The organism is Foliimonas ilicis, from assembly GCF_039939195.1.
In the GTDB taxonomy this organism is placed as follows: Bacteria; Pseudomonadota; Alphaproteobacteria; order Rhizobiales; family Rhizobiaceae; genus Foliimonas; species Foliimonas ilicis.
The window spans coordinates 277,965-334,120 of the sequence record NZ_JBDUUH010000002.1 but is presented as its reverse complement, the minus strand read 5'-3'; the positions used below and the strand labels follow the sequence as shown (position 1 = coordinate 334,120).

The following is a 56,156-nucleotide window of genomic DNA, read 5'->3' as shown; positions in this document are numbered from 1 at the left end:
GGCTTTGCCAAACATGAGGGTTTCCATGACTGGCAAGGCGAGCGCGTAAAGCTCCATGACGGGGAGCGGTGCTGCATAAGCGGCGGTCAGACTGGCAGCTTCTTCCGGTTCGGTGCCGCCGCCGATCAGGCCAAGGCGGATCGTTTCCAGAAGCTCCTGATGGCGGAAATCACCGCTGAAGAACCGGCGCGAAAGTCCGCCGATGCCAGTCCCGGCCTTGCGTTCAAGCTCAACGATCAGTGCAGGCGGAAGGGCGAAACGGCGCTCGCTGTCACCGAAGAACGCGACGTGCGCGGGAGCTTCATTCTGCATTGTTGCCTCCCGTAGTGTACGGATTTTGCAGCACGTTGCCGCCATCCATCGGAGGGAGATTTTCGAGGGCGCGAAGCTCGTTTGCGGTGTAGACGCCAGCGGCGCGGAACTGACTGTAGGCGGTCGCCCGCGCTGCCGTATCGGCGGCGACGATGTCGTCGGTGTCAAATTCGAGGAAGCATTCGGCCCGATCTGCTTCCGGCAGAAGCTTCAAGGCGAACTCGCCTTCGATCCGGGTCAGCCATGGGTCGAGGCTGTACGACAGGAACATGCGCCCCATCTCGGCGCTGTTCGACCACGTTGCACGTCCGAAATCCTGCAAGAATATCGGCGGGACACGGAAAGCTCGCGCGATCTCACTAACCGCAAATTGTCGGAGTTCGAGAAACTGCGCGTCGGTCGAGGTCAATGTGAGTTGCTGGTAACGGGCGTCAGCGTCAAGGACTGCCGTGCCGCCTGAGCGGGTCATTCCCTGCCATGCGGCCTTAGCCTTCGCGTTGGCTTCGGCGGTCAACGCACGGGCGAAGGACAGGATGCCGGAAGGGCGTCCACCGTTGGCGAACAACCGGGCTGCGTGAGCTTCAAGGGTAATCGCGAGACCGATTGCCTCGCGGGCTTCGTATACGGGGGAGATGCCCGTTACCCCGTCAAGCGACAGAGCGCCCCGAATGTGGATGATGTCGGTGAGAGGAAGGACGCGGCTCCCGTTGCTGACCGTTGCACGGTATCGGGGTTCGCCGGTCAGCGCGTCTATCTCGACGGCCACGGCCTGAGGGTGGAGGCGGTGCAGTTCGCGGGGCTGGCCCTGTCCGTCGCGCACGATCTGAGCAAGGCCGTTTCCCGACAACAGACAATCTCGGACTAGCTGTTCCCGGAATTGTGCGGCGGTGGTCCATGGATTGACGATGCCAGAAAGCAGGGACGCTATCGGGTGATCGACGGCAGGCTCGTGAGCGCCGTTCTGGCCTCGACGGAATACACCTAGCGGAAGATGCCCGCACGGCTCAGACAAAGCTGCGACGGCTGCTCGTACCGGGGTGCAGCGGGTGGCGTTCTGGGCTGACACGGTGACGCCCGACTGAGCCGGGATCGCGCCGAACAAATCCAAGAGCCATCCAGACGGATCAGCAAGCGAACGCTGTTCCTCAGCGGGCGCGACGGTCGTCTCGGTCTTGGATCGAAAGATTGAAAACATCGAACGCAGCATCTCGTCATGAAAACGGGGTGCTGCGGATGACTACCGCTCCGATGCCGTAAGGCGATCAAGCAAGATGATGATTACTGTGTCGGGGGGATTTCGTCAACGGAATGGTGCTGGGCCGGTTGCAGTTTGGTCCGGGCCGGAAGGGGGCTATGGGGGATGGTTCTTTCTTCCCGAAAACCTTCTCCTAAATCCGGCGATAGCCTGTTCGTGCGAGTGAGGCGTTAGCCGCACGGAGCACCCTACCATTATGAACGTAGTGAATATGGTAGGAGGTCTCTCCGCTTAGTTCGTCTCCGCTTATCTTTAAACTGGCCGAAAACGGCCACTTTAATAAACCGGCAAATCGGTGATTTTCACGAATAGAGCGAGACGCCATTTTGGGCCGCGATTTTAAGCTCATATCCAGCTTCATTGAGCGCCGCCAAATACGCTGCCTTGTCGAAATGCACCCACGTTTTTTTGCCTTTGCCTCGTCCATGAATTTCGAACCGGACGATCTCATAGGCATGGCTTTGCAGACGTTTTATTGCATACTTCCGGCACTCGCTTTCACTCAGCCCTGCGACGATCGCCCAATCTGCCTGTGTCATTGCGAGGTATTCCCGACTGCCACCCGGCAATCGCATCTTCGTCTCAAACGCGTCCCACATTCCCGCGATCCTGTAGAGCAGAGCGGCGGCACGTAGATCACCTCCGGCAATCTGACGGCAGCGAGCTAAAGCACCCGGCGCGGTGAGCTTCGACTGGGTTTTCTTCGCCGCTTTGATTTTCTCGGCAATCTTCTGCTTGCCCGCTGGCGTGGTGGCCGTCTTCGCCTTCGTGGTGCCTTTGGTTAGGTCTTTTTTAGTCTGTGCCGTCGCCTTCGGCTTGGTATTCGCGAACACCTCTTTCAGGTTGATGACGTTGCTTTTCGGCGCAATTTCGCTAATCTGTTTCATGACTTCGGGGCCTCCAATCTTGCCCGTTGTTCTTTGACCGGGCCTCCTACGCCCGTTTTGTTTCAAAGCCCTCGGTTCCAGCCGGGGGCTTTTCTCATTCTGTCATTGAGGGGATCGTGTCGGAAAGAGGTCTGGCATACAGAATGATCCAGACCAAATTTCTTCGATTGCGCTGCCTGAGAACTCGACTAGGCTTCGAATTGCTCGATATCTCCTGACGATGACAGATGCCCCTCGGTCCTTTCGATATGGCCGGGGGCATTGTTTTTCGGGGCTATGGTGGAACAGGCCGCGAACACCACAAGAAAATCGTGGGGATTTTCGTGGGGCTTAGATGCTCATTGTGGGATTTTGTGGCCTTTTTGTTCCCTTGCAGGCCGTTAAGCCTGCCGGGGGAGGGAACAAAAAACCCTTGTTTTCCAAGGGCTTCGATGGTCGGAGTGGCCGGATTCGAACCGACGACCCCTTGACCCCCAGTCAAGTGCGCTACCGGGCTGCGCTACACTCCGGACCGGTCGGGGGTGTATCGTGCGGGTCGATTTCGGTCAACTGAAATCGCAGGCAGCAGCGGCTTAAATGCGCCGATCTGCAATCAACCCATGCTGGTAGCGATATTCGAGCCCGATGGCGCCCCAGATCAAACCGAGCAGCAGGTAGAAATGGCGCCAATGGTCCGTGTCGATAACCGTGCCGAGCGCGATATGGCCGATGAATACGACATAGGCGCAAAGCAGATAGGGTTGCCACGGCCTGTTGCGAAACAGGATGCGAAACCCTGCCGCAAGCGTCCAGACGATCAGCAGAAGATAGGAGCAGAAGCCGATCCAGCCATAATCCATAAGGGCTTTCAGCCAGATATTGTGTGTGTCTTCGCCGTAGATCTGGCCGAAGACGAGCGGGCCGATGCCCCAGGGATTTTCGGTCGCGAGAAGGAAGCCTATGCCGTAGCGTGCAAAGCGGCCGAGCCGCGCGCCGTCATAATCCTGGACGAGCTGCGCGCGCGTCGTGAACAGTTCGGCGACGCCCGGAATTTGCAGCGCAATGAGCAGCGCGAAGACGAGCAGTGCGACGGCGGCGATGCTCATGGCGACGATGCGCAGGCGGAACAACCCGCTGGGGTTCTGGATGAAAACCGTCAGCATGAGCAGGATGGAGGCTGCGGCAAACAGGCCCCATGCGCCGCGCGAGAATGAAAAGAAAATGCCGCCGGTGATGATAAGCAATGGCACTGCGTAAAGCAGCATGCGCGCCGGACGGCCAGTCAGGATCTGGTGAAGCAGATAGATGCCGGGCAGCGTCAGGAACGGTCCGAAAACGTTCGGATCCTGAAACGCACCCGCCGCGCGGTTGAATTTGGTGAATATCTCGGTGCCGGGCACCAACCCGAAATAGCCAATGATGCCGAGTGTGGACGTTACGACCGCGGCAATGATCCACGAGATGAAGATCACCCTGTAGAGGGATGGTTGCTGCTCGATGACGGCGGCGAAGAAGACGGAGGTGAAGGCAAGGAATAGCGACACTGCCAGATAGAGCGGCGTGCTCATGAGGTCCGCCATCTGCGACATGGAAATCATGCCGCCGATGTTGAACGTCACCAGAAGTATCAAAAGCGGCGTGACGGAGCGCGAAAGGCGCAGACCGAACAAGGCCCAGATCGGAATGAGGCCCGCCATATAGAGTTCATAAGGTGCGGGTTCGCGCACGACGAAGCCGGATAGCAGCACACCAAGCGCGATTGCCGACGCTGAGATCAGCGACAGAAGCCGCGCATTGACCGCCTCGCGCGGCAAATCATGCGGTATCGCGCTCAATAGGCGTTTTCCGTGTTGAGAAGGCGGACAGGCGTCAGGAACAGGATTTTGAGATCGAAAAGAAGCGACCAGTTTTCGATGTAGTGAAGGTCGTATTCGGTGCGCATGCGGATCTTTTCATCCGTATCCATCTCGCCACGCCAGCCATTGATCTGCGCCCAGCCAGTCACGCCGGGCTTGACCCGGTGGCGCGCGAAATAACCATCGACCACTTCATTGTAGAGAAGGTTGTGCGACTGCGCGGCGATGGCGTGCGGCCGCGGTCCGACCAGCGAAAGACTGCCGAGCAGCGCGTTGAAGAATTGCGGTAGCTCGTCGATGGAGGTCTTGCGGATGATGCGCCCGACGCGCGTCACGCGCGGATCGTTTTTCGTCACCGTTCTCTTGGCGGTCGGGTCGGATTGCTCGACATACATGGAGCGGAATTTATAGACCTCGATTATCTCATTATTGAAGCCGTGACGCTTCTGCTTGAAGAAAACCGGCCCCTTGCTGTCGAGCTTGATGGCGATGGCCGTCACGAGCATTACCGGCGAAAAGACGATGATGCCGAACAGGCTGAAGACGATGTCGAAAGCGCGCTTGGCGACCGAATCCCAATCGTTGATCGGCTTGTCGAAAATATCGAGCATCGGCACATTGCCGATGTAGGAATAAGAGCGCGGGCGGAACTGCAGATGGTTCGAATGCGCCGAAAGGCGAATGTCCACCGGCAGCACCCAGAGCTTCTTCAAAAGCGACAGAACGCGCGCTTCGGCGGTGATCGGCAGTGAGACGATGAGCATGTCGATGCGCGCGATGCGGGCGAATTCGATCAGTTCGGAGACGGTTCCAAGCTTGGGATAGCCCGCAACGATGGGCGGCGATCGCTTGTCGTCGCGATCGTCGAAGATGCCGCATATGCGAATGTCGTTATAAGGCTGCTTTTCGACGGAGCGGATGAGCGTTTCGGCAGCGTTGCCGCCGCCGACGATCACCGCGCGGCGCTCCATGCGCCCGTTGCGCGCCCAGCGGCGAATCATCGTCGCGATGACGATGCGCATGACAATGCATAGAAACAAGCCAACCACGAACCAGCCGCCGAACCACAGACGCGAGAAATCTTCCGACATTTTGAGCAGGAAGCCGGTCAGCGCAAGCAGGCCGAATGTGCCCGACCATGCAAGCAGAATGCGGCCGATAACGCTGAACGGGCGCATAAGCGCTGAAATAAGATAGCAATCGGCAATATCCAGCAGAATGACCGCGAGCAGCGAAGCGCCGAATATGATGAATGGGTAGTGCAGCGACAGATGTGTCGTCAGACCGACATAGAAGGCGTAGAGCGCAAGGCCGGAACCGAGGAACAGGAAGAACTCGACGAAACGCATGACCCCGCTGACCATGACCGGAGACATGGTATCGCGACGGTATTGTGAGGCGACCTGCATGGCCACCTTGTTCAAAACCGCTTTCTGCTTGCCGCTTTCAGCCGGGCTTTCCGACTTTCGGACCGCATCGGGCGAAAAGCGGCGGGGGTCCATATTTGCCATCATCTTGATCCGTAGAACTACGCGTAAATACACGCAAGGCGCTAAGAAACAATTGATCGCGGATATACTCTCTTACGAAGAAAGTGCGGCGAAATAGGCAGATTCGATATTTGAAGCCATGACATCCGCACCGAAGCGGGCGCGCAGATCGTCTTCGCTCGGCATCAGCGCGGCATAATCCTGCGGAGAAGCGAGTGCCTTTGTCATCCTCGCAGCGAGTTCACCGGCATCGGGATTGACGAGCGCTGGCGCGCCTTCGCCGAAAACTTCGGGAATGCCGCCGACGGAAGTTGCGATCATCGGTTTTCCGGCGGCCAGTGCTTCGAGCACGATGTAGGGCATGGCTTCGGCGCGCGAAGGGACGACGATAGCCCAGGCCAGCGCGAATGCCTCGCGGGCAGGCATCGGCGGCAGGAAGCGTACGCGATCTGCCAGCCCCAGCGCGTCGACCTGTGCGCGATAGCGCGGGAGATCGTCACCGTCGCCAACCATTACAGCAGTCGAGCGGCGTTCATCCTGTATCTGTGAGAGGGCGTCGATGAAGAGGTCCGGGCCTTTCAGGTCGCGCATCATGCCGATGTAGAGGAAATCGGCGGCGTCTTCGTCAGGCGGCACGGCGATGAATTCTTCCGCACGCACACCATTATAAACGAGGCTGCTTGGCCCGCTTGGGTTCCCGATCTTATGGCGAAAGGTGCGGCGTTCATATTCCGAAACGAAAAGCAGATGGTCGGTAAAGCGCGCCATAAGGCGTTCCAGCCCGAAGAAGAATTTCCCCGTCAGTGTCGTTTCGTCATAATGCAGGCTTCCGCCATGCGGTGAATAGAGGCGGGCTACGCGAGACCTTGATACCCGCAACAGTGAGCCGAACACACGCGCATAGACGCCGCCTTTGGCGCCATGGCCGTGCAACACGTCCGGCTTCAATTCCTTGATGATCTTGTAGGTGCGCCACGCTGCCTTTGCATCGCCGATGCCGATGTGACGCTGCATGGGCGTGCGCCAGATGCCGAGTGGCAGGAAAGGGCGCAACTCCTCGAAAAGCTTTTCTTCGTAGGCGCCGCCCGTGCTGGAATCGCAGACGATGCCGACCAGATGCCCGGCTGCGACCTGCGCTTCTGTCAGATCGCGCACATGCCGGAAGATGCCGCCAACCGGTGAGCGGAAACAGTGAACGATACGCAGTTTCTGGGGCACGATTTCGCACCGGCTCACATTCAGAACAGGCGTTCGCGGACGTAGACTGTATCCCCGGGCAGAAGGGGATCCGATGTCAACACGCGGCCCGTCATGACTTTTCCATTGATGTCGCGGGTAACGTCCACATCGGCCTGATTGGCGCGGGCGCTGAAGCCGCCTGCGATGGCGATGGCTTTTTGCACGGTCAGGCCCGGAACGTAGGAATATTGCCCGGCAGAACCTACTTCGCCCATGACGAAGATCGGGCGGTAGCGGTCGACCTCGACGGAAACGTCCGGGTCGCGCACGAAACCTTGCTTCAGCTTGGTCGCAATGGTTGCTTCCATCTGCTGGACGGTGTGTCCGCGCGCCGGAACCGCGCCGACAAGCGGGAAGGCGATATAGCCGGACTGGTCCACGCTATAGGTGTTTGTCAGGCTTTCCTGCTCGAAAACGGTCACGCGTACGCTGTCGCCAGCGCCGAGGCGGTATGGCTGGTCGATTGCCTCATGAAAGGCGGCAGGCGCGGGGCGATAGCTGGAACAGCCCGCAACGACTGCTGCCGCGAGAAGTGCATGAAGGACGGGAAGGGTGCGCTTCATAGTCGAGCATGAACCTTTGATGTCGACGGCCGATAAAGCCGACTCTAACTGCCTGCTATTATCGTCTCATTAGGGTTAATGGCCGGTAAAGGCGGTCTGTCTTCTCGCAAACGCATGCCTTCATCTTTCGCGCATAAGAAGAAAGCAGGAATGCTGCGTCCTTAACCGCATGGTTACCATACCTGTTTACCATGATGGGCAATCTGTATCGGAGCGCTATTGCATGTCGGGAGTTCAGCCAACGGCCAGTGACGTGGATGTCGATCTCGGAAGGCTCTTTTCCAGCCTTTTGCGGAACTGGCTGCGCGTTGTCATTGTGGCGCTCATTGTTACCGGTCTTGCCTTCGTGCTCGCCTGGCTGGCCACTCCCTTATACAAGGCCGAAACACGGCTTCTGATCGAGACGCGGGAGTCGGTATTCACGCGTCCGAATATTGGCACGCCGGGAGACCAGCCGCTTCTCGATGAGCAGGGCATAACCAGCCAGGTGCAGCTCATCACCTCGAGCGACGTACTGCTGGAAGTTGCGCGCAAGCTTGAGCTTTCGAAACGCCCCGAGTTCGACGAAGCCTCCAACATGTCCATCGTTTCACGCGCGCTGATTGTCGCCGGCCTGAAATCGGACCCGATGGAAATCCCCTCAGAAGAGCGCGTGCTGCGGAAATTTCGCGAAAAGCTGAGCGTCTATAATGTGGAGCGCTCGCGCGTCATCGTCATCGAGTTCTCGTCTGCCGATCCGAAGCTTGCGGCCGATGTTCCCAACGCGATTGCCGATGCCTTCCTTGCTGTGAGCGGCGAGGCCAAGCAGCAGGCGAATTCGGCGGCGACGGATTGGCTTGAGCCGGAAATCGCCGACCTCACCAAGCGCGTCAAAGATGCCGAGGCGAAGGTCGCGGCGTATCGTTCGCAGTCCGATCTCTTGATCGGGCAGAACAATTCGGTTCTTGCAACGCAGCAGCTTTCAGAAATGTCGAGCGAGCTTTCGCGGGTGCGTGCGGCACGCGCCTCGACCGAGGCGACCGCCCAGAGCGTTCGCGAAGCGTTGCAGGCTGGCGGTTCTCTGGATTCGGTACCGGAGGTACTTGCCTCCGGCCTGATCCAGCGCCTGCGCGAGCGTCAGGTTCAGTTGCGCGCCGAGATCGCCGACCTTTCGACGACGCTGCTTGGCAACCATCCGCGTGTTCGCTCGCTGAACTCGCAGCTCTCCGATCTGAACCAGCAGATTCGCCAGGAAGGCGAAAAGGTTCTGCGCGGTCTGGCGACCGAAGCGCAGACGGCGCAATTGCGCGAAGGTCAGCTCGTTGCCGATCTGAACAGGCTGAAAACAGAATCCGGCCGCGCTGGTGAAGAGGAAGTCGAGCTTCGCGCGCTGGAGCGGGAAGCGACCGCGCAGCGTGAATTGCTGGAATCCTATCTGGCGCGCTACCGCGAGGCGTCGTCGCGCAACGACCGCGCCTATCTGCCTGCCGATGCGCGCATATTCTCGCGCGCCGTCGTGCCCGATCAGCCGTTCTTCCCTAAAATCGTGCCGATCGTCGGTGCGGCATTCGTCGCATCGCTGCTGATCATGGCAATCGTGACGCTGCTCCAGGAGTTGTTTTCAGGCCGCGCCATGCGCCCGGCTGGCACAGCTTCCTTCGAGCCTGTGGAAGATGTTCAGATGCCTGAGAGGCGCGTCGAAGAGGAAAGGCCGGTCGAGCCTGCATTCGTGGCGCGTGAACCCTTGCCGGAAGCGCCAATCGCGTTGACCGAAACTGCGCCGGGGCTTGGCGAAATTAATATTGCGCGGGCGGCTGAAGGCATTATCGCAAGCGGCGCGACACGCGCTCTGTTCATTTCGCCCGGTGGCGACGAGGCTGCAGCAACTGCCGTTCTCGTGGCGCGTGAAATTGCCGATACTGGCTTGCGCGTGTTGTTGCTCGATCTAACCAGTTCAGGCGCTGCATCGCGGCCGATGCTTGAAAGCACAGTCTATCCAGGCATCACCAATCTGCTTGCCTCGGAAGCGCAATTTTCCGACGTCATCTATTCCGACCACTATTCGGATTGCCACATCATCCCGGTGGGCACAGCCGATGCCGAGCAGGCAATGCGCGCGGCGGACCGCCTGCCGATCATCATCGCATCGTTGATCACCGCCTATGATGTCGTTGTGATAGAATGCGGCCCGGCAGATGCGACGTCGATCAAGCGCCTTGTCGGCGACGACACTGCAATCCTCGTCAGCGTTATCGAGCCGCATAGCGAGGTAATCGCGGCAGCAAACGATCTGCGCAAGAACGGATACGAGGAAATCACGCTGGTAACGCCGATCGGCCACGAAGCGCCGGAACCCCAGCCCGGCAGAAATGTCGCCTAATCGTCGGAAGGGCGTGCAGCTTTTCTGCGCAGCCTTTTGACCACGTTCCAGATTGCCGGATTGTTCTTGATCGTCGATTTAAGCTGCGTTGTCAGCTTCATCTTCCATGCGAGCAGCCGCCCCTTGAGGGTAAGCGGGGCGATCACATCGAGATGCCATGTCTCGACATCGCACCAGAGCCGTTTGTATGGCTCGTCACCGACGCTGAGATCATAGACCGAAAGACCGTTCTTGCAGGCTTCGCGAATGTTTTCGAAGAACAGGAATTCGCCGGGGCTGCTGCTGACAAGCTCATCATTGCTCATGCCTGCGAATTCGCAGACCAGCCGGTCGCCGCTCAGGCTGGAACCGGTAATCGCGCGAAATTTGCCGCCGACTTCCAGTCCATTGACGACGAAAGGCGGCGGGGTCTGCGCCTGTGCGCTCAGGAAAAGCTGGGTGAAAAAGGCCCGGACTTCCGTTGGCGCAAAAACATCCGTCACGCCCATTTCGCGAAAACGGTTTGCTTTCATGGCAAAATACGCATCGAGCGCGTTGCGAATGTCCTCATCGCTCTTGGCGGCGATGCATCGATAACCGCCCGCCGCCTCGAATTTGCGTGTCTGTGCGCGATGCTTCTTGCGCTTCCGCTTGGCGTTGAGGTGTTCCAGTAGCTGGTCGAAGCTGCTTTCCAGCTCCACGCTGAGCGCGACATTCGCACCGCGTATATGCGGCAGGGCCAGTAAGGGATTGCGCATGCCGAACAGCGTTTCGGATGAACGCTCTAGGATCAGCGCATCGATGTCCGGTCGCGCAGTCCTGATTGCATCACAAATTTCCGCAACATCCGGCGTGTTATGCGAGGCGAGCCATGCTTTTTTAGCCAGAGGAAAATTGCCGTTAGCATGGGTTCCGCCCATATAGCGCGCGACGCGAAACGGACCGTGGCGAACGACTTCCAGTGCCAGAGCGAGGACCGGGATTTCATGCGTTTTCAAGGTTACGATCAGACCATCGGGTTTCACATTCGAAACCCAGCTCCTGATCCACAGCGGATTTTGCGCAGGCGCAAAGGCGCTGCCTTCAGCCAAACCTTCGTAAATGCGAAGCGCGGCCTCGTCGGCGGCCATTACTTCTACAGTGGCCGCCGCATCAACCATAATTCAATCCTTCGGAACTAATCATGCTGGGGCTGAACCGGTTTCGCTTGGGCGGTTTTTGCGCAAGCTAGACGCAAAAGGTGAATCAATGATCGACAGGCGTGCGAAATGAGCGATGCGGCGCGCAAGCTGATCCTCGACCTTGCCCGGTACAGCGGCGCTGCCTCTGTCGCGCGATCGCTGATCGGCGGGACAGGCGCGATCCTGATGCTGCATCGCGTGACGGCGTTTCCCGAAAAGCCCGACAGCGCGAACAGCCATCTGAACATCGCACCTGCATTCCTCGATGTGTTGATCGACGCGATCAAGCAGGACGGCTATGCGTTCGTTTCGATGGACGAGGCGGTGGAGCGCGTAAAGCTTGGCGGCAAGGGCGGACGCTTCGTCGCTATTACGGCGGACGACGCCTATCGGGACAATCTGACTGAGGCTTTGCCGATCTTCGAAAAGCACGGCACGCCGTTCACCGTCTATGTCGCGCCGGGCCTTACCGATGGTGCGGTCTATCTCTGGTGGGAAGCGATCGAGGACATTATCAATGCGGTCGATACGCTTGATCTGCCGGGCAGGGTGGCAATCGACTGTTCATCGCCCGATCTGAAGCGCAAGGCGTTCGCAGCCTTCCTCGATTTCATGACGAATGATGTCGCCGAGCAGGATCAGGTCGCGTTCCTTCGTGAATACGCGGCAAAGACCAGTGTCGATCCAGCTACCGCCAATGCAAGCCTGATGAACTGGGATGAAATCGCGACGCTTGCCGCGCATCCGCTGGCGACGATCGGCGCCCATACAATCCATCACTATGCGTTGAAGCGCTTGTCTCGTGAGGATGCGCTTGGCGAAATGGTGCGGTCAGCCGATATTCTGGAAGCGCGCCTTGGCGAGCGGCCCCGGCATTTCGCCTATCCGTATGGTTATGCCGGTGCTGTCGGCACGCGCGAAGTCGAGCTTGCGGCGCAGGCCGGATTTCTCTCGGCAGTCACGACACGCCATGGCGTGCTGCGCGCCGAACATGCGGCGCATCTCACCGCACTGCCGCGCATTTCGGTCAATGGCCGGTTTCAGAAAGTGGACTATGTGCGCACGATGCTGTCGGGCGTGACCACGCTGCTCAATTCGCGGCGGCTGGTCGTGACGGTCTGATTATTTGGGCCTCGGCTCGAGGATCAGCCATTTGATGATGCCCATGGCAGGCACGATCCACAAAACGCCGGTGAACAGGAAGAAGGCCAGATGCACCAGCGGGCCGGACTCAGCCAATTGCGCCATGGCTACAATCGTCGCCACCATCGCATAGACGATGACGAGGATGATGAGCAGTATTGTTCCAATGAGCTTTTTGAGGCGAATGGGCATGATCTGTCCTTATCAGCGCTTCGAATAAGCCTTGCCGCGCCTGTGCGCAACCCGGCAGTTGGGCAGACGGCGCGACGGCGTGTCGCGTGGGCGCGAGGCTTGCCTTGCCAAGGGCTTTGGTCCACCTATCCGCAAATCTGGAACCGGAAAGACGTCCATGACGGCGATCACCAGCCTCGATACTTCCTCTGACGGGCGAGAGCGCCTGTTGCGCAATCGGGCACTCATCCGAAACTGGCTCTATGTCGTGATGCTGGTGCTGATCGCCATCGTGATTGTGGGCGGCGCGACGCGCCTGACCGATTCCGGCCTGTCGATCACCGAATGGAAGCCGATCCATGGCGTGATTCCACCGCTTTCCGAATCCGATTGGCAGGAAGAACTCGAAAAATACCGCCAGATTCCGCAATATCAGCAGATAAACAAGGGCATGAGCCTGAGTGAATTCAAGCAGATATTCTGGTGGGAATGGGCGCATCGCATTCTGGCGCGCGGCGTCGGCGTGGTCTTCGCGCTGCCTTTGCTGTTCTTCTGGGTGACGCGCCGCGTCGAGCCGGGATTGAGCCCGAAGCTGATCGGCATTCTGGCGCTTGGCGGACTTCAAGGCGCGATCGGCTGGTGGATGGTTGCTTCCGGTCTGGTAGAGCGAACCGATGTCAGCCAGTACCGGCTGGCCACGCATTTGACGGTCGCGGCATTCATTTTCACGGCAACGATGGTCGTCGCGAGAGGGCTGTCGCCGCATTCCGAGCATGAGGCCGATGAAAGAACGCAGAAATTTGCTGGCATTCTGGTCGCTCTGGCGCTGTTCCAAATATTTCTGGGCGGGCTTGTCGCAGGCCTGAATGCGGGCCTGAGCTACAACACCTGGCCGCTTATGGACGGCCGAATCGTGCCGGGCGACATGTTGATCCTCAAGCCGATCTGGCACAATTTCTTCGAAAACCCGAAGACGGTTCAATTTGTCCACCGCATCGGCGCCTATGCGGTTTTCTTCGCAGCACTCTGGCACATGATTGCCGTGCGCCGCGCCTTGCCGAAAACCACCCATGCCCGCCGTGCGCTTGTGCTGTTCCACCTGATTCTGGTTCAGGCGCTGATCGGCATTGCGACGCTTGTCATGCATGTGCCGATGCATTGGGCACTACTGCATCAGGGCTTTGCATTCGTGGTGTTAGGCTTTGCCGCCGCACATTGGCGTGGCACGAAAGGCGCTTATCCGCTGCCGGACACAGATCCGTCAGAAGCTGAGGTCGCGTAGCTCGCGGATCGCTGCGGCTATTCCGAGTTCGCGGCCTTCATCATGACCGTTGGCGTCCTCGCGATGCCATGCCGCCGAAAGGCATCCATAGGCTATCGCAAAGTCGAGCAACCGGCGCGGATGCTGGCCAAGCGTCTTGGAAAATACCTCCGCCATATGGGCGATGCGGTCAGGCTTGAGGCAGAGATCGTCGCGTTCCAACGGATTGTAGAACATATTTGCCGCGTCGAATGCCGGATCGCCGAACACACCTTTCGGATCGATCGCCAGCCAGCCGCGTGCTCCAAGCATGATGTTTTCATGATGCAGGTCGCCATGCAGCGGGCAAAGCGCGTGCGGATCGTCGAGAAGGCGCTCGGCAATCTCAGCCGCTTCGACATAGATGGTACGGTTTCCCAAATCCCGGTCGGTGGCGGCCGCTTTGAAAAGGCTCGAAAAGCGCTCGCGCAAGGGCTGAAGATCGGGCGGCACGGCATGGTCGGATGGCGAATGTAGTCTCGCCATCACGTCTGCCGCTATTTCGGTGGCTTGCCCGTCACCATGCTGATCGAGCACATGCGAAAGCATGGTTTCGCCTGCATACTCCAGAAGCATGCGGTTCCCGTCCATATCGAGAAGCCGGACCAGACCTTCGCCGCGGCGCCATGAAAGCAGATGCGCACCGCGCAACTCGTCCTCGACATCGTCGAACGGCTTGAGGTCTTTCACCGCCGCCAGTTCACCGCTTGGCAGCCGTACCTTCCAGATTTTGCTGCTGAAGGTCTCGGCAATCAGTTCCGGGTCGCTGGTGTTCCAGCGTTCGGGGAAGGCGGGCCGATCCATTCAGTGCTTGAGTCCGAGCATCAGATCCATGTTCTGAACCGCAGCACCCGATGCACCCTTGCCGAGATTGTCGAGCGAGGCGACCAGATTGACCACGCCCTTGCCCTCGGTTCCGAACACGTAAAGCTTCATATTGTCCGTGTCGGCAAGCTCGGTTGGATCGACGCGCGAGAGCTTTGCGCTTTCGGCAAGCGGCACGACCTCGACGATGTTTTGACCTTCATAATGCGCGGCCAGTGCCTCATGAACGCGGCTGAGCGAGGGCGAGTCATTGAGATCGGACAGATACAGCGGCACCTGAACCAGCATTCCTTGTGCGAAGCGGCCGACAGAAGGCGCGAAGATCGGATCGCATCCGAGCAGGCCGTGGAGCTTCATTTCGGGAACGTGCTTGTGCGCGAGCGTCAGCCCATAGAGGAAATGCGGGGAGGCGATGTGATCCGGGTTCGACGGGTCTTCCATCTGCGCAATCATCTGCTTGCCGCCGCCCGTATAGCCGGAAACCGCGTTCACGCTGATCGGATAGTCGCTCGGCAGGATACCGGCGGCAACCAGCGGGCGGATCAGCGAGATCGCACCGGTCGGGTAGCAGCCCGGATTGGCGACGAGACGCGCATCGGCAATCTTCTTGCGCTGCGCCGGTTCGAGCTCGGCAAAGCCGTAGGCCCAATCGGGATGCACGCGGTGCGCCGTCGATGTGTCGATGATCCGTGTCGAATTCCAGCCCTCGAGAATGCCGACCGCTTCGCGCGACGCGTCATCCGGCAGGCACAGAATCGCAACGTCCGCCTCTTTCAGAAGATCGGAGCGAATGTCCTTGTTACGGCGTTCGGCTTCGGGAATCGACAGAACTTCGAGATCGGCGCGATCGGCCAGACGCGTGCGGATTTGCAGGCCGGTGGTTCCGTGTTCGCCGTCGATGAAGATTTTCGGTTTCATGCTCTGTCTCTTCCAAAAACGTATAAAAATCAGTGGCCTGTCGGCTGTATCGGATTCAGTTTCTCAAATAGTTCAACCACGCGCCTTGCGCTCGGCAAGCAGGCCCAGATACTGCATGGCAATCGTCGAGGCCGCGATGGCCGTTATATCGGCATGATCATAGGCTGGCGCAACCTCCACGACATCCGCGCCTGCAATATCGATCTGATTGAGCTGACGCAACACCGACAGCATCTTGGCAGACGAAGGCCCGCCCGAAACCGGAGTTCCGGTGCCGGGCGCAAAGGCCGGATCGAGGCAGTCGATATCGAATGTCACATAGCTTTTCTTGCCGCCGGTGCGTTCGACAATTGCATAGGCGATGTCGGACGCGCGCATTTCCTCGACCTCATGGCCGTAGATGATCTTGATGCCGAAATCGTCCGGTGCATGTGTGCGGATACCGATCTGGATCGAGCGTTCGGCGTCGATTACGCCTTCCTTGACGGCGCGGCCGACGAAAGAGCCATGGTCGATGCGCTTGCCGTCATCGGGCCATGTGTCCTGATGCGCGTCGAACTGCACCAGCGCCAGCGGACCATGGATCGCGGCATGCGCCTTCAAAAGCGGCCAGGTGATGAAATGATCGCCGCCGAGCGTTAGCAGGAAGGCACCGGATTTCAGCAGTTTGGCCGCTTCGCGCTCGATCGTTCCCGGCGTCTTCTGGTGATTGCCCGAATCCAGCAGACAATCGCCGTAATCGACCACGGCAAGCTGCTCGAACAGATCGCGATGAAACGGATATTGCGGGTCATTGTCGAGAATGCTCGATGCACGGCGTATCGCTTGCGGACCAAACCGGGCGCCCGGTCTGTTGGTGACGGCGGCATCGAACGGAACGCCCCAGACGATGGCATCCGCGCCTTTGACATCCTTGGTGTATTTGCGGCGCATGAAGGAAAGCGCACCCGCATAGGTCGGCTCGAAGGACGCGCCGGTTTTGCTCTTGGCGGTAAAGGCATTGTCGATAGTGCTGTTCGCCATCTCGAATTCCCAGGGTTTTGAGGTTAGCAAGAACTACAGAAGCAGCGCCAAACTTGCCAGTCCCGTTGCTCAGGCAAATGACAATCTGGGGCTGGCTGTCGGTTTCGATAGCCGGCGGCATTCACCGCGCTGTCATGAGCATTCTCTATTTCCTCGCCGCAACGGGCCGTCGAGGGAGCGATTCTCATGCGGATGATAATTTGGGGCGCTGCCCTTCTCGGTTTGCTCGCGTCAGGGCAAGCGAATGCGCAAAGCGCCAATGTCGATCAGATCATCGAGCGCTTCGAAAACGCCAATCAGTGGCGTGACCATGTGATGGTCGTGGCGCATCGCGCCGGCTGGAAACAGAACGGCCAGATACGCCGCGCCGAAAATTCCATTGCCGCACTCAACCATTCCATCGCGTCCGGCATCGAAATGGTCGAGGTCGATGTCCAGAAGACAAAAGACGGCGAACTTGTCGTCCTGCATGATAGCTGGCTGGACCGCACGACGAGTTGCAAGGGCAGGCTGGTTGAGCGCGACCTGGCAGGCCTCGCTTCCTGCCGTCTGGTCATCGAAGGCACGGGCAAAACCACTGCCGAAAGCGTGCCGACGCTGCGCATGATGCTGCAAGCGGCGAAGGGCAGGATCATGGTAAACATCGACAACAAGCTCGGTATCGACGCATTGCCGGAAATCGCCGCTCTGGCACGTGAGCTCGGCGTCGAACGGCAGATCGTCCTGAAGCAGAATCTCTGGAGCGCCGAAAAAGCCTCCGAGATGAGCGATGTGATGGTAGAAATCGGCGAGGGCATTCACTTCATGCCGATCATTGCCGACGATGCCGTGACCGACATCGGATTTCTCGAAAATGTGGGCAAGAGTTTTTCGGCCAATGCCGTCGAGCTGATCAACTGGCGCAAGGACGGCGAGGGCATGACTGCTCCCGGCGGCCAGTTCTTCAACGCGCGCGCCCGCGCCATTGCTGCGCGTGGCGAGTGGCACCTTTGGGTGAACACGTTTTCCATCGTGAATATGCGCGGCGGCATGCTGTCGGGCGGTCGTGGCGACGAGCTTGCCGTGCTGGCAAGCGTGCCTGAAGAAAGCTGGGGTTTTTGGGCCGAGCAGGGCGTGACGATGATCCAGACCGACGAGCCGGAAGCGGCTATCAACTGGCTTTCCGCAAATGGCTACCGCGTGCCTTATGAGGTCGCGCCGATGGATACTGCGAATATCAATTGATTTTAAGCGGTCGTGCGTCCTTCGAGGCTCGCCCCAAAGCTCCGGCATTTCCAGTAAAACCAAATCCCCAAAACAAAAAAGGCCGCCCAAAGGCGGCCTTCCCGTATCGGATAAACCCGAAAATATTAGCGCTTCGAGAACTGGAAGCTGCGGCGGGCCTTGGCCTTGCCGTACTTCTTACGCTCGACGGTACGGCTGTCGCGCGTCAGGAAGCCGCCCTTCTTGAGCACGCCACGAAGGCCTGGCTCGTAATAGGTCAGCGCCTTCGAAATGCCGTGACGCACAGCGCCTGCCTGGCCCGAAAGACCGCCGCCGACGACGGTCGCGATGACGTCGAACTGGCCGACGCGGGCAGCCGCGACGATTGGCTGGTTCAGGATCATCTGCAGCACCGGACGGGCGAAGTAAGCCGCGAATTCCTTGCCGTTGACGACGATCTTGCCGGAACCCGGCTTGACCCAGACGCGAGCGATCGCATCCTTGCGCTTGCCGGTGGCATAGGCGCGGCCCTGCTTGTCGAGCTTCTGGACATGAACGGGAGCGGCAGGCTGTGCGGTTACGGCCGCCGTGCCGAGTTCTGCGAGCGAGTTGAGCTGCTCAGCCATATTACGAAGCCTTCTTGTTCTTGGCGTTCAGCGCGCCGACGTCGAGCGTCACAGGCTGCTGAGCGGTGTGAGGATGATCCGTGCCGGCATAGACGCGGAGGTTCTTCATCTGGCGACGGCCAAGCGGTCCGCGCGGGACCATGCGCTCTACTGCCTTTTCAAGTACGCGCTCTGGGAAACGGCCTTCGAGAAGCTGGCGCGCGGTGCGCTGCTTGATGCCGCCCGGATGGCCGGTGTGCCAGTAGTAAACCTTGTCGGTGAACTTCTTGCCGGTGAATGCGACCTTGTCGGCATTGATAATGATGACATTGTCACCGTCGTCGACGTGTGGCGTGAAGGTCGGCTTGTTCTTGCCGCGGAGGATGTTGGCGACGATGGAGGCGAGACGACCGACGACGAGACCTTCTGCGTCGATCAAAACCCACTTCTTCACCACGTCCGCAGGCTTCTGCGAAAAGGTTGTCATGGTATCTGCTTTCGTTAGAACCTTCCGGGGAAGGCGTTTCTTGTTGCTTGTGTTGAGCCAAGGCCCAACGGATGTGCGGAATCCTGTGATTCAGCACTGAGCGGGCTTATAAGTGAGCCAGGTTTCAGCGTCAAGCGCGCCGATCTGGGCAATATCTGGAAATATCAATAAAAATCAAATGGTTATGAGTGTGGTATTATTTTACCGCATTAATTTCAGTGTTTGGCCTCGATCTCATGCCGCGCAGCGTTCGCTAGAAACGCGGAACGTGTCACGCCGCGCTGTTTTGCGGCTTCATCGATCGCGCGAAGCATACCACGCTCGAACGTGACATTTGCACGGACAACCGCCGTATCGTTTTCGATGAGCGGAACGCTGATCAGATAGGCGCCGTTGCTGAGCGCTTCTTTGATTTCTGGGCGAGAGATGATTGTTTCATGTCGCGATGCGGTCGGTAGAGGCATGTCTTCGGCCCATAACCGCAAGGCGATTGTCGCATTCGAAAGAATTTCATCTGCCTGATCAGCAGCAGAGAAACAACCCGGAACATCTGGAAAGATTACACCGAAAGCGCTGTCCGCTTCTTTTTCTACGAGAGCCAGATATGTCTTCATTGCTTGGTTCAATCCCTTATCCAGCCGGCCTGTTTCGCGATAGCTCGCGCTGTGCCGGTCGGCAAATCCTTCTTTGGATGCGGTACGATGATCGTTATCGAGCCTTTGCGGAATTTATGATGTGAGCCGCTGATGGAAATAAGCTCGAAACCCTCGGCCTGCAGTCGTTTTACGATCTTCCGGCTATCTCGTTCCATGATTTACTCAATACGCATAAATATACACATTCGATATAAAAATCCAGATAGCGTCACCGCTTCGGCGGGATCGAATAGGTGCCGGTCGCGTGCGCCACGGTGTGACCATCCGGCCCTGCTGTGATGTCGATGTCGAAAACCATCAGACTTCTTCCAAGCTTCAATATGCGGCAATAGCCGTCGATCGGGCCGGCTTCTGCCTTACGCATGAAGTTGATGTCGAGATTGGTTGTGACGGACAGCGCATCTGGCCCGGCATGGGAAAGTACGCAGACATAGCCGCCTATGTCTGCCAGCGTGAAAAGCGATGGACCCGACACCGTACCGCCCGGCCGCAAATGCCGCTCGTTGGCGTTGAGCCGCACCGTGCAGCCGCCGGGAAAAACGTCTACCGCCTCATAATGTGCGTATCCGTCGTTAAGCTGCGGATATGCGGATTTCATCAAATCGTTGACTTCGGCGGCTGTCATCACCGGCGTCAGCCCGGTCTGTGCTGGCATATGGTCTTTCTCCCGCTATATTCCGGTGTCAGAAAACACGTTTGGCTGCTGATCTTCAAGACGAGGCATGTTAGTCATTCGTCGGATCGAATAAGGGCAGAAAAAATGGCTGAAATACTCGCAATCAAGCCGATAGAACCGGCTGGACCGATCGTTTCCACGCTGGAAAACGGCATTCTGCGCCTGACGCTTGCCAATCCGCCTGCAAATGCTCTTTCGCTTGCCACCATGGCCGCCTTGCAGGGCGAGTTCGACCGCACGCGCGACGACAAGGCTGTCCGTGTTGTGATCCTCGCCGGGTCCGGCAAGGTCTTTTGTGCAGGCCATGATCTAAAGGAGATGACGGCACATCGCTCGGACGCGGATCGGGGCAGAGCCTTCTTCGAAAAAACCATGAATGCCTGCGCGACGCTGATGCAGACCATCGTGCGCTACCCGAAGCCGGTCATTGCCGAGGTTGATGGTCTGGCGACCGCCGCCGGATTGCAACTCGTCGCAAGCTGCGATCTCGCGATCTCATCCGACCATGCTTCATTTTGCACGCCGGGCGTCAATATCGGTCTGTTCTGCTCGACGCCCATGGTTGCCCTGTCGCGCAATGTACCGCGCAAGCAGGCAATGGAAATGCTGCTTACCGGCGAGACGATCGATGCCTCGACAGCGCGCGAATTCGGCCTGATCAACCGCGTCGTGCCGCGCGAATATCTGAATCAGATTGTCACGAAATACGCGCAAACCATTGCTTCCAAATCACCTTTGACGTTGAAGACCGGCAAGGAAGCTTTTTATGCGCAGGCCGAGATGGGCCTCACCGAAGCCTATGAATACACTGCGCGCGTGATGGTCGAGAACATGCTGGCGCGTGATGCCGAAGAAGGCATCGGCGCCTTCATCGAAAAGCGTCACCCGGAATGGACGGGAGAGTAAAATGGCGAGAATTGCGAATTTTCTCCCTGGAAAATTAAATCGCGTCCAGCTTCATGATGAAATTGACGCGACATTTTACGCTCACGAATATGACGGTCGTCGGATTTTACAAATCAATACCGCTGGCCGGCCAGACCGAGAAGTTCCTGGCAAAGTAAGCCAGTCAATTCAGCTAGACGAAAAGTCAGGAAGACAGCTTTTCGAGATTTTGCAGACTCATTTTGCGTTTAAATGAGATAGAAGCCCATGCAATTAGATGCTTGAAAAACTAGCATGGCCTACCGCAAACAACTGACGCGGCTGAAGGCGCCGTATCTGCGACGGCTGATTCTTGAGCCGGAACGCGCCGCCAACCGCGACATGAAAACCTATCCGTTCAATCTCCCGCTTTTTCAGAACGGGGATTTCGAACTCGAATTCACCACGCCGATCACGATCATCGTCGGCGAGAACGGCACGGGCAAATCCACGCTGCTTGAAGCGATCGGCGCTCTGGCCGGTTATGATGAGGCAGGCGGCGGCAAGGGCTATATGCCGGTCGATCATTCCGCGGCTCTGGATAGCAGCGGTGCTGCATTGGCCGAGGCATTGCGTGCGCACTGGCTGCCAAAGGTGACGGCGGGCTGGTTTTTCCGCGCGGAGTCCTTTTATTCCGTCGCGCGTTATCTCGATCAGTCTGCCGTAGATGCAGGGGAAGCGCCGCCGGATTTTTTGTCATGGTCACATGGTGAGGGTTTCATCCGCTTCTTCGAAGAGCGCTGCCGTCGACAAGGCATCTATATTCTGGACGAACCGGAAAGCGCTTTATCTCCTGCACGGCAGATTGCATTACTGGGCCTGCTCAAGCAGATGGAAATATCGGGAGTAGCGCAGGTGATCATGGCGACGCATGCGCCGCTGCTTATGGCCTTTCCAGGCGCGCGTCTTTTGCGTATCGACCGTGGTGAACTGGTCGAAACGGATTTTCGCGACACGGATCATTTTAGAATGATGCATGATTTTTGCAGCGACCCGGATAATTTCATCGCTGAAGCGCTGGATGAGAGTACGAAATGAACCACGATTCCTACGACAATTCCTACATTTCCGGCATTTTGAATTCCGTGAAGACGATCGCCATCGTCGGTGCTTCTGCAAATGACGTTCGCCCGAGTTTCTTCGTGATGAAATATCTGATCGCCAAGGGCTACACGGTCATCCCGGTTAACCCGGGACATGCCGGAAAGGAAATTCTCGGCCAAAAGACCTATGCCAGATTGTCGGAAATCGAGACGCCCATCGACATGGTCGACATTTTTCGCGCATCCGCAGCAGTTCCGGCCGTAGCCGACGAGGTTCTGGCGATGAACCAATTGCCGAAAGTCGTCTGGATGCAGCTCACGGTTCGTCATGACGAAGCCGCCGCAAAACTGGAAACGGCGGGCATAAAAGTGGTAATGAACCGCTGCCCAAAGATCGAATATGCGCGCATTTCCGGTGAGATCGGCTGGAACGGCATCAATTCCAAAGTGATTTCTTCGAAAAAACCACTGATGCGCGGCGGTTTTCAGAGCTTCGGCGTCCGCATGGACAAGATCGGAAAATAATTCTCCCAACCGCCGATTATTTGATATTCGGTTCTGCGCTTTGAAAGCAGCAGGTATTCCCTTGGTTGCTTCTCCGGTTCAAAAACCGAAGAATGCAGCCAGAGCAATTCCAGGAAAAGTGTGTAGCGGTTTTCCGTCCGGAATTGCGTAAAAATAAACACTTAGAACAGTTCGGAGAGTCTGAACTGTTCTAATATTTTCTGGAGGAAAGATGTCCCACGACGCACCCGGTTTCAACACGCTCGCCGTCCATGCAGGCGCTAAACCCGATCCCGCGACCGGCGCGCGCGCGACGCCGATCTACCAGACGACGTCCTATGTGTTCGAAGACGCGGATCACGCCGCCTCGCTGTTTGGCCTGAAGGCGTTCGGCAACATCTATACGCGCATCATGAACCCGACACAGGCCGTGCTCGAAGAGCGCGTGGCAGCGTTGGAGGGCGGCACGGCAGCGCTGGCGACGGCATCCGGCCACGCAGCCCAGCTTCTCGTTTTCCATAATCTTCTGCGTTCGGGCGAGAATTTCATTGCCGCCAGGCGGCTTTACGGCGGGTCGATCAATCAGTTTGGCCATGCCTTCAAGAATTTCGATTGGCAGGTGCGCTGGGCCGATACGAACGACATTTCCTCGTTCGAAAAGCAGATCGACGACAAGACCAAGGCGATCTTCATCGAAAGCCTTGCAAATCCGGGCGGCGAGTTCGTCGATATCGAAGCGATTGCCGAAATCGCGCACAAGCATGGGCTTCCGCTCATTGTCGATAACACGCTGGCCAGCCCCTATCTCGTGCGCCCGTTCGAGCATGGCGCGGATATCGTCGTTCACTCGCTGACCAAATTCATCGGCGGCCACGGCAATTCCATCGGCGGCATCATTGTCGATGGCGGCACGTTCGACTGGTCGAAATCCGGCAAATATCCGATGCTTTCGGAACCGCGTCCTGAATATGGCGGCATCGTCCTGCACGAAACCTTCGGCAATTTCGCATTCGCTATCGCGGCGCGCGTGCTTGGCCTTCGCGATTTCGGCCCGGCGATCTCGCCGTTCAACGCGTTCCTAATCCTGACCGGTCTGGAAACCCTGCCGCTGCGCATGCAGCGCCATTCGGACAATGCGCTGAAAGTCGCGGAATACCTCTCCAAGCATGACAAGGTTTCGTGGGTGTTCTATCCGGGCCTGCCGTCGAGCGAGAACAATGCGCTGCAGAAGAAGTATTCACCGCAGGGCGCTGGTGCAGTGTTCACCTTCGGCCTGAAGGGCGGCTACGAGGCAGGCATCACCTTCGTTGAAGGACTGGAGCTCTTCTCGCATCTGGCCAATGTCGGCGACACCAAATCGCTGGTCATTCACCCGGCCTCGACCACGCATCGCCAGCTTTCGGAAGAACAGCAGAAGGCGGCGGGTGCTGGCCCTGACGTGATCCGGCTTTCGGTCGGCATCGAGGATTTCGCCGACATCATCGCCGATCTCGAACAGGCGTTTGCGAAGATCTGATGAAAATGGCATGGAAGGCTTCGAAAAGGAGCCTTCCATGACCGCATCGAAATTCCTGTCGCTCGATATTTCCGCCATCGAACCGGAAACCGGCGAGCCTGCCGCAGACCGCGTTATTGCGGGCGCGCCGACGTTCCGCACATGGAATGTCGAGGAAGCCGATGGCGGCGTCTATGCCGGTATCTGGGAGGCAACGCCCGGCGAATGGCGCATTCAGTACGATGAATGGGAATTCTGCCACATCCTCTCCGGCGTTTCGATCATCAAGGAAGATGGCGGCGAGGCGCGCACTGTGAGGGCTGGCGACTCGTTTGTCGTGCGTCCGGGCTTCGAGGGTAGCTGGGAAGTGATCGAGACGACCCGCAAGGAATACGTCATCCGTCTTTAAACTTCTGGTGAAGACGGCCTGCAAATGGCGGCTGACCGCCTTGCCAAGTACGCGCGTGACCCTATCCTGTATGCTTCGATGCCGGTGCTGGCCGGTGCTCGCCGGAATGCGCAGGGACTGAATTTTCATGAACATAATCGTCGTCGGGGCAGGCATTGCCGGGTTGTCGAGCGCGTGGGCGCTGACCAAGGCTGGCCATCAGGTCACAATTCTCGAACAGGGGCCGATACCGAACCCGCTCGCGGCGTCCGGCGATCATCACCGCATCATCCGCCGCGCCTACGGTTCTGCCGCAGGCTATGGCAAGCTGATTACCGAAGCCTATGAAGCCTGGGACGAGCTTTGGGCAGACCTCGGCGAAACGCATCTCGATGCGCGAGGCTTCATCTGTGTTTCGCGCGAAGAGGGCGACGAGGCCGAGCAATATCGCGATGGCCTTGCTGCCGGAAATTATCCGTTCGAGACATTTGAGTCTGATGCCGCGGTCGCGCGCTGGCCGTTTCTGGAAGCCGGAACGTTCCGCTATGCGATCTTTTCGCCGGAAGGCGGCGCGCTTCACTGCCGCAAGATCGCGCAGGGCCTGGCCGATTGGCTGCGCGGGCATGGCGCGAATGTCTATGAGAACAGCAAGGTGGTTTCCATCGACACGGCAGGCGCGCGCGTCGAACTGGAATCCGGCGAAACGCTGCAGGCCGATCAGATTATCGTCGCGGCAGGCGCCTGGGTGCTTAACCTGTTCCCGGAATTGTCATCGGATGTGAAGACCTACCGCACGGCGCTTGCCTATGTGAGCCCGCCAGCCGACCTGAAAACGGTATGGGAAACGGCACCGGTCGTTCTTGATGTCGGTGGTAAAACGGATGGCTATATCGTGCCGCCGACAGGCGGGGCGGGCATGAAGTTCGGCTCCGGCCTGCATAAGGTGCGTACCAGCGATGCGGACTGGAACCGCTTTCCGGTGGAAGGCGAGGGCGAGGCGATCCGCAATCTGTTTCAGCCGCCGATCGCGCGGATTGCCGAATATGAAGTCACGGAAGTCGTGACCTGCGCCTACACATTCACCGATGACGAGCGTTTTCTGGCTGTCGAGAAGGACAAATGCCTCGTCATCTCCGCCTGTTCGGGCCACGGTTATAAATTCGGCGCGAGTGTCGGGCGAAGGGTGGCCAAGGCGGTCGATGACGGCGATGTGAATGCGCTGAAATCCTGGCTCAGGGCCGAAAGCGTCTGACGCTTTGGCGGTAGGTGGCAAGGTTAACACGCGATGCCTGCCAACTGGCCTTGCGCAAGGTGGACCGAGCATCCTATTTAACGAGTAACGCCGTGGTCAGATTCTGATCCCCGGCTTTCGAAATTTATCCTCGCAAAGGACGTTTTATGAGAGATCCCGTCGAGACCGCAATGAACCTCGTACCGATGGTGGTCGAGCAGACGAATCGCGGCGAACGCGCTTACGACATTTTTTCGCGCCTGCTGAAAGAACGCATCATCTTCATCACCGGCCCGGTGGAAGACGGCATGGCGACGCTTGTCTGCGCGCAGCTTCTTTTCCTCGAAGCCGAGAATCCCAAGAAGGAGATCTCGCTCTACATCAATTCGCCAGGCGGCGTGGTGACGAGCGGCATGGCCATTTACGATACGATGCAGTTCATCCGTCCCGCTGTTTCGACGCTCTGCATCGGTCAGGCAGCCTCCATGGGCTCGCTGCTGCTTTGCGCCGGTCACAAGGACATGCGCTTCGCAACGCCGAATGCGCGAATCATGGTTCATCAGCCTTCGGGCGGTTTCTCCGGCCAGGCATCCGACATCGAACGCCATGCGCAGGACATCATCAAGCTCAAGCGCCGCTTGAACGAGGTGTATGTCAAGCACACCGGCAAGAGCTATGAAGAGATCGAGAAGACCCTCGACCGCGACCATTTCCTGACCGCCGACGAAGCCAAGGATTTTGGACTGATCGACAAGGTCTACTCGTCGCGTGAGGCGTTGGAAGCTGTTACTTCGTAACGTGTGCTCGCCCGCGTTGGGGATTTCGGCGCAATTTTGGCAGAGGCTGCGGCAATTCTGTCACAATTTGCTGTTCACTCGACGTAGGCGAGAACCTACGTTAAGTCTATGTTGAGTTCGACGGCTTAGCGTTTTGTCGGGGCGTTTGTTTTTCGTCGAGGCATATCGAACTACACGATTATGCCGGAACGAGCGGTTCAAGCTCCACGAAAATGACAGTCGATCCGGCTCTGGAAGGTGGCCGGACAGGCACTGAAAGGACTTGTACAAAATGAGCAAGGTCAGCAACGGCGATTCGAAGAACACGCTTTACTGCTCGTTCTGCGGAAAAAGCCAGCATGAAGTACGCAAGCTGATCGCAGGCCCAACGGTCTTCATTTGCGACGAATGCGTCGAACTCTGCATGGACATCATCCGCGAGGAAAACAAAACCTCGATGGTGAAGTCGCGGGAAGGCGTGCCTACCCCGCAGGAAATTATCAAGGTTCTGGACGACTACGTCATCGGTCAGCCGCATGCCAAGCGCGTGCTGTCGGTTGCCGTCCACAATCACTACAAGCGGCTGGCGCATGCCGGCAAGAACAACGACGTCGAACTGGCGAAGTCCAACATCCTGCTGATCGGCCCGACCGGTTGCGGCAAGACGCTGCTCGCGCAGACGCTTGCACGCATCATCGACGTGCCTTTCACAATGGCCGATGCGACGACGCTGACGGAAGCCGGTTATGTCGGTGAAGACGTTGAAAACATCATCCTGAAGCTGCTTCAGTCGGCCGATTACAATGTCGAACGCGCACAGCGCGGCATCGTCTATATCGACGAAATCGACAAGATCAGCCGCAAGTCGGACAATCCTTCGATCACCCGCGACGTTTCGGGCGAGGGCGTTCAGCAGGCACTGCTCAAGATCATGGAAGGCACGGTCGCTTCCGTTCCGCCGCAGGGCGGGCGCAAGCATCCCCAGCAGGAATTCCTGCAGGTCGACACGGCCAACATCCTGTTCATCTGCGGCGGCGCGTTTGCCGGTCTGGATCGCATCATCTCGGATCGCGGCCGCAAGACCTCGATCGGCTTTGCTGCCTCCGTTGCCTCGCCGGAAGAACGCCGCACGGGCGATCTGTTCCGTCAGGTCGAGCCGGAAGATCTGCTGAAATTCGGTCTTATCCCCGAATTCGTCGGTCGTCTGCCTGTTCTGGCAACGCTGGAAGATCTGGACGAGCCTGCTCTGATCCAGATTCTGACTGCACCGAAGAACGCGCTGGTGAAGCAGTATCAGCGCCTGTTCGACATGGAAAATGTCGAGCTGACCTTCCACGAGAACGCGCTTTCGGCAATCGCCAAGCGCGCCATCGAACGCAAGACCGGCGCACGCGGCCTTCGCTCGATCATGGAAGCGATTCTGCTCGACACGATGTTCGAACTGCCGGCACTCGAAGGCGTTCAGGAAGTCGTGATCTCGGAAGAGGTCGTGACGGGCAGCGCAAGGCCTCTCTACATCTATGTGGAGAAGGAAAAGGGCAGCGTCAGCGCCTGATTCGAGCCTGATATCGTAGAAAACAGCGCCGAAAGGCGCTGTTTTTGCGTAATGGGCTTGGATGCAACTGCGATTTGCGGCTGTCGCATCCTGCTTTCATCGGACAGGCCCATCCTCCGTAATGCGCATGCGGCTAAGCGGTTTGGCTCCAGCCCTTGATCTTTGTGCATTCAACATCCAACTAACGAATATCAGGTGTTGGGGCTCAATTCCGTGCTGAAGTAATACCGTCATAAACGGTGTAGGCGGAACGACCAACGACCGTTAATATGAGAGTCGCGGCTGGCCTATGTGTGGCCGCGAAATGAAAGGTTCGATTATGACCAAGATATCCAAAGCTTCCGGCGATGGGATTTTCGCAGTCCTCCCACTGCGTGACATAGTGGTCTTCCCACACATGATCGTGCCGCTCTTCGTAGGGCGCGAGAAATCGATCAAGGCTCTGGAAGAAGTCATGGGCGCGGAAAAGCAGATTCTGCTCGCGACCCAGATCAATGCAGCCGATGATGATCCGGCAGCAGACGCGATTTACGACATCGGCACGCTGGCCAATGTGCTTCAGCTTTTGAAACTGCCCGACGGCACCGTGAAGGTTCTCGTCGAAGGCACGTCGCGCGCCAAGATTTCCAGCTTCACCGACCGCACCGATTTCCATGAAGCCAGTGCCGATCTTCTGATCGAGCCGGAAGAAGAGGAAATCGAGATCGAGGCGTTGTCGCGCTCGGTGGTTTCCGATTTCGAAAACTACGTGAAGCTCAACAAGAAGATTTCGCCAGAAGTCGTCGGCGCTGCCGGCCAGATCGATGATTATTCGAAGCTGGCTGACACGGTCGCCTCGCATCTTGCGATCAAGATTCCCGAAAAGCAGGAAATGCTTGCGACCCTCTCCGTGAAGGAGCGGTTCGAAAAGGCCATGGGCTTCATGGAAGCCGAAATCTCGGTCCTGCAGGTCGAGAAGCGTATCCGCTCGCGCGTAAAGCGCCAGATGGAGAAGACGCAGCGCGAATATTACTTGAACGAGCAGATGAAGGCGATCCAGAAAGAACTCGGCGAAGGCGAAGACGGCCGCGACGAGGCAGCCGAACTGGAAGCGCGCATCAAGAAGACCAAGCTTTCCAAGGAAGCCCGCGAAAAGGCGGATGCGGAGCTCAAGAAGCTGCGCACCATGTCGCCAATGTCTGCGGAAGCGACCGTCGTGCGCAATTATCTCGACTGGCTGCTTTCCATTCCGTGGGGCCGCAATTCCAAGGTCAAGCAGGATCTGAACTTCTCGCAGGAAGTGCTCGATACCGATCACTTCGGCCTGGATAAGGTCAAGGAACGCATCGTCGAGTATCTCGCGGTTCAGAGCCGTCAGAAGAAGCTGAAAGGCCCGATCCTGTGCCTCGTCGGCCCTCCCGGCGTCGGCAAGACCTCGCTCGGCAAGTCGATCGCCAAGGCGACCGGACGCGAATTCATCCGCATGGCGCTTGGCGGCGTGCGTGACGAAGCCGAGATTCGTGGTCACCGCCGCACCTATATCGGCTCGATGCCCGGCAAGGTCATTCAGTCGATGAAGAAGGCAAAGAAATCCAACCCGCTCTTCCTGCTCGATGAAATCGACAAGATGGGCCAGGATTTCCGCGGCGATCCGTCTTCGGCTTTGCTGGAGGTGCTGGACCCTGAGCAGAACTCGTCCTTCATGGATCACTATCTCGAGGTCGAATACGATCTTTCGAGCGTGATGTTCGTGACGACGGCAAATACGCTGAACATCCCTGCGCCCTTGATGGACCGCATGGAGATCATCCGTATCGCCGGCTACACGGAAGACGAGAAGATCGAAATCGCCAAGCGCCATCTGCTTCCAAAGGCCATTCGCGACCATGCGTTGCAGCCCAAGGAATTCTCGGTGGCTGACGATGCGATCCGCGCGATCATCCAGACCTACACGCGGGAAGCCGGTGTGCGTAGCCTCGAACGCGAGCTGATGAAGCTTGCGCGCAAGGCGGTCACCGAAATCCTCAAGACCGGCAAGAAGTCGGTGAAGGTCACGGCGGAAAACCTGTCGGATTACCTCGGCGTTCTTCGCTACCGCTTCGGCCAGGCAGAAACGGACGATCAGGTCGGTGTGGTCACAGGCCTTGCCTGGACGGAAGTGGGCGGCGAATTGCTGACCATCGAAGGCGTCATGATGCCCGGCAAAGGCAAGATGACGGTGACGGGCAATCTGCGCGACGTGATGAAGGAATCGATTTCGGCCGCGGCGTCTTACGTCCGCAGCCGCGCCATCGATTTCGGGATCGAGCCGCCTCTGTTCGACAAGCGTGACATTCACGTTCACGTTCCGGAAGGTGCTACGCCCAAGGACGGTCCATCGGCTGGTGTCGGCATGGCGACTGCCATCGTCTCCGTGCTGACCGGTATTCCGGTTCGGGCCGATGTTGCGATGACTGGTGAAATCACGCTGCGGGGCAGGGTCCTGCCTATCGGCGGATTGAAGGAAAAGCTGCTCGCTGCTCTCCGCGGCGGTCTCAAGCGGGTGATTATACCCGAAGAGAACGTCAAGGATCTGGCCGAGATACCCGATAACGTGAAAAGCGGGATGGAGATCATTCCAGTCAGCTTCGTTGGCGAGGTTCTGAAGCACGCGCTGGTGCGCATGCCGGAGGCGATCGACTGGGTAGAACCGGTTGATGCAACGCCTGCAAAGGCTGACGCCAGCGACGATTCAGGCAAGTCGCTGGCCCATTAAAGGACGTGATTCGCGGCTGCAGCGCCCCCTTCTGGGGTGGCAGCCGGGGATTTATAGGGGCCTGCAAAGCAGGCTTTCCCGCCTCAATTCGCTTCAAAATCCAAAGCCGGGCTTCCAGCCCGGCTTTTTCATGTGAAAAAACCCGGATTTCCGCGGTTTTTCGGGCTTTTTGCGACTTTTGTGTCTTGGTTGCCGGAACACTTCTTTCTAAAGTCCGTTCTCTGCCGGTTGAGTCGTTATCCCGGTTCTCTGATGGAAGGAAATTTTATGAACAAGAACGAACTGATTTCTGCTGTTGCTGAATCTGCGAAACTTTCGAAGGCTGACGCGCAGTCCGCAGTCGACGCAGTTTTCTCGGTAATCACCGGTGAACTGAAGAGCGGCGGCGACGTTCGCCTCGTCGGTTTCGGCAACTTCTCCGTCTCGAAGCGCGCTGCTTCGACCGGCCGCAATCCTCAGACCGGTGCAGAGGTCCAGATTCCTGCCCGCACCGTTCCGAAGTTTTCGGCAGGCAAAGGCCTCAAGGACGCCGTCAACTGATCGGCAGACCTTACAAATTGAAAAAGCCGGGCATTGCCCGGCTTTTTTGTTTGTGCAGTTTTTAGAGCATCGGACCGAAAAGTGGTTACCGGTTTTCGGATTATTCCGATGCTCACTCAAAGTGTTAGATCGTCCTTTGTGCGTCCAATAGGACGCACGGCGATCTAGTCAGTAGAGAACCGGGCAATTGGGTGCCCGGCCGATCGAGACGATCACACGTTCACCATTGCGCGCGCGCCCACGCACTTCGATGCTGCGGCGGCCTGCGGATTCGATGCGCGCACGGCGCAGCCCCATCCGTTCTGCCTTCTCCAAAGCGCGACCTTCGCTGCACACGCGCGCTTCACGCCTGTCTCGGCGATCTTCACGTCTGTCGCGTCTGTCCTCGCGGCGATCATAACCGTCACGGCGATCACCGCAGCGTTCGTATCTCGGATCGCAGCGATCCCGCAGACGAATTGTCGGTCCATCGCGACCGCTAAGGTCCAGCCTCAACTCCTGAGCTGAAACCGGTGCAGTGCCTGCAGCGAACATTCCGCCTGCACCCATTAAGATAGATAGAGCACTGCTTATGATGAGCTTTCGCATCTGGAACTCCCTTGTTTCCACAATCTTAAACGCGGTTCGATGAAAGAAGTTCAAAGGCCGGCATTCAACGTGTGTTGCAAAGCATACAATCAGGTTGAAGACCTTTTCGTACGCTTCGCAAAATACTGAAATGCGGGGGGATACATGGTGGGCGATGACGGGCTCGAACCGCCGACATCTTCGGTGTAAACGAAGCGCTCTACCAACTGAGCTAATCGCCCGAACCGGCTGGACCTTTAAGGGGTTCGGCAGAAAGGCGCAAGGACAAAACGCCCATTTTCACACTGAAAGATACATATTGAATGCCGCATGTGAAAAAGGTTCGGCTAATCACAATATGGCGCTAAACCCCGCTTGACACTACCCGTCGAACCGCTTAATTCCACGCCAACAACGCAGACGGCATCGCCCAAGCGTTGGGTGCGCGGGTGTAGCTCAGTCGGTTAGAGTGCCGGCCTGTCACGCCGGAGGTCGCGGGTTCGAGCCCCGTCACTCGCGCCATTTCTTTTTCAAGGCCTTGTGCCTTATCTCCGAGAAATTGGATCACCATCGTTCTGCATTACCGTTGCAGAACGCCTCGTGGATTTGAAATTCACGAATTGTGCATTGCGGAAATCTCAATGCTGCAATGCAATATAATTCATTTTCAAAATGCAGGCTTGGGATATTCTTGTGTCAGGGAGGTATGGCACAAAGGGTAGTCTCATGGCCTTCGCAGTCGCTTTCCGCAAATTCCGCACTTACATGAACACCGTCGGCGCGCTTCGTAACTGCACCGACAAGCAGCTCGACGACATCGGCATCAGGCGCGAAGATATTCGCAAGGCTGCTCGCCGTTCTGTCGCAAACAGCTTTGGCTGATCGAAAAGACTGAAATTCGGGAATTCTCCCGAAAAGTAGTTCAACAATTAAACTTCCATTTAACGGCTTATTTCCCGTCGGACCCCTACGATACAATTTCTGGGCGAGGCGGGATTGCACGTTGGACGGCCATTTTTTCTTCTATCTTTTGAATCCCGCGGTGGGCTTGCTGTTGATGACGGCATTCCTGACCCTTTGGCATTTCCAAAGAGAACGGCGCTACATCGCCATCGCGGCTCTGGGTTATGGGTTTTCGGCTGCCGGTTTCCTGATTCAGGACGTTCTGCCCAATATAGAGGCGAGCCCGAACCGGACGATTTCGAATCTCTGCTTCCTGTTGGCCGCAAGCAGCCTGGCCGTCGCAATTCTGAGCAGATACGACCTTCCCACACCATTCAGATGGCTGGCGGGCATTCTGGCCGTCGGAATGGGGGTATTCTGCTGGTTTCTCTATGTGGATCCCGATCTGACCGTCAGGATCTATGCAATCAGCTTCACGCTCGGCACCGTGGCTTTGTTCGTGGCTGTGCGGCTCAAGACAGTCCAGAAGCCGCGCTTCATCGACAAGATCCTGTTTGCCGTCTGCATACTTTCAGCAGCCAATTTCATCCTGCGCCCGATAATCATTTTCTCCTATGTCGGCCATTTCGAGACATATGACGATTTCCAGCACTCGATTTACTGGACAACCGTCCAGGTCACGCAGACGCTGATTTCCGTCATGATCGCGTTCAATCTGATGGTGGCGGTGGCTCTCGACCACATGAGCGATCTTAAACAGGAATCGCAGATCGATCGGCTTTCGGGCCTTTTCAACAGGCGGGGTTTCGAAGAGCGGGCCGCAGAGGTGCTGGATGGCAGCGCGCGACATGTAAGACCGGTCGCAATGCTTCTGGCCGACCTCGACCGTTTCAAGCTCGTCAATGACACCTACGGCCATGCCGCCGGCGATCAGGTGATCGCTTCCTTCGGGAAGTTGCTGCGCGAATCGGCGTCCGGCGAAATGATTGCAGGACGCATCGGCGGCGAGGAGTTTGCAGTGCTGATGCCCGGTTCGAACACCGCATCTGCAAGACTGTTCGCAGAGGCGCTGCGCGTGTCGCTGAATGCCGCCGCGATTCCCGGATTGCCGGAAGACGTTCGCATCACCGCCAGCTTCGGCGTTTGCGCCTCCACATTCGGTGAGGATCTGTCTGTGCTTCTGCGTCAGGCTGACGCGGCAATGTATGGTGCGAAGCGAAAGGGCAGGGATCGGGTCAATGTTTCGGCGGGCAAACCCGTAGAAATCATATCGAACGCAATACGGCCCGTGTGAGATAAGCGGGCGCAGAACCGCACTTATGAAAGTCTGCAGGCTATAAATTTTCTTTTGAGATGAAAGTGGCTCGCCGGGGTCGACGAACCCACGAATTACGAATTCGCCATAGCACTACGACTGGCCACGCCACAACGGCAGCAAATGCGAAAACGTGACCGGGACCGCGAGGAAGCACTACGCCTTGCCGGCGGGCCGCCACCATCCCTTCGGGATCGCGCTGTGGCCCTGGCGCGAGAGCGGGGCGAGGTAAGGACCCGCGATCTCACGGACATTGGCATTCCGCGATGCTATCTCTCGAAGATGTGTGAGGAAGGCCTGCTCGCGAAAGTCGGTTACGGACGGTATCGCGCCGCTGTGTTGAAGGCGGCCTGAACTTCAGGCCGCGCCATGCTCGCCATAGGCTTGGGCCGCGTCGATGACCTCGCCGATCTGTCCATCGCGCAGGGCGTCGATCGGACGTCGGCCGCCGAGGCGGGCATCGCCCGTCAGCATGAAGTTGAGCCGCATCCAGGGCTCGTCGATCGCGAACGCCTGGACCACGGCGCTCATGCCGGGAAGCAATCCATCATTGGCGATTTGGAAGGCCGGATAGCCGCGCTCGCCATCGATATCGAGCCACAACAGCGACAGCGCTTTGAGGTCCTAGGTCGGGATGCCGACGCGCCTTGCGAATTCGTCCGGCGACAGGACGCCGCCTTGCATACGAAGCATGCTACGCTTCATGGCAGAGCCTCGCGTGAAAGACTCGGCGAGGATGGCCGTGGCGGCGATCGCTACTGCTTCCATGCCGGATCCTCCAGATATTGGCACCTGCCCATGGCCCGAACAGCAGCCTACAAAGGAAGGGGCGTTGGGGCCAGAGGTCGTTCGTGGGCACGCCGGTTCAGATGGCGTGCCCACGAACCTATCGCGCTGTTTCGTCAGCTGTCGCGCCGGTTCTCCGGGCTCGGCGTTGGGACGGCTCCATCATTCGGATCGAACGTCGAGCTCATGATCCCGCCGTCCGCCCATCGCTGGAGATCGGGGAGCATAGACGATCACACCGCCAGCTTTCGGTAGAGCGGTCCGGTGCCATAGGTACGGTGCTTTTCCAGCGTGCGCGGCGAAAGACCGAGAAAGCGCGCCGCTTCGGCTGTTCGCAGAAGGCGTGGCGGCAAGTTGATCGGTGATCGTGACATGATGGTCTCCTCTTGATCGCACGCAGAATGGCGTACGGAGGAGTGGTTGGCCCCGACTTGCCGACCGCCAAAGCGTCGCCTTGGGAGGATGTGCATTCCCCAAGCAAGAAAAGGCGAAGTATTCGGTGGATTTGCGCGCTCGACTCGCTCTGGCGCGGCGGGGGCATCTATGCGTCGGGCGTCAATTTCGATAGAACGGAATAACAACCTAAGAACATTTACGCCGTTGGTTGAAGTAAGGCGGCCCAGGGAGAGTTTATGGCGGCGAGCGTGTTCTTTTCTTACTCCCATGTGGATGAGGCGCTGCGGGATCAGGTCGAGACTCAGCTCGCCCTCCTGAAGCGTCAGGGAGTGATCGAGACCTGGCACGACAGGCGGATCGGCGCGGGTGAGGAGTTTGCCGGCGCCATCGAGCAGCATGTCGAAACCGACGACATCATTCTGCTTCTGGTCAGCGCCGACTTCATCGCCTCCGACTATTGCTATGACATCGAGATGAAGCGCGCGATGGAGCGGCACACGGCCGGAGAAGCGATCGTCATTCCGGTGATCCTGCGCGCATGCGACTGGCACGGGGCTCCGTTCGGAAAGCTCAATGCAACGCCGCCCAACGGCACGCCCATCACCCAGTATCCCGATCGCGATCAGGCGCTGCTCGAAGTCGCCAAGGCGGTTCGGGCAGCGGTGGCCCGGCTGACACCCAAGGCCTCTCCGTCGGTAGCAGCCAGATCCGTCGTCGCAGACCCTGATGAGCCACGCTCCTCTCTCCCGGCCGGCCCACGGTCCAGCAATCTCGCGCTCGCCAAGGCCTTCACCGAGCGGGACAAAGACCGCTTCAAGCGCGACAGCTTCGAATACATGGCGCGGTTCTTCGAGAATTCGCTCGGCGAGTTGGCCGCGAGAAACGACGGCATCGAGGGCGACTTTCGCCGCATCGACGCCGATCGCTTCGCGGCGGTCGTCTATAAGCAAGGGCAGGCGATATCCCGCTGCACCGTATTTCTAGGTGATCGCACCTTTGCCGGAGGCATCGCCTATTCAGCGTCAGAGACGTCCGCCAGCAACGGCTACAATGAGCTTCTGTCCGTTGAGGCGGACGACCAATCCATGTTTCTGCGCAGCATGGGCATGGCGGCGATGGGCGGAGGTCGAGACACTGCCAAGCTGACGCAAGAAGGCGCCGCCGAACTCTACTGGGGCATGCTCATCGATCGCCTTCAGCCGAGCCGGCGGTGAGAAGCTCCTCGTCACGGAAATGGGTCAAGTGGCGCGCAGTCGCGAAGGGTAGGGCGCCCGTAGAGGCGATAGGAGATTGATATGGCTATTGCCTGCCTTGGGTGGGGGTCGCTGATCTGGAAGCGCGGTAATTTGCCTGTTGGGGATTGGTACGGCGATGGGCCGTCACTGCCATTGGAGTTTGCTCGGCTGTCGCGCGACGGACGCGTCACTCTGGTGATCACGGACGCTGCTCCGAGCATTGAAGTGCTTTGGGCCGAGATATCTGCGCCAACTTTGGAGGATGGAATTGCGCTTCTGGCGGAGCGGGAAGGCTGTCCCGCTCACCGGATCGGTCACTGGCCGCGCAAAGAGGGCCGGTTGTCTAGCCACGAGAATGCGGTCGCTAGCTGGGCTCAGGCGAAAGGGTTAGCGGGAGTTGTTTGGACAGCCCTGCCTCCGAACTGGAGTAAAGTTGAAGGCTTGGTGCCTACCGTTGATCAAATATTGGCACATCTCGAAACGTTGGATGAAGCTGCTCACGGGGAGGCGCTCAGCTACATCTTCCAAGCACCATCGCAAATCCAGACACCCTTCCGACCGCACTTAGAACGTGTGCTCCGGCCTAGGAGCGGCTCTACGAATGAAGCACCTGACATATAGTCGGCCCACAGACTACGAGACGGCGCTACTCGTCCGGTGTTCTGTGGAAGCCGAAGTCAGACATTATTGTGGACCGTCGCGAAAGCCGTTGAAAAATCACTGTCGCGGAAACGATTCGCCTGCTATGTTTTTCAACATGCTGCTGGGTTATGCGAGAACATTGACCGATGAACAGGCCATGCGCCTGCAACTTGACGCTTTGGACGCGTCGGGTTGCGATCGCACGTTCTTAGAGCCGGTTTCGGGAGCGACGGCCGACCGCCCGGTGTTGGCGGAGTTGTTGAGCCAGGCGCGAGTGGGTGACACGCTGATTGTATGGCGGTTTGATCGACTTGCTCGATCGTTGCCGCATTTGATCGAGATCGTTGAGAGGTTGAAGGCCGAAGGGGTTGGGCTGAAAAGCTTGACCGAGGAGGTCGACACCACGACGTCCGATGGACGCATGATTTTCCATCTCTTCGCAGCTCTTGCGCAGTTCGAGCGCGACCTCGTTCGCGAGCGTACCCTCGCAGGACTTGCCGTGGCGAGGGCGCGGGGGCGAAAGGGCGGGCGGCCTCCAAAACTCAGCGCGGAAAAGCTGCAGGTCGCTCGGCGATTGCTAAAAGATCCGGAATCGACAGTGTCTGAGGTGGCCAGATCTCTCGGGGTGCACCGATCGACACTGCACAAAGCCTTGCAAGGAGCGGCGGCAAGCCAGGTAAACGGAGCGGGAAATGGACATGTTCGGGCAGGATAAAGCGCCCGGGTCGCAGAGTCCAAAAGTGGAACCAATGCCGGCAAGGCCGGTGAAGAAGAAGAAGCGGATGGCACGTAGTGATCTCCTAGTGGCATTAGTGAAGGCTGGCGCGACCGGCGATCGTCATCTAGCGCGTACGTCTGCTGAGGCTCTGATCGCTGACGAGAAGGCTAAGCAGCATAATGTACTTGCCGATCGTCTATCTGCTGCTCTCCGCACCAATTTGAATGGCAGCCACTCAACGCCGCATGCGTCGCCGGAGCCGGTTTCGCGTGGACCTTCCACCCGTGATCTCTTTGTCGACCGCGTTCCACAGCGTCGTCTCGCCGACTTGCTACTTCCCGCTGTGACTCGCGAGGCTTGCGAGGAACTCATTGAGGAGCAGCGTCGCGCTGACGTCCTTCGTTCGCACGGGCTCGAACCTCGACACCGTATTCTGCTCGCTGGTCCGCCGGGGAATGGAAAGACTTCGCTGGCCGAGGCAATTGCAGAGGCGTTGAGCGTGCCCCTCCTAACCGTGCGCTATGAGGCGGTGATCGGAAGCTTCCTCGGCGAGACCGCGGGTCGGTTGAGGCGTGTCTTTGATTTTGCAAGAACGACGCCTAGCGTGCTGTTCTTCGACGAGTTCGATGTTGTCGGTAAGGAGCGTGGCGACATCCACGAGACGGGCGAGATTAAGCGCGTTGTGAGTTCGCTGCTTCTCCAAATGGATGATTTGCCCAGTTGGACAATCATCGCCGCGGCGACGAACCATGCAGAGCTTTTGGATCGAGCCGCGTGGCGAAGGTTCCAGTTGCGGCTCGACCTGCCAGCCCCAGGTGAGCGACAGATCGCCAATTTCATCTCGGGCTATTTCCATACTCGGCCGCTCCCCGGCGACCTCGGGAGGTCGCCCGATCAGCTCGCCCGAGCACTCCGCGGGTCGAGCCTCGCCGAGGTGGAAGATTTCTGCACCAACATTCTCCGTCGATTCGTGTTGTCACTCGGCGAGGGCCGCCCAAGCGAAATCGTGGAGCGGGAGTTGAGAGTTTGGCGGTCCCGAGTGAGCGCCCCAGACAAGAAGAAGAGCGAGAAACGTGGCGGAGAGACCCCTTCTACAGATCCCGACACCCAGTCGTAACGAGCGCGAGAAAAAAGCGCCGGTACCCGTCGATCCCAACGCCAAGATTGTCAAGCCGGGGTTCGGGAGGCAGTCGGAGCGACTGGGACCGAAGTTCGATCGGCTGAGAAATGTCGCGGCACAGCCTGCTGCGCAGGCCTCCATGGCTTTGCGCGCCGATCCTGACGGAATCGCGCCGGAGCGCGCCCTTGTGTTCGAGGTCGCGGGGTCGCTGGGCGACTTCTACAGCCAGGTCGGCCGCATTCCGGGGCTAGAGTTTTTGCTGGAGGACGAAGCTGAAATCGAGCCAAGCGAAGACTTCTACGGTCTGCAGACAAAGAAGGGCGAGCAGGTCCGTAGCGGAAAGCCGATGGGTGGGCGGCTTTACATGGCGATGCCGGATGTTCGCGCTCTGAAGGAAATCCTCAGGCTATGGGATCTTTTCCGGCAGGGCCAAGCTATGCCTTGGGGATTCGCTCCTTGGGGCACGCTGTTCGATATGTTGAGCGATCTGCGGGCGTGGGGGCCGCAAGATCGGGTTCTGCCGGAGACGCTTGAATATTGGCGTGAGCGCATAGCTAAACGACCGGATGAGCCTGTCCGGTTTGAGGTCGAGATGTGGTTTCACGAGCGGCCCGAGCGGCGCGCGCGGGCTATTGGCGATGTTGAAGGACAGCTCGCTGCACTTGGCGGGCAGGTTGTCTCCTCAGCTTTAATCGAGCCGATTCGCTATCACGGCGTTCTCATCGACCTTCCACCGGATCGGGTGCGGGAGCTCATCGAGCACCCCGATGTGGCTCTCGCCCGACTGGATGACATTATGTATCTCCGGCCGCAATCGGTCGCCTCAATCGCTGAGCCTGAGGAGGCCGGCGAGGTGGGAGCGGCCACTGCGGCTGCCGCGCCGGCAGGTGATGCAATCGCCGCGCTGTTAGATGGGGTTCCGGTCGCTAACCACCAGCGGCTGGTTGGGCGACTGATCTTGGATGATCCGGACGACTTCGCTGCGCGGACGCCCACCGCCAAGCGCTCGCATGGTACGAGCATGGCCTCGCTGATTGTGCACGGCGACTTGCAAGCTGGAGACGAGCCACTGGCTCGGCCACTCTACGTCCGGCCGGTTATGATTTACGACGCCGCAAGCGACGCGGAATCAACACCGCCAGACCGGCTTCCGCTCGACGTTGTATACTTGTCAGTTCGACGTCTGTTGGAGGACGACGGCAGCGAGCCAGCATCCGCGCCCACGGTCGTGGTCATCAACCTTTCGCTCGGCGATCTTAACCGACCGTATGCCGGCCGGATAAGCCCTTGGGCCCGGCTCATGGATTGGTTGTCCTTCCGATATCGAGTCCTCTTTCTGATCAGCGCTGGCAACGTCCGGCGCTGGCTGCCAGTTCGTAATTTCGCTACAACCGCCGCGTGGGCAGCGGCAACTCCGGAACAGCGCGAGGCTGCTGTAATCACGGCGCTCAACTCCGAGAAGGCGACGAGGTCACTTCTGTCGCCTGCCGAAGGACTTAATGCGATCGCCGTCGGTGCCTGGCATGCTGACGAATTCGCCGCTGCTCCCGAACCCTTTCACTTAAAAGATCCGTTCCCTGATGGAGGTATGCCCAACGTCAGCTCAGGGGTCGGGCTGGGTTTTCGGCAGACCGTCAAGCCTGACCTTTTGTTCGATGGTGGACGCGAACTGGTGCGGGCCTCAGAGGATGAGGGCCATGTATGGCTAGCGGTTGATGCAGGCGGTAGTTATGCTGGACAAATGTCGGCGGCACCCGATGCCGGCGCTACGGGCAGGCTAGATTTCCAGCGCAGAACGGTCGGCTCAAGCAACGCGACAGCTCTCATGACTAGGTCGGCTGTGCGCATCTACGATTCGCTCATCGAGGCTGGCTACGACATTCCACGCACGCATGCGGCAGTGTTGTTGAAAGCATTGCTGGTACATGGAGCGAGCTGGGGTGAGGCGGGAAGCAAGTTGGAGGAGGCATTTGGTCCCGCTGGTAAGGACTGGCAGCGCCATCGGGACAACATATCTCGGTTCCTTGGTTACGGCCGTCCTCAGATCGACCGCGTGCTCGACTGCGCGGCGGAGCGAGCCACGCTCTTCGCGTATGGTGACATCGAGCAAGACACTCAGGATGAGTTCGATATCCCATTGCCACCTTCGATCGAGGGCTCGACCCAGTTGCGGCGGCTGACCATGACGACGGCTTGGCTAACACCTGTAAATGCACGGCATCAGCAGTACCGCTCCGCTACACTCGAACTTCTGCCCGCAGGCGACAAGAGCTTTTCCCTGGCGGTCCAGCGCATGTCCGGACAGCCGACCCACGTTGCGATCAATCGAGGGACGCTCTCCCACTGCGTTTTCGAAGGGGAGAGCGCTGTCGCATTCTTGGACGGCGGCTTTTTGAAACTCCGTGTCGCTTGCCGGGCTCAGGCCGGAGCACTAGACGAGCGTGTTCCGTATGCTGTGGCGATCAGCATCGAGACGGGCATCGGCTCGGGCATAGCTGTCTATGAAGAGGTGCGTGCGGCGGTTCAGCCGGGGGTGCGTGCTACTGCTGGCCCCAGTCGGGTCTGATCCCTCAAGGTAATATAATTTATGTCTTCAAAGGGAGCTGTGTTCGACGCGGGGAGCTAAGGTCGGTCTATGGAAAGCCATAACTTTGAGCGCCTCAAGGCGCACATTCTTCCGCTTTCGGTCTCGCGGGTGTTTGACGTCGCCAGGTCGGAATGGTTCCTCGAAGCGATCGAAATCAGTGATGAATTCGATAACTGTCCGTGCGGACAAGAGATCAAGGAGCACTGCTACATCCGCAACCGGCTGAACGGGAATGCAACGTACGTCGGCAACGTATGCATCAACCGTTTCATCCAGATCGATACCGGCAACCTCTTCGACGGCCTAAAGCGCATCGCTGCCGACATCAGCGCTAACGCCAACCACGATCTAATCGAACACGCGTGGCGCAGCGGCTACTTGTTCGGCGAAAAGGAATATACCTTCCTCAAGCAGACGGTGCTGAAGCGCAAGCTCTCCCAGGCTCAGACGGCGTGGAAAGAGAAGATCAATCGACGGATTTTGGCCAAGACTAAAGTTCGGCACAGAACGCAACGTTGAGCTAGAGGCGATTTATGGTGCCCGTGCCCGATCATTGCTGAACTTGCACGACGACCTCAATCGCCAACAGGTCGCTCTTCGTCTTTTCCAGTATCTCTTTCGTGCAGGCGATGCAGAAGATTGGGTAGGCAGTGAAGCCGCTCTTCTGCTTCGGGATTTGGAAACAAACCGCCGCTGTCGGAATTCGCACTTTGCAGCGGTCGCAGTTCGTAGCCTTGCCACAGGTGTGCAAGACTGGCGATCCTGTTGACATCGAAAGGAGCGAAGGTGTTTTACCCTTTGGCTTTGGCACCCAGAATCCCCTTATACCTCTTCGTCAGCAGGTTGAGAATCTCTTCAAGGCTTTTTATCGCCCCTTCGAACTCCTCAGTTGACCAGTCCTTACGCTGCTTTTGATTATTCTTTTTCAACTCTTTGTTGATGAGCGTGACAGCCGCGACGAAATTGTTTGTAGCTGGAATCCCGCTATTTATGATTTCCCGACCAGCGCGGTTAATGCCCAGTCTGTTTACGAGCAGGTTCGCAGCGCGGTTGACCTCTTCATTGAGGCCCTTCCTGCGCATCTCCCATTCGCGGATTGGTAGCTTCTGATACGGCTGCGCAGCCCTCGATGTCGTCTGGGCGGTGGAACGCGCAAGCACGATGGCCTCGGCCTGATCGGGGTCCAGCCCCAATCGCTCGAGGTTTTCACGCAATTCTCTGATGATGTCTTCCTGTTCGGCGGAGGTGAATTGCTCTTCGATTAATGAGTCGACGATCTCGTAGTTGACCACGACCTGTTCGGACAGTTTCATTCGAGCCTCGCCGGACTTAACTTCTGCTGCCGGTTCAGGCTCCTTGCCTCCGATGACATCTTCCCAGAATTTCTGGTCATCGCTTTCAAACAGCTTGAATTCACGCAGTCGTTCATCGAGGTTCATGCCGGCGTGGGTGACGACGTGGCCGTAGTTGTCCGGGTGCCCGGGGCTGTTCTGCACGATCACACGCAGGATTCGCCCGACAAACTGGATGTATGGCGCCAAAGTCCGGAAAGGGCGGAAGATCGCTGCGACGCTCAGTTTGGGATGGTCAAAACCTTCACCAAGCATCTGCACCTGGACGATGCAGTCAAGTTCGCCGCTTGTCAGCCGGCGTTTGACGTCGACCTTCTTATCCTCGTCCATCTCACTGTAAATGAGGTCTGCCTTGAATCCCCGCGCCTCGTACATTGCGGTGATTCTACGGGCGTGGTTGACGCTGCAGGCGACGGCGATCAGTTGGTGCGCCGTGCCGGTCTCTCTCAGCAATTCCAGCTTTTCAAGACTGTTATCGACGATGGTCTGGTTGCAAGGATCGGAAAGCGCAATCCCTCGGCTGAACCAGTCCTTATCTTTCATCGCGAGCACATCGTCCAACGTGTAGACTTTGGTCTCACCCTTTGCAGTGAACTCCAGTTCCGTCGGTGCAGCATAACTTGCGGTAATGCGCTTAATATAGCCCTTGAACGTGGCCTTCTTGAATGGGTATCGGTAGACGAGGTCCCCGTCGATTTCCTGACCGTCGCCACGGAAAGGCGTTGCGGTCATGTTTATCACGCGCGCCTGATCGAAGTGCTCAAGGACCTTCTTCCAGCTTTCGGCGGGCGAATGGTGAGCCTCATCCACGATGATGAGGTCAATAAAGTCCTTGGGGAACTTGTGGAGCCATTTTTCAGTGTTGGTGGCGAGCTGCTGGACGTTCGATACGATGAAGTGGGATTTCTCGCAAACCGACAGGTTTCCAGTGTCCAGCGTTGTCGCGAATGGGCCGCCGATCATGGCTTCATCGGTAAGGATGTTCCGTTTCCGCCAGAAGCACTTTTGCCGGTTGGTGACGTCCAAAGCCTCGAAGAGGCCTTCCTTGATGGTGAGGTTCGGCGCGACGACCAGCACGCGTCCTTTTGCGATTCCGAACGGCGCGATCGCCGCAATGCCTGATTTCCCGCAGCCTACGGGAATCTGAATTATCGCCGTTTTACCGCCCGCTTTGAAGTATTCGTACAGAATCTGGTAAGCTTCGACCTGAGGCTCCCGCAGCTGAAGGTTTTCCTCGATATGAGCCGGCGTCTTTAGGAAGTACTGCTCAAGCGGGATATTGGATCGGACCCAAGCATCCAGATCGGTTTTGCTGAACAGCCATTTACTGCCGACCTTGTTTGACGGGAGGGTTCCCTCTCGTGCCAGGTCGTATAGGGCGGTCTTACCAAGCTGCAGGTAACGCGACGCGTCCTCTATCGTCATCCATTCGTCGGCCATGATGGAACTCCTATTTATCGAAACGTATCATACGATGCCATATGATACAAGAGAGGCTGGTTTCTGCAGAGTGGTGGACGTGTGCCGCAAGCGGCCTCGGGACGGCAGGTTTAAGGAGAGTGACCGGTGAGGGCAGGGGCGGGGCGGTCGACTCACTGACGGTCATTCGCCAAGCCGAAACTCGCCGCCGATTGCCTGTCTTTCTTCGCTAGAAGCGCCAATTCCGCGACTGACGGTCTGCAGGGATTGGCGGTGGGCGTCCCGACGCATATTCTACGTCTGTTTCGAGCTCGGCTCAAAATGCACGCTGGCTAAACCAGTGGCATTTTCGTCGAACGTGAGTAGCGAAAAATCGCACGTTGGCGCGCAATATCGCGCCATGGCGTAGGAAAAGCGTGGCTCGCCCGGGTCGACGAACCTACGAATTACGAATTCGCCATAGCACTACGACTGGTCACGCCACAACGGCCGCAAATGCGAAAACGTGACCGGGACCGCGCAGAAGCGCTACGCCTTGCCGGCGGACCGCCACCATCCCTTCGGGATCGCGCCGTTGCTTTGGCGCGCGAGCGAGGCGAGGTAAGGACCGGTGATCTCACGGACATCGGCATTCCGCGATGCTATCTCTCGAAGATGTGTGAGGAAGGACTGCTCGTAAAAGTTGGTTACGGACGGTACCGCGCCGCGCTGCCGAAGGCAGCTTGATTCTCAGCTCAGGCTTCTTTTTGTTGATGCGGACTGAGTTCGACGAGAGCTTCAGAGTCCGACCAGAGCTTCCGTGCGCGTCTTATATCGTGGGACATGGCCGACGAGCGGGCTTCAATCAACCGGCCGTTCCTCGACTGAACGTATTTACCGGAGGCACTTGAGAAAGAGGGATCAATGGCGACCCGGGCTAGCGCGTCACCCGAAAACGCGATGCTTCCCATCGTGACGCCTAAGGCTCTCAACGCCGCCTTTACCGGGGCGGTTCGCATTAACCACTGGGCAGCTGCCGGTGCCGATCTTATGAGCGACGTCTCCACAATCAGGCCTGGATCGAAGGCAATGGACTGGAGCGACGAGCCGCTCGCCCGCAGCCGACGGTCCAGTTCATAAGCGTAGAGCATGGTGCAGAGCTTGGAGGTGGCATAGCGCTTGCCGCCCGAGATAGGCTTCCCTCCCTTTCCTTGATGGGCCAGGCTGAAGGCATCCGGCTCCACGGCAGCACCGACCATTTTGCCGTCCATCGTGTCGGGATCGTGTGTCCCACTTGCGGTGAAAACGATGCGCCCGCCATCCTGCATGTTGGCGAGCAACAGATTCAGCAGGAGGAAATGCCCGAGGCAATTGGTCGCGAACGTGTTTTCATAGCCGTCCACGCTGAACTCGATCTGTCCCATGAACTGTGCGCCGGCGTTGAGCATAAGCACCTGCAGGGGCGAAACGTCGTCATTGCGGACCAGAGTCTGGATTGCTGCAGCAGCCTCTCGGACGGATACTAGCGAGGACACGTCGAGAATTACCGTTTTGAGCGTGGTGCGGTATCGCGCCCGCAGATCGCTAGCGGCGGACTCGACTTCCTCCCGGTTTCGGCCCGCAATGATGATGTCGAAGTCGCCCTGTTCGGCGATTTTACGGGTGGCTTCCAAGCCAAGCCCCTTATGGCCGCCGGTGATCAGTACAGTCGGCATTTTCGGTTCCTTTGTGGGCGGTATCGACAATGCGGTTTGGTTCAACAGGCATTGCTTTGCGATGCCGAGCGACCAAGACGGGAAGGTGAGCGACGATCGAACCTCGCTTGCGTTGGGCTATAACTCCGCAGGGTCATTGCCCTGCGCTCGCGATAACACTGTCGTCGGAACGGGAGCTGGCGCCCTCCGCATGCGTCGACTGAGATCGATAAGGCGGGTCAGCGCCGGATTTCGATTGTGAGCGGCCCAGAGGGCGCTCATCGGGATATGGTCGTCAGGACCCTCGACCGGCCGGAAAACTACGCCAGGAAACACGGTGCTGATTGTCGGACTGCTCGTTAGCGTGAGGCCGAAACCCTTCGCGACGAGGTTTATGAGGTTTTCGCGACCGACATGATGAACCTGGATATACGGACGAAAGCCGACGTCTGCGAGTTGCTTTACCAGATAGTCTTCGACCGTCGGTCCGGAACCGCTCGCGCTGACAATGAAACGCTCCCGCTTGATGTCATCCCACGGAATGACATCGATTCCCGCCAAGGGATGGTCAGCGGGTAGTACGAGAAAGATCCTCTCCATGCACAGTAAGAGAGTAATGCACCCGTTTGCCTCCGGGTTGCCCGGGATAAACGCGGCATCCAGATGCCCTTTCAGCACGGCGGCGATGTGGGCGCGTGGTGTGTCTTCCACAAATCGCAGTTCGATATTTGGATAATGGGCGCGGAAGGCTGTGACGAGTTCACTAAGGAAACCACCTGATATTGATGAGAGGAAGCCGACGCGAATTGCGCCGCGATCGCCTTGTGGCCCGCGCGAAAGCTCTTGGACTGCTCGTTCTACTATCTCGGCGCCGGCTGCGGCATCCCGAAGAAAATGCTGACCGGCCTCCGTGGGTCTCACTCCAGTCGGATGCCTTTCAAAGATCGGTGTGCCCAACCGGCTTTCCAGAAGCTGAACCCGGCGACTGATCGTGGACTGTGATATGTCCAGTGCCGCAGCAGCGCGACGGAAGCTGCCTTGTTCCGCGGCGATGATTGCGTATCGCAAGAAGCGGAGATCGAGGGAGAGGTCAGGCATACGCCGCCCTCCGTTCAGACCTCATCGCCCGAAGAGGATCGCGGCGATAAGAAGAGCCGCGAAAAGTCCGGCGTTCAGTTTCGGTTCCCAGTATCCCATGAAGGCGAAGGTGATAGCGAGCCAGCCCGCTGCTGCTGCCAAGCATAGCGCGACCACGGGGGGCTCTCCGAGAAAACGGGGCTGCCGCCAGGCAATCCAGAGGCATATCAGTCCGAACAGCACCTGCCCGAGGGCAAACGCCGAGTTCAAGCCGTAATACAGCGTGGTTTCGACATTGGGTGGGCGCTTGCCCCGCAGATACTGCGATACGACGTCGACCAGAAAATGGGCGACGCCAGTGAAAGTCAGCCAGCCGAACGCACCGTAGGCTAGATAGGTATGCATATGAGCTCCTCAAATAAGCGGCTCTGGGCCAAGCGACCCCTTTTTGCTTCAGCGGATGATCACAGATGGTCCGGTTGCGCCTATTGATCATTGGACGGCCGCCCGGGGGCCGATGGCCATTCGTCGGCGGGCGACATTTGTAAACGAAGCATTTGGGCTGACGCGCGTCGCGGCGTGCGGCGGCGAATTCGATAGACGGCAGCGGGGGGGATGTTTGCGAAGGTATGTCCGACGTGGGTAGCCTTCAGGCCCATCCGGTCGAGCAAGGACCGTGGTATCGGGCATCGTGGACCATAGGTGAACTGGTAGAATGCTCCCTCGGGGTGCAGATGCCCGAACGCGCCGTCGAGAATTGCGATGACTTTCCGCGCCGGCATCGAGAGAACCGGAAGGCCGCTGAGCACCGCGCCCGCCAGGGTGCGATCGAAGAGTTTGATGTGCCGCAGCTTGGCGGCGTCCATCTGCATCGTTCTCGCACTGGGAAAGCGAACTCTAAGCTTGGCAGCGAAGTCCGAGCCGCATTCGATGAGGACGAGGTTCGGTTCCGCCACGCCTCGCTGGATGAGGGCGTGCGTGAATACGCCCGTTCCGGGACCAAGCTCGATGACTGGCCCCGTGTCAGCCGAGATCTCGGCGGTCATTAATGCGGACAGCGCGCGTCCGGACGGCGTTACGGCCGCGACGCGCAGCGGCTCCGCCAGCCACGCGCGAAAGAAGTGGAAGGCTTCAGCGGTCTTGTTAGTCATGACCGGTTCTCCCGCACGACTTCGCGCGCCGGGCAACGAGCTGCCCATCGCCAGGCCAGCGCCAGCAGCACCTCGGTTGCGATGAGGAGGACCAACACCTTGATCGCCAAAGTTGATGCGTTCAGCCCCGGAGCTGCCAGCACGGCATAGTGCCCGACGGCGATGAACAGCCCATTCCAGAGGGCGATGCCCAGCACGGTTCCACTGGCAAATCGTCGGAAATCCGCGTGAACGAGCCCAGCGACCAATGGCGCTATCAGGCGCACTGTCGGGATAAGTTGTGAGATGAAGATTAGGGTTCGCTCGCGCGACCGGAACGATGCCAGCGTTCTGTCGATCCGCGCCGGCGATAGCCCCAGCAACCGACCAAGCCGGTACAAGAGCCGGACGGATTTATCCTGCCCCATGGCCCGAACGAGCAGGTAGAAGGCGAGGCCTCCGCAAAAGCTGCCGGCTGTCGTTACGGCGATCGCAACAGGAACGGACCAGGCGTTGTCGACAGCAGCAATGCCGATGGCGACCAGGACGCCGTAGGATGGTAGAGCAGGAACGAAGCGCTCCGCCAGTCCTATGGCGAACAGGCCGAGCACGCCGTATGCCGCGATCCAGTCGATGAGGCTTCCGAGCGGGTCCACGGATTAAACCTCGCGATTGGCGGCGGGCGCATCCGGAGTGATGGTGGTTGGCAGAGGCTTGTCGGCGAATTTGACGCCTGCCAGTTCCTCGGACACGTCCCAAAGCCGACTGGCGACATGGTCCTCCAAGGCTTGCTGAGGAATTTTCGCTTCAGATGGGTATCCGCGCGTTTCGCCGAGTTTGTTAGGGCCGTAGTACCCGCCTTTACGGGCATCAGGAGATGTTGCCGCGAACAAGGTCGGGAGGGCGCCTTGCGCCGCAGGTTGAAACAAGAACCAAAGCATCGAGCGAAGGAGACCCTGGGCACTGCGGCGACCCGGCGCATTGTGCAGAAGTTCCGTCCGCGAGACACCGGGATGGGCAGCAATACTCGCGATGCCCCAGCCGGCGGCGTCGCTCCGGCGCTGCAGCTCGAGTGCGAACATCAGGCAGGCCAGCTTGGACTGGCCGTAAACCGGCATCGGCTTGTATTCTCGCTCGGCCTGCAGGTCATTGAAGTTTATCGCGACGCCGTTGCCGCGAACGGCGATGCTCGAAAGGGTGACGACGCGAGGCATTGTTCCGCGCATGAGGAGCGGCAGAAGATGTGCTGTCAGGGCAAAGTGGCCCAGATAGTTGGTTCCGAACTGCAGTTCGAACCCGTCAGCAGTAGTCTTCCGTGTTGGTGGCGTCATTACGCCCGCATTGTTGATCAGGACGTCGACCTTCTCACGGATAGCGGCAACGCGTGTGCCGAATGCCGCGATTGAGCTCAGGTCTCCCAGATCTACCGGCTCAAAGGACACGGTGGCGGCTGGCACATCCTGTTTGATCCGCCTGATTGCCTCGGCCCCCTTCACGGGGTTTCTACCGGCGATGATCACATCGCCACCGGCCCTGGCAAGCGCGAGTGCGTCTTCGAAGCCGAGACCGCCAGTGCCGGTGACGACGATCGTACGACCCCGCTGGGACGGAATGTTCTGTGTGTTCCAATTTTTAGGCATCGAAGGTCCTTTCGTTTGGTTGGGCCGCGAGCCCAGGTGAGGCCACCGAGGACGCTCCTCGGTCGAGGGTCGCCTTCGGTGGCCTTGGAGGCCGCCGCTTCATTGGGGGCGTGCGGCGTCCTCCATCGGATCTGAGGGAATGGGGGAGTACCCAGATCCGATCTCAGTCGGTGGTGACCGGAGCTGCGACCAGCGGCGGCCTCGGTGGTACCTCGCGCACGCGCTGCATCCAGGCCGGATATTCCGGCGCAATCCCGCTGACGGCGTTGAGCGCGGCGAGGTCGTCCGCAGTAAGCATCACCTCGGTCGCACCGACGTTGTCGTCGAGCTGATCGATACGTTTGGCGCCGATGATCACGCTCGTGACGTGCGGCTGGTGAAGCAGCCAGGCGAGTGCGATCTGCGCGACACTGACGCTCCTGTCGGCTGCGATCCTTTCCATGACATCGATCACGTCGTAGGCGCGATCCATCGCGACGGGCGGGAAGTCGAAGGTCGTGCGTCGGCTGCCGTCTTGGGCTTGCTTGTCGCGCCCGAACTTGCCGCTGAGCAAGCCGCCGGCCAGCGGGCTCCATACCAAGAGACCAAGCTTCTCGGCCTTGATGAGCGGAACAATCTCGCGTTCGAGATCACGGCCCACGAGCGTGTAGTAATTCTGCGTCGTCGCGATCTTCGCCAGGTTCAGGCGTTCGCTGTGCCCGATCGCGCGGGCCATCTGCCAGGCCGACCAGTTGGACACGCCGACATAGCGGACCAGACCCTGGCTCACGAGCGTGTCGAGCGCGGCAAGGCTCTCCTCGATCGGCGTCACGGTGTCGATGTTGTGGAGCTGATAGAGATCGATGTGGTCGACCTGGAGGCGCTTCAGGCTCGCCTTCACGCTGTCGAGGATATGCCCGCGCGAATTGCCCGCGTCGTTTGGGCTCGCCCCGACCGGACCGTTCACCTTCGTGGCGATCACAACGTCTTCGCGGCGAACGCCTAGATTCTTCAGTGACTGGCCAACGATTTCCTCCGACGCGCCGTTGGAATAGATGTCGGCGGTATCGATGAAGTTGACGCCGTGTTCGAATGCGCGCGCAATAAGAGCTTGCGCGTCCTCCTGCTGAACATTGCCCATGTTCGCCCAGACACCTTTGCCCCCGAACGTCATCGAACCGAGGCAGAGTTCCGATACGAACAGGCCGGTGTTGCCGAGTGTCTTGTATTTCATGATGCAGTCCTTTCTAAAGATGACGCAAAGCTTGGGGTCACTCGTTTGCCTTGACGGCCAATCCTTGGTCCAGCCACCTGTGATCTCGATGCTTCCAAGAGCAGCGGCTGAGGCCCACACCCCGTTCGCGCGGAATTTAACCGAGGCCGCCATTCGCAAAGACGTTTTGGCCGTCGATCCAGGCGCCGTTCTGAGAGCACAGAAGGGCAATGACGTTAGCGATATCGTCTGGCAGTCCCAGGCGACCGAGCGGCGTCTGCTCAGGAATGCCTCGGAGCGCCTCTTCGCCGTGCTGGCGGAGAAGCTGCGTATCAACTGCTCCGGGTGCTACGGAGTTGACCGAGATGTTGCGGCCGGCAAGTTCCTTCGCGAGCACACCGGAATAAAGTACCTGCGTAGCCTTTGTGGCAGCATAGGCGGCCGTTCCGGGCGGAGGTGTCTTGATGATGCTCGAGCTCAGGCTGATGATCCGGCCGCCATCCCGAGTACGCCGAGCCGCTTCGCGCAGTACGTTGAAGCTGCCTTTCACATTGGTGGCGATCATCCGGTCGAACGCCGCGTCGGTCATCTGAGCGAACGGCCCGACGTTCATGATTCCGGCGTTGTTGACGACGACATCCACCCCGCCGAAGGCCTCGTCGTTGGCGTCGAAGAGAGCCTTGACGGCAGCGGGATCCGCGACGTCGGCTTCGCGGACGATGGCGCGGCCGCCAGCCGCTTCGATGTCGCGGACGACCTGGGCCGCCAGATCGCGGTTGGTGAGGTAGTTCACGGTAACGGCATAGCCGTCGCGCGCCAGGCGGCGGGCGGTTGCGGCGCCAATGCCGCGCGAAGAGCCCGTGACGACAGCGGCGCGGCCAGCGCCAGGCAGGGTGCTTGTTCCGCCCGCGGATGTCTGGGCCGAAGCCGCGCTTCCCATGGCAAGGGCTGCGGGCGCGGCGGCAGCTAGGGCCATGAACGTGCGACGGGAGTTATCAGTATCGGTCATTCAGGGGGTCTCCTTGAGTCTGCTGCAGTGGCTGCTTGGATTAGATGCGGCGGCGTTCAGCGTGTCGCAGGACACTGGCCAACTGGCCTCCGCGACGAGCCCTACGATCGGGCGGCGGCTACTAAGCTGACCGCACCATGCGCGCTGATGTCGAAAGGGTCGTTCCGATAGTGTCCGTGTTCAGCCCAATCCGCCGTTGGCGTGAATCGGCTGGCCGCTGTTGATCCAATGCAGATCGCTCGTGCAGAGGGCGGCAATGGCGTTGGCGATATCCTCGGGCTCGGCCAAGCGCTGAAAGGGCGTCTGGCTGATGATGCCTTGCACGAACTCCTGCGATCTGCCGCCGGTGAACAGTGTGGTGTTGACTGCACCCGGAGCGATAGGAACGACCGCGATACGGCGCTGACCCAGTTCTTTGGCAAGTGAGCCGGAGTAAGCCTCCTGGGTCGCCTTTGTCGCCGCATAGGGACCGTAGGCGGGCGGTCTCTGGGCGGCGGCGCCGGAGCTCAAACTTATGATCCGGCCGCCATCACGTGTTCGTCTGGCGGCTTCGCGAAGAACATTGAAGCTGCCCTTCACATTGGTCGCCATCATCCGGTCGAAAGCTCCATCGGTCATTTCGGCGAAGGGTGCGAGGTTCATGATGCCGGCGTTGTTGACCACGACGTCCAAGCCGCCGAACGCTTCGTCGTTTGCGTCGAACAAGGCTCGAACGGCGGCGGGATCAGCGACATCGGCCTGGCGGGAAATGGCGCGGCCACCGGCTGCCTCAATGTCTCGAACGACCTGCGCCGCCAGTTCGGCATTCGTCAGATAGTTTACGGTGACGGCGTACCCGTCACGCGCCAGGCGGCGGGCGGTGGCGGCGCCGATGCCGCGCGACGAGCCGGTCACGACTGCCGCTCGACCCGAGCCCGGCAAAGCTCCGGGGCCCGCTTCGGAAGTTTGGGCCGAAGCCGAACCCCCGAGGGCGAGGGCCGCCGGAGCGGCTGCGCTAAGGGCCAGGAACGTACGGCGAGAGTTATCGGGGTCAGACATTGGACAGGTCTCCATGTTTGGGCGAAGTCTGCGGGGTGCGGCGGCGGCGGCGTTCAACCGTCACTGCCTCCGAAGAGAGACAGCGATGCGCTGGTTCGCGATGAGCAGGGCAATCCCGGTCAGGATGGTTGCAATCGGGACGATCAGCAGTCCGAGGCCGAGGCCGTTGGGGATTTGCGCCGTCGTCGCCGCGTCACTGACCATGCCGACGATGAGAGGCCCGAGCGCTGGCCCGAGAAGGCCGGAGCCGATCATCACGAGGCTGGACGCCTGCGCCTGTTTTCCCGGACCGGCCACCAGATGCGCAGCCCCAAAGGCCCAAGGCATCAGGAATGAGAAGGAAAGCATACCCGGCACCAGCAACAGGATGGCCATCCATCCGACGGGGACGAACAAGGCCGCGGTTGTCGTCATACTGGCGATCAGGAAGAGGACAGCGGGCGGGCCGAGCACCTTGCCGGTTCCGGAACTCACCGCGCGGTCGAACCAGCGTCCGCCCAGGAGCGCTCCGATGATGCCCATCAGGCCCTGCGGAAGACCGAACGCCAGTCCAACCTCGCTGGCGCTGAAACCATGCGTGCGAATGAGGAACGGGGCTGAGAAGACGTAAAACGGGGCTGCGGCAAAGCCGACGAAGATCCCACCGATGAACAGCCAGCGGAATGCTGGCGACGCAAGCAGCCGTCGGCTGGATTCCAGGAAGGGTTCACTGTTGGCTACGGTGCGCTTGAGCGTCGGTGTTGAACCCGCGACAACGAAGGTCAACAGGGCGATCAGTATCCCGATACATCCGGCACCGATCATCGCAGTGCGCCAGCCGAGCGTGTCTCCGATCGCCCCTCCAGCGGCGAATCCGACCATTGTGCCGAGCGGGACGCCCATGGCGAAAAGGCCGATTGCCAAGCCGCGGCGTTCGGGCCTGATCTTTCGGGCGATCAGCGCGTGGCCGGAAGGGATGGCGCCGGCTTCGCCGAAAGCGACGCCGAACCTTGTCAATGCCAGGAGCATGAAACTCGCGGCGATCCCACCGAGCGCAGTCATGGTGCTCCAGATCAGGATGCACGAAACTAGGACGAAGCGGGGCGATCCGCGATCTGACGCACGAGCCAGCGGCAACGAGAGAAGCGCGTAGCAGACCGCAAAGGCGAGCCCGGTAAGCAGGCCCATCTGGGTATCGCTCAGGCCAAGGTCCGCTTTTATCGATTCTGCAAGAATGAATGGAAGTATTCGATCAATCTGCGAGAAGGCGTTTATGAGGAGAAGGGTAATAAGTATCGCGGGAACACGCCATCCATGAGCGTACTCGTTACTTGAAACCTCAAATCCCGGCGTCTCTGCCCCAGCAAAATCTATTGACCGCGTCGAAGTTTCTGTCATGTATTTCGAACTCCCGCTTGACTGGCATATTCAAGCTAGATGGAGTTTCCAATGATCAGAATGCCCGAACTCTCAAGAAACTTGCCTATTCCTACGGAAAGCAATACGGTGTCGGCCGAGGGCCGTCTGCTGCGCTGGCCTGGCACCAGACAGGAGGTTCGCATGTCGTCATCGCTGCTCGCTGCGGTTAGCGCCTACATCGAGGAACAAGGTGGTGGTCAGGGACTTTTTCCGACGCCTATCGATAGCTTCAACATCGTTCGTTCCTGCCAGGCAATGATGCCAATGCGGGCACTATATCGCCCGTCGCTCTGCGTGGTCATTCAGGGCGCGAAGGAGATACATTTCGGCGAGGACCGGCTCGAATATGGCGTAATGGAGTGTCTGGTTGTCAGCGTCGAACTTCCGGCCAGTGGGCGGATTATCGAGGCGAGTCCGACCACACCCTATATTGGTGTCACCTTGGACTTCGACGTGGCGACCATGCGCGAGGTGCTGGAACAGTTGGACGAGGCGCCGACCCCAGCCGCTAATTCTGGTCCATGTGTGTTCGTGGGTAAAGTCGATGAAGCTCTTGCCGACTGCATTCTACGCCTGATGCGGATGTTGTCAGCGCCGAAGTCAATTCCTATCCTTTATCCTTCCGTGATGCGTGAGGTCTGTTATTGGTTGCTGAGCGGGCCTCATGGCGCAGAAATCTGCAAGCTGGCGCTGCCGGAATCAAACATTGAGCGTGTCGTGAAGGCCGTCTCCATGCTGCACGTGAACTTCGCTCAGACTCTGCGTATCGAACAACTGGCCGACGTGGCGCGAATGAGCCCGTCGTCGTTCCATCAACACTTCAAGGCGCTGACTTCCATGACTCCGCTTCAGTTTCAGAAGCAATTGCGCCTACTGGAGGCGCGGCGTTTGATGGTGTCAGAGGCGGCTAACGTGGCGGACGCGGCCTTTAAAGTCGGCTACGAAAGCGCATCGCAGTTTAGCCGAGAATATTCGCGAACGTTCGGCGTCGCTCCGAAGCAGGACGTCATGAACCAGCAGAAATTATACAGCGAGTATGCCAGTCGCACTGTGCAAAGTGCGTAATGTGGCCTGAATGATTCGGGCGGCGCCTCGCGCATCAATGCGTAGCGCCGCTCCGGGCCACTATAACAACAGCCACAATTACCTCGATGTGGGGCGAGCATTGCCGCGACAAGCGCTCGAACGCAGGAGGTGCTTGCATCTGCAGATGCCCGAACTAGCGCGCCCCTTGTCTACGCAACGCCTGATCACTCCTTGTTCGGCGAGTCCCTGGATTTCTCGCAATGCACGTCGGGCGATATAACTCTTGGTGTGTCAGCTAGATCGATAATATCGCTGGCTAACACTCGTCCCGGTTATCTTTCTCCGTGCAGATGGAGGAATGTGCAAGTTTTTTGCGCGTTTGGGCATGGCGTTTTGTTGCCCGTCGGCGTTTTACTGGCTAGCGACCCGTGAGGAATGGCGTCGGGACTAAAACGGCTCGACGCCTTGCTTGCACGGCGGCCCTAACCGGCCCCGGCGGCCTATCTTATGAGGTCGGTTTGCCGTACCCCGCGCTGGCGCTCAGTGATCATCCTTTTTCTGGTTCGCCGTCAGCCTGGGACGCTGAGGTCGGTGACGAGGCAAACTTACGACAAGGAGAGTGTCGCATGAGCGAAC

The 56,156-nt window shown here is 58.8% G+C and carries 55 protein-coding genes, 3 tRNA genes and 1 pseudogene (2 of these 59 cut by a window edge); 25 read left to right on the top strand and 34 right to left on the bottom strand.

The features are described from left to right. From ABFT80_RS07180 to ABFT80_RS07145, 8 genes are all read right to left on the bottom strand, one after another. Window positions 1–312, bottom strand: partial view of a gene transfer agent family protein gene (locus ABFT80_RS07180; protein WP_347971185.1) — the 5' portion only. Its footprint begins 24 nt before the window's first position; only the first 312 of its 336 coding nucleotides appear in the window; it begins with the start codon at window positions 310–312; its stop codon lies off the left edge, out of view. Further along, complete coding sequence (locus ABFT80_RS07175; RefSeq protein WP_347971184.1) at window positions 302–1,507, bottom strand: phage portal protein; 1,206 nt, start codon at window positions 1,505–1,507, stop codon at window positions 302–304. Before ABFT80_RS07175 ends, ABFT80_RS07180 begins: the two co-directional genes overlap by 11 nt. 362 nt (window positions 1,508–1,869) lie before the next feature. Then, complete coding sequence (locus ABFT80_RS07170; RefSeq protein ID WP_347971183.1) at window positions 1,870–2,454, bottom strand: hypothetical protein; 585 nt, start codon at window positions 2,452–2,454, stop codon at window positions 1,870–1,872. Window positions 2,455–2,886: 432 nt separating this feature from the next. Beyond that, window positions 2,887–2,963: transfer RNA gene (locus ABFT80_RS07165), tRNA-Pro, on the bottom strand. A 63-nt stretch (window positions 2,964–3,026) separates the two neighbouring features. Further along, a complete protein-coding gene (locus tag ABFT80_RS07160) occupies window positions 3,027–4,268 on the bottom strand; it encodes an O-antigen ligase family protein (protein WP_347971182.1) in 1,242 nt (413 codons plus the stop codon). After that, window positions 4,265–5,800, bottom strand: a complete 1,536-nt coding sequence (locus ABFT80_RS07155) for an undecaprenyl-phosphate glucose phosphotransferase (RefSeq protein ID WP_347971181.1) — start codon at window positions 5,798–5,800, stop codon at window positions 4,265–4,267. The genes ABFT80_RS07160 and ABFT80_RS07155 overlap by 4 nt, the downstream gene beginning before the upstream one ends. 72 nt (window positions 5,801–5,872) lie before the next feature. After that, window positions 5,873–6,997 (bottom strand): glycosyltransferase family 4 protein, encoded by a 1,125-nt coding sequence (locus ABFT80_RS07150; protein WP_347971180.1) that lies wholly within the window; start codon window positions 6,995–6,997, stop codon window positions 5,873–5,875. 20 nt (window positions 6,998–7,017) lie between these two features. Beyond that, window positions 7,018–7,581 (bottom strand): polysaccharide biosynthesis/export family protein, encoded by a 564-nt coding sequence (locus ABFT80_RS07145; RefSeq protein ID WP_347971179.1) that lies wholly within the window; start codon window positions 7,579–7,581, stop codon window positions 7,018–7,020. A gap of 223 nt (window positions 7,582–7,804) precedes the next feature. Between ABFT80_RS07145 and ABFT80_RS07140 the strand changes: the two genes are divergently transcribed. After that, the gene (locus tag ABFT80_RS07140; RefSeq protein ID WP_347971178.1) at window positions 7,805–9,940 is read left to right on the top strand and encodes a GumC family protein; all 2,136 of its coding nucleotides are present in this window, start codon (window positions 7,805–7,807) and stop codon (window positions 9,938–9,940) included. On the opposite strand, the gene ABFT80_RS07135 is transcribed toward ABFT80_RS07140, so the two are convergent. Further along, window positions 9,937–11,079 carry a GNAT family N-acetyltransferase gene (locus ABFT80_RS07135; protein ID WP_347971177.1) on the bottom strand — a complete coding sequence of 381 codons (1,143 nt, stop codon included), beginning with the start codon at window positions 11,077–11,079 and terminating at the stop codon, window positions 9,937–9,939. The two genes, ABFT80_RS07140 and ABFT80_RS07135, sit on opposite strands and share 4 nt — an antisense overlap. Window positions 11,080–11,187: 108 nt before the next feature. Here ABFT80_RS07135 and ABFT80_RS07130 point away from each other — a divergent pair, with 108 nt between their 5' ends. Beyond that, a complete protein-coding gene (locus ABFT80_RS07130) occupies window positions 11,188–12,222 on the top strand; it encodes a polysaccharide deacetylase family protein (protein WP_347971176.1) in 1,035 nt (344 codons plus the stop codon). Here ABFT80_RS07130 and ABFT80_RS07125 read toward each other — a convergent pair whose 3' ends face one another. After that, the gene (locus ABFT80_RS07125) at window positions 12,223–12,435 is read right to left on the bottom strand and encodes a DUF2842 domain-containing protein (RefSeq protein WP_347971175.1); all 213 of its coding nucleotides are present in this window, start codon (window positions 12,433–12,435) and stop codon (window positions 12,223–12,225) included. A gap of 157 nt (window positions 12,436–12,592) precedes the next feature. Between ABFT80_RS07125 and ABFT80_RS07120 the strand changes: the two genes are divergently transcribed. After that, window positions 12,593–13,696 carry a COX15/CtaA family protein gene (locus ABFT80_RS07120; RefSeq protein ID WP_347971174.1) on the top strand — a complete coding sequence of 368 codons (1,104 nt, stop codon included), beginning with the start codon at window positions 12,593–12,595 and terminating at the stop codon, window positions 13,694–13,696. Here the strand turns inward: ABFT80_RS07120 and ABFT80_RS07115 are convergent. The 3 genes from ABFT80_RS07115 to speB all read right to left on the bottom strand — a co-directional run bounded on the left by ABFT80_RS07115 (window position 13,676) and on the right by speB (window position 16,480). Beyond that, window positions 13,676–14,518 (bottom strand): aminoglycoside phosphotransferase family protein, encoded by an 843-nt coding sequence (locus ABFT80_RS07115; protein ID WP_347971173.1) that lies wholly within the window; start codon window positions 14,516–14,518, stop codon window positions 13,676–13,678. The genes ABFT80_RS07120 and ABFT80_RS07115 overlap by 21 nt on opposite strands. Next, window positions 14,519–15,457 carry an N-acetyl-gamma-glutamyl-phosphate reductase gene (gene argC, locus ABFT80_RS07110; protein ID WP_347971172.1) on the bottom strand — a complete coding sequence of 313 codons (939 nt, stop codon included), beginning with the start codon at window positions 15,455–15,457 and terminating at the stop codon, window positions 14,519–14,521. A gap of 72 nt (window positions 15,458–15,529) precedes the next feature. Then, on the bottom strand, window positions 15,530–16,480 hold the full coding sequence (gene speB, locus ABFT80_RS07105; RefSeq protein WP_347971171.1) for an agmatinase: 951 nt from the start codon (window positions 16,478–16,480) through the stop codon (window positions 15,530–15,532). 186 nt (window positions 16,481–16,666) lie between these two features. Between speB and ABFT80_RS07100 the strand changes: the two genes are divergently transcribed. Beyond that, window positions 16,667–17,704 carry a glycerophosphodiester phosphodiesterase family protein gene (locus tag ABFT80_RS07100; RefSeq protein WP_347971170.1) on the top strand — a complete coding sequence of 346 codons (1,038 nt, stop codon included), beginning with the start codon at window positions 16,667–16,669 and terminating at the stop codon, window positions 17,702–17,704. 125 nt (window positions 17,705–17,829) lie between these two features. On the opposite strand, the gene rpsI is transcribed toward ABFT80_RS07100, so the two are convergent. From rpsI to ABFT80_RS07075, 5 genes are all read right to left on the bottom strand, one after another. Continuing rightward, window positions 17,830–18,309, bottom strand: a complete 480-nt coding sequence (gene rpsI, locus ABFT80_RS07095) for a 30S ribosomal protein S9 (protein WP_347971169.1) — start codon at window positions 18,307–18,309, stop codon at window positions 17,830–17,832. 1 nt (window position 18,310) lies between these two features. Then, the gene (gene rplM, locus ABFT80_RS07090; RefSeq protein ID WP_347971168.1) at window positions 18,311–18,775 is read right to left on the bottom strand and encodes a 50S ribosomal protein L13; all 465 of its coding nucleotides are present in this window, start codon (window positions 18,773–18,775) and stop codon (window positions 18,311–18,313) included. Window positions 18,776–18,990: 215 nt separating this feature from the next. After that, a complete protein-coding gene (locus tag ABFT80_RS07085) occupies window positions 18,991–19,389 on the bottom strand; it encodes a type II toxin-antitoxin system HicB family antitoxin (RefSeq protein ID WP_347971395.1) in 399 nt (132 codons plus the stop codon). An 8-nt stretch (window positions 19,390–19,397) separates the two neighbouring features. Then, the gene (locus ABFT80_RS07080) at window positions 19,398–19,586 is read right to left on the bottom strand and encodes a type II toxin-antitoxin system HicA family toxin (protein WP_347971167.1); all 189 of its coding nucleotides are present in this window, start codon (window positions 19,584–19,586) and stop codon (window positions 19,398–19,400) included. A gap of 53 nt (window positions 19,587–19,639) precedes the next feature. Then, the gene (locus tag ABFT80_RS07075) at window positions 19,640–20,086 is read right to left on the bottom strand and encodes a PaaI family thioesterase (protein WP_347971166.1); all 447 of its coding nucleotides are present in this window, start codon (window positions 20,084–20,086) and stop codon (window positions 19,640–19,642) included. A gap of 105 nt (window positions 20,087–20,191) precedes the next feature. On the opposite strand from ABFT80_RS07075, the gene ABFT80_RS07070 reads away from it, so the two are divergent. The 11 genes from ABFT80_RS07070 (at window position 20,192) to hupB (ending at window position 31,297) form a co-directional block, all read left to right on the top strand. Beyond that, window positions 20,192–21,013 (top strand): enoyl-CoA hydratase, encoded by an 822-nt coding sequence (locus tag ABFT80_RS07070; protein WP_347971165.1) that lies wholly within the window; start codon window positions 20,192–20,194, stop codon window positions 21,011–21,013. 1 nt (window position 21,014) lies between these two features. Next, entirely contained in the window at window positions 21,015–21,248 is a 234-nt protein-coding gene (locus tag ABFT80_RS07065; protein ID WP_347971164.1) for a methionyl-tRNA formyltransferase, read from the top strand. Window positions 21,249–21,286: 38 nt separating this feature from the next. Further along, window positions 21,287–22,069: an AAA family ATPase gene (locus ABFT80_RS07060; RefSeq protein WP_347971163.1), complete on the top strand. Its 783-nt coding sequence runs from the start codon at window positions 21,287–21,289 to the stop codon at window positions 22,067–22,069. Next, window positions 22,066–22,599 (top strand): CoA-binding protein, encoded by a 534-nt coding sequence (locus ABFT80_RS07055; RefSeq protein WP_347971162.1) that lies wholly within the window; start codon window positions 22,066–22,068, stop codon window positions 22,597–22,599. Before ABFT80_RS07060 ends, ABFT80_RS07055 begins: the two co-directional genes overlap by 4 nt. Before the next feature lie 211 nt (window positions 22,600–22,810). Continuing rightward, window positions 22,811–24,094, top strand: a complete 1,284-nt coding sequence (locus tag ABFT80_RS07050) for an O-acetylhomoserine aminocarboxypropyltransferase (RefSeq protein WP_347971161.1) — start codon at window positions 22,811–22,813, stop codon at window positions 24,092–24,094. A gap of 37 nt (window positions 24,095–24,131) precedes the next feature. Further along, window positions 24,132–24,482 carry a cupin domain-containing protein gene (locus ABFT80_RS07045; protein ID WP_347971160.1) on the top strand — a complete coding sequence of 117 codons (351 nt, stop codon included), beginning with the start codon at window positions 24,132–24,134 and terminating at the stop codon, window positions 24,480–24,482. A 127-nt stretch (window positions 24,483–24,609) separates the two neighbouring features. Beyond that, window positions 24,610–25,713 (top strand): NAD(P)/FAD-dependent oxidoreductase, encoded by a 1,104-nt coding sequence (locus tag ABFT80_RS07040; protein ID WP_347971159.1) that lies wholly within the window; start codon window positions 24,610–24,612, stop codon window positions 25,711–25,713. A 146-nt stretch (window positions 25,714–25,859) separates the two neighbouring features. After that, window positions 25,860–26,489 carry an ATP-dependent Clp protease proteolytic subunit gene (locus ABFT80_RS07035; RefSeq protein ID WP_347971158.1) on the top strand — a complete coding sequence of 210 codons (630 nt, stop codon included), beginning with the start codon at window positions 25,860–25,862 and terminating at the stop codon, window positions 26,487–26,489. A 271-nt stretch (window positions 26,490–26,760) separates the two neighbouring features. Next, window positions 26,761–28,023: an ATP-dependent Clp protease ATP-binding subunit ClpX gene (gene clpX, locus ABFT80_RS07030; protein WP_347971157.1), complete on the top strand. Its 1,263-nt coding sequence runs from the start codon at window positions 26,761–26,763 to the stop codon at window positions 28,021–28,023. Between the two features lie 319 nt (window positions 28,024–28,342). After that, complete coding sequence (lon, locus tag ABFT80_RS07025; protein WP_347971156.1) at window positions 28,343–30,757, top strand: endopeptidase La; 2,415 nt, start codon at window positions 28,343–28,345, stop codon at window positions 30,755–30,757. A 267-nt stretch (window positions 30,758–31,024) separates the two neighbouring features. Further along, entirely contained in the window at window positions 31,025–31,297 is a 273-nt protein-coding gene (gene hupB, locus ABFT80_RS07020) for a DNA-binding protein HupB (RefSeq protein ID WP_347971155.1), read from the top strand. A gap of 168 nt (window positions 31,298–31,465) precedes the next feature. Here hupB and ABFT80_RS07015 read toward each other — a convergent pair whose 3' ends face one another. Then, window positions 31,466–31,885: a hypothetical protein gene (locus ABFT80_RS07015; protein ID WP_347971154.1), complete on the bottom strand. Its 420-nt coding sequence runs from the start codon at window positions 31,883–31,885 to the stop codon at window positions 31,466–31,468. 145 nt (window positions 31,886–32,030) lie between these two features. Continuing rightward, window positions 32,031–32,106, bottom strand: a tRNA-Val gene (locus ABFT80_RS07010). A 203-nt stretch (window positions 32,107–32,309) separates the two neighbouring features. On the opposite strand from ABFT80_RS07010, the gene ABFT80_RS07005 reads away from it, so the two are divergent. The 3 genes from ABFT80_RS07005 (at window position 32,310) to ABFT80_RS06995 (ending at window position 34,061) form a co-directional block, all read left to right on the top strand. Beyond that, window positions 32,310–32,386 (top strand) — tRNA-Asp (locus ABFT80_RS07005). Window positions 32,387–32,590: 204 nt separating this feature from the next. Beyond that, window positions 32,591–32,746 (top strand): DUF1127 domain-containing protein, encoded by a 156-nt coding sequence (locus ABFT80_RS07000; RefSeq protein WP_347971153.1) that lies wholly within the window; start codon window positions 32,591–32,593, stop codon window positions 32,744–32,746. Between the two features lie 121 nt (window positions 32,747–32,867). Then, window positions 32,868–34,061, top strand: coding sequence for a GGDEF domain-containing protein (locus ABFT80_RS06995; RefSeq protein WP_347971152.1), 1,194 nt, complete (start codon window positions 32,868–32,870; stop codon window positions 34,059–34,061). 378 nt (window positions 34,062–34,439) lie between these two features. Here ABFT80_RS06995 and ABFT80_RS06985 read toward each other — a convergent pair whose 3' ends face one another. The 3 genes and pseudogenes from ABFT80_RS06985 to ABFT80_RS06975 form a co-directional block, all read right to left on the bottom strand. Then, window positions 34,440–34,685 carry an Rv2175c family DNA-binding protein gene (locus tag ABFT80_RS06985; protein WP_347971150.1) on the bottom strand — a complete coding sequence of 82 codons (246 nt, stop codon included), beginning with the start codon at window positions 34,683–34,685 and terminating at the stop codon, window positions 34,440–34,442. Between the two features lie 21 nt (window positions 34,686–34,706). Further along, a complete protein-coding gene (locus tag ABFT80_RS06980; protein WP_347971149.1) occupies window positions 34,707–34,850 on the bottom strand; it encodes a hypothetical protein in 144 nt (47 codons plus the stop codon). A 134-nt stretch (window positions 34,851–34,984) separates the two neighbouring features. Beyond that, window positions 34,985–35,242 (bottom strand): annotated as a pseudogene (locus ABFT80_RS06975) (helix-turn-helix transcriptional regulator). Between the two features lie 258 nt (window positions 35,243–35,500). Between ABFT80_RS06975 and ABFT80_RS06970 the strand changes: the two are divergent. The 5 genes from ABFT80_RS06970 (at window position 35,501) to ABFT80_RS06950 (ending at window position 42,085) form a co-directional block, all read left to right on the top strand. Beyond that, window positions 35,501–36,478 (top strand): toll/interleukin-1 receptor domain-containing protein, encoded by a 978-nt coding sequence (locus ABFT80_RS06970; RefSeq protein WP_347971148.1) that lies wholly within the window; start codon window positions 35,501–35,503, stop codon window positions 36,476–36,478. Window positions 36,479–37,244: 766 nt separating this feature from the next. After that, window positions 37,245–37,856: a recombinase family protein gene (locus ABFT80_RS06965; protein ID WP_347971147.1), complete on the top strand. Its 612-nt coding sequence runs from the start codon at window positions 37,245–37,247 to the stop codon at window positions 37,854–37,856. Further along, on the top strand, window positions 37,834–38,976 hold the full coding sequence (locus tag ABFT80_RS06960; RefSeq protein ID WP_347971146.1) for an AAA family ATPase: 1,143 nt from the start codon (window positions 37,834–37,836) through the stop codon (window positions 38,974–38,976). The genes ABFT80_RS06965 and ABFT80_RS06960 overlap by 23 nt, the downstream gene beginning before the upstream one ends. 142 nt (window positions 38,977–39,118) lie before the next feature. After that, window positions 39,119–41,545 carry a S8 family peptidase gene (locus ABFT80_RS06955; protein WP_347971145.1) on the top strand — a complete coding sequence of 809 codons (2,427 nt, stop codon included), beginning with the start codon at window positions 39,119–39,121 and terminating at the stop codon, window positions 41,543–41,545. Between the two features lie 69 nt (window positions 41,546–41,614). Continuing rightward, entirely contained in the window at window positions 41,615–42,085 is a 471-nt protein-coding gene (locus tag ABFT80_RS06950) for a hypothetical protein (protein ID WP_347971144.1), read from the top strand. A 272-nt stretch (window positions 42,086–42,357) separates the two neighbouring features. On the opposite strand, the gene ABFT80_RS06945 is transcribed toward ABFT80_RS06950, so the two are convergent. The 11 genes from ABFT80_RS06945 to ABFT80_RS06890 all read right to left on the bottom strand — a co-directional run bounded on the left by ABFT80_RS06945 (window position 42,358) and on the right by ABFT80_RS06890 (window position 54,473). Further along, on the bottom strand, window positions 42,358–44,358 hold the full coding sequence (locus ABFT80_RS06945) for a DEAD/DEAH box helicase (RefSeq protein ID WP_347971143.1): 2,001 nt from the start codon (window positions 44,356–44,358) through the stop codon (window positions 42,358–42,360). A 713-nt stretch (window positions 44,359–45,071) separates the two neighbouring features. Continuing rightward, window positions 45,072–46,031: an SDR family NAD(P)-dependent oxidoreductase gene (locus tag ABFT80_RS06935; protein ID WP_347971141.1), complete on the bottom strand. Its 960-nt coding sequence runs from the start codon at window positions 46,029–46,031 to the stop codon at window positions 45,072–45,074. A gap of 117 nt (window positions 46,032–46,148) precedes the next feature. Next, on the bottom strand, window positions 46,149–47,108 hold the full coding sequence (locus ABFT80_RS06930) for a LysR family transcriptional regulator (RefSeq protein ID WP_347971140.1): 960 nt from the start codon (window positions 47,106–47,108) through the stop codon (window positions 46,149–46,151). 21 nt (window positions 47,109–47,129) lie between these two features. Next, complete coding sequence (locus ABFT80_RS06925) at window positions 47,130–47,492, bottom strand: hypothetical protein (protein ID WP_347971139.1); 363 nt, start codon at window positions 47,490–47,492, stop codon at window positions 47,130–47,132. Between the two features lie 80 nt (window positions 47,493–47,572). Beyond that, on the bottom strand, window positions 47,573–48,238 hold the full coding sequence (locus ABFT80_RS06920) for a class I SAM-dependent methyltransferase (RefSeq protein WP_347971138.1): 666 nt from the start codon (window positions 48,236–48,238) through the stop codon (window positions 47,573–47,575). After that, window positions 48,235–48,873 (bottom strand): DedA family protein, encoded by a 639-nt coding sequence (locus ABFT80_RS06915; RefSeq protein ID WP_347971137.1) that lies wholly within the window; start codon window positions 48,871–48,873, stop codon window positions 48,235–48,237. Before ABFT80_RS06915 ends, ABFT80_RS06920 begins: the two co-directional genes overlap by 4 nt. 3 nt (window positions 48,874–48,876) lie before the next feature. Then, the gene (locus tag ABFT80_RS06910; protein WP_347971136.1) at window positions 48,877–49,857 is read right to left on the bottom strand and encodes an SDR family oxidoreductase; all 981 of its coding nucleotides are present in this window, start codon (window positions 49,855–49,857) and stop codon (window positions 48,877–48,879) included. 163 nt (window positions 49,858–50,020) lie between these two features. Then, window positions 50,021–51,070: an aldo/keto reductase gene (locus tag ABFT80_RS06905; protein WP_347971135.1), complete on the bottom strand. Its 1,050-nt coding sequence runs from the start codon at window positions 51,068–51,070 to the stop codon at window positions 50,021–50,023. Window positions 51,071–51,206: 136 nt separating this feature from the next. Then, window positions 51,207–52,058, bottom strand: a complete 852-nt coding sequence (locus tag ABFT80_RS06900) for an SDR family oxidoreductase (RefSeq protein ID WP_347971134.1) — start codon at window positions 52,056–52,058, stop codon at window positions 51,207–51,209. A 180-nt stretch (window positions 52,059–52,238) separates the two neighbouring features. Beyond that, window positions 52,239–53,096, bottom strand: coding sequence for an SDR family oxidoreductase (locus tag ABFT80_RS06895; protein WP_347971133.1), 858 nt, complete (start codon window positions 53,094–53,096; stop codon window positions 52,239–52,241). A gap of 60 nt (window positions 53,097–53,156) precedes the next feature. Next, entirely contained in the window at window positions 53,157–54,473 is a 1,317-nt protein-coding gene (locus tag ABFT80_RS06890) for an MFS transporter (protein ID WP_347971132.1), read from the bottom strand. Between the two features lie 162 nt (window positions 54,474–54,635). On the opposite strand from ABFT80_RS06890, the gene ABFT80_RS06885 reads away from it, so the two are divergent. Beyond that, window positions 54,636–55,559, top strand: a complete 924-nt coding sequence (locus tag ABFT80_RS06885) for an AraC family transcriptional regulator (protein ID WP_347971394.1) — start codon at window positions 54,636–54,638, stop codon at window positions 55,557–55,559. Between the two features lie 587 nt (window positions 55,560–56,146). Continuing rightward, window positions 56,147–56,156: the 5' portion of an aldo/keto reductase gene (locus ABFT80_RS06880; RefSeq protein ID WP_347971131.1), read on the top strand. It continues 1,088 nt past the right edge of the window; 10 of the gene's 1,098 nt are visible here — the first part of the coding sequence; it begins with the start codon at window positions 56,147–56,149; its stop codon lies beyond the right edge, outside the window.

Coding starts and splice junctions, on each gene's coding strand:
- ABFT80_RS07175 (WP_347971184.1), bottom strand. CDS start 1,507: ATGTTTTCAATCTTTCGATCCAAGACCGAGACGACCGTCGCGCCCGCT.
- ABFT80_RS07170 (WP_347971183.1), bottom strand. CDS start 2,454: ATGAAACAGATTAGCGAAATTGCGCCGAAAAGCAACGTCATCAACCTG.
- ABFT80_RS07155 (WP_347971181.1), bottom strand. CDS start 5,800: ATGGCAAATATGGACCCCCGCCGCTTTTCGCCCGATGCGGTCCGAAAG.
- ABFT80_RS07145 (WP_347971179.1), bottom strand. CDS start 7,581: ATGAAGCGCACCCTTCCCGTCCTTCATGCACTTCTCGCGGCAGCAGTC.
- ABFT80_RS07140 (WP_347971178.1), top strand. CDS start 7,805: ATGTCGGGAGTTCAGCCAACGGCCAGTGACGTGGATGTCGATCTCGGA.
- ABFT80_RS07135 (WP_347971177.1), bottom strand. CDS start 11,079: ATGGTTGATGCGGCGGCCACTGTAGAAGTAATGGCCGCCGACGAGGCC.
- ABFT80_RS07130 (WP_347971176.1), top strand. CDS start 11,188: ATGAGCGATGCGGCGCGCAAGCTGATCCTCGACCTTGCCCGGTACAGC.
- ABFT80_RS07125 (WP_347971175.1), bottom strand. CDS start 12,435: ATGCCCATTCGCCTCAAAAAGCTCATTGGAACAATACTGCTCATCATC.
- ABFT80_RS07120 (WP_347971174.1), top strand. CDS start 12,593: ATGACGGCGATCACCAGCCTCGATACTTCCTCTGACGGGCGAGAGCGC.
- ABFT80_RS07115 (WP_347971173.1), bottom strand. CDS start 14,518: ATGGATCGGCCCGCCTTCCCCGAACGCTGGAACACCAGCGACCCGGAA.
- argC (WP_347971172.1), bottom strand. CDS start 15,457: ATGAAACCGAAAATCTTCATCGACGGCGAACACGGAACCACCGGCCTG.
- speB (WP_347971171.1), bottom strand. CDS start 16,480: ATGGCGAACAGCACTATCGACAATGCCTTTACCGCCAAGAGCAAAACC.
- ABFT80_RS07100 (WP_347971170.1), top strand. CDS start 16,667: ATGCGGATGATAATTTGGGGCGCTGCCCTTCTCGGTTTGCTCGCGTCA.
- rpsI (WP_347971169.1), bottom strand. CDS start 18,309: ATGGCTGAGCAGCTCAACTCGCTCGCAGAACTCGGCACGGCGGCCGTA.
- rplM (WP_347971168.1), bottom strand. CDS start 18,775: ATGACAACCTTTTCGCAGAAGCCTGCGGACGTGGTGAAGAAGTGGGTT.
- ABFT80_RS07085 (WP_347971395.1), bottom strand. CDS start 19,389: ATGAAGACATATCTGGCTCTCGTAGAAAAAGAAGCGGACAGCGCTTTC.
- ABFT80_RS07080 (WP_347971167.1), bottom strand. CDS start 19,586: ATGGAACGAGATAGCCGGAAGATCGTAAAACGACTGCAGGCCGAGGGT.
- ABFT80_RS07075 (WP_347971166.1), bottom strand. CDS start 20,086: ATGCCAGCACAGACCGGGCTGACGCCGGTGATGACAGCCGCCGAAGTC.
- ABFT80_RS07070 (WP_347971165.1), top strand. CDS start 20,192: ATGGCTGAAATACTCGCAATCAAGCCGATAGAACCGGCTGGACCGATC.
- ABFT80_RS07065 (WP_347971164.1), top strand. CDS start 21,015: ATGGCGAGAATTGCGAATTTTCTCCCTGGAAAATTAAATCGCGTCCAG.
- ABFT80_RS07060 (WP_347971163.1), top strand. CDS start 21,287: ATGGCCTACCGCAAACAACTGACGCGGCTGAAGGCGCCGTATCTGCGA.
- ABFT80_RS07055 (WP_347971162.1), top strand. CDS start 22,066: ATGAACCACGATTCCTACGACAATTCCTACATTTCCGGCATTTTGAAT.
- ABFT80_RS07050 (WP_347971161.1), top strand. CDS start 22,811: ATGTCCCACGACGCACCCGGTTTCAACACGCTCGCCGTCCATGCAGGC.
- ABFT80_RS07045 (WP_347971160.1), top strand. CDS start 24,132: ATGACCGCATCGAAATTCCTGTCGCTCGATATTTCCGCCATCGAACCG.
- ABFT80_RS07040 (WP_347971159.1), top strand. CDS start 24,610: ATGAACATAATCGTCGTCGGGGCAGGCATTGCCGGGTTGTCGAGCGCG.
- ABFT80_RS07035 (WP_347971158.1), top strand. CDS start 25,860: ATGAGAGATCCCGTCGAGACCGCAATGAACCTCGTACCGATGGTGGTC.
- clpX (WP_347971157.1), top strand. CDS start 26,761: ATGAGCAAGGTCAGCAACGGCGATTCGAAGAACACGCTTTACTGCTCG.
- lon (WP_347971156.1), top strand. CDS start 28,343: ATGACCAAGATATCCAAAGCTTCCGGCGATGGGATTTTCGCAGTCCTC.
- hupB (WP_347971155.1), top strand. CDS start 31,025: ATGAACAAGAACGAACTGATTTCTGCTGTTGCTGAATCTGCGAAACTT.
- ABFT80_RS07015 (WP_347971154.1), bottom strand. CDS start 31,885: ATGCGAAAGCTCATCATAAGCAGTGCTCTATCTATCTTAATGGGTGCA.
- ABFT80_RS07000 (WP_347971153.1), top strand. CDS start 32,591: ATGGCCTTCGCAGTCGCTTTCCGCAAATTCCGCACTTACATGAACACC.
- ABFT80_RS06980 (WP_347971149.1), bottom strand. CDS start 34,850: ATGGAAGCAGTAGCGATCGCCGCCACGGCCATCCTCGCCGAGTCTTTC.
- ABFT80_RS06970 (WP_347971148.1), top strand. CDS start 35,501: ATGGCGGCGAGCGTGTTCTTTTCTTACTCCCATGTGGATGAGGCGCTG.
- ABFT80_RS06965 (WP_347971147.1), top strand. CDS start 37,245: ATGTTTTTCAACATGCTGCTGGGTTATGCGAGAACATTGACCGATGAA.
- ABFT80_RS06960 (WP_347971146.1), top strand. CDS start 37,834: ATGGACATGTTCGGGCAGGATAAAGCGCCCGGGTCGCAGAGTCCAAAA.
- ABFT80_RS06955 (WP_347971145.1), top strand. CDS start 39,119: ATGGCTTTGCGCGCCGATCCTGACGGAATCGCGCCGGAGCGCGCCCTT.
- ABFT80_RS06950 (WP_347971144.1), top strand. CDS start 41,615: ATGGAAAGCCATAACTTTGAGCGCCTCAAGGCGCACATTCTTCCGCTT.
- ABFT80_RS06945 (WP_347971143.1), bottom strand. CDS start 44,358: ATGGCCGACGAATGGATGACGATAGAGGACGCGTCGCGTTACCTGCAG.
- ABFT80_RS06935 (WP_347971141.1), bottom strand. CDS start 46,031: ATGCCGACTGTACTGATCACCGGCGGCCATAAGGGGCTTGGCTTGGAA.
- ABFT80_RS06930 (WP_347971140.1), bottom strand. CDS start 47,108: ATGCCTGACCTCTCCCTCGATCTCCGCTTCTTGCGATACGCAATCATC.
- ABFT80_RS06925 (WP_347971139.1), bottom strand. CDS start 47,492: ATGCATACCTATCTAGCCTACGGTGCGTTCGGCTGGCTGACTTTCACT.
- ABFT80_RS06920 (WP_347971138.1), bottom strand. CDS start 48,238: ATGACTAACAAGACCGCTGAAGCCTTCCACTTCTTTCGCGCGTGGCTG.
- ABFT80_RS06910 (WP_347971136.1), bottom strand. CDS start 49,857: ATGCCTAAAAATTGGAACACACAGAACATTCCGTCCCAGCGGGGTCGT.
- ABFT80_RS06905 (WP_347971135.1), bottom strand. CDS start 51,070: ATGAAATACAAGACACTCGGCAACACCGGCCTGTTCGTATCGGAACTC.
- ABFT80_RS06900 (WP_347971134.1), bottom strand. CDS start 52,058: ATGACCGATACTGATAACTCCCGTCGCACGTTCATGGCCCTAGCTGCC.
- ABFT80_RS06895 (WP_347971133.1), bottom strand. CDS start 53,096: ATGTCTGACCCCGATAACTCTCGCCGTACGTTCCTGGCCCTTAGCGCA.
- ABFT80_RS06890 (WP_347971132.1), bottom strand. CDS start 54,473: ATGACAGAAACTTCGACGCGGTCAATAGATTTTGCTGGGGCAGAGACG.
- ABFT80_RS06885 (WP_347971394.1), top strand. CDS start 54,636: ATGTCGTCATCGCTGCTCGCTGCGGTTAGCGCCTACATCGAGGAACAA.